The organism is Pseudomonas sp. AK-TSAG1-1, from assembly GCF_056821665.1.
The window spans coordinates 4,600,400-4,656,027 of the sequence record NZ_CM165965.1; the positions used below are offsets into that span (position 1 = coordinate 4,600,400).

Genomic DNA, 55,628 nt, shown 5'->3' on the forward strand with positions numbered 1-55,628 from the left:
CGAACCTGAAGAACACTTCTTCGAAGGCCGGCCACTTGGCGTCCACCAGACTGTGCTTGAGCCCGGCGCGGAATACGCGCAGGGCCATGGTCGAGAGGTAGCGGTCGTCGCTGATCTTGCGCAATTGCGCCGGGGTCTTGGGAACGGGCAGATGGGCTTCCAGTTCAGCCGCCGAACCGAAGCGGTTCAGACAGTATTCGTGCAGCCACTTGTAATCGCGCATGCCCTCTCCTGTTGAATGAAACAAAGAACCCTATGTGGGAGCGAGCCTGCTCGCGAAGTGGGAGTATCAGTCAACACATCAGTTGAATGACGCACCGCTTTCGCGAGCAGACTCGCTCCCACATTTGAAGGTGTTTACAAGTTAACGACGTTAACGAAGCGCGAAGCCGCCGTCTCGTCGATCTTCAGGCTGGTGAAGTCGAACAGATTGCGGTCGGCCAGTTGCGACGGCACCACGTTCTGCAGGCTGCGGAAGATGCTTTCGGTGCGGCCCGGGGTCTTGCGATCCCAGTCCTGGAGCATTTCCTTGACCACCTGACGCTGCAGGTTTTCCTGCGAACCGCACAGGTTGCACGGGATGATCGGGAACTCCTTGAGGTCCGAGTAGGCCTGGATGTCTTTCTCGTTGCAGTAGGCCAGCGGACGGATCACCACGTTGCGCCCGTCATCGGCGCGCAGTTTCGGCGGCATCGCCTTGAGGGTGCCGTTGAAGAACATGTTGAGGAAGAACGTCTCGACAATGTCATCGCGATGGTGACCCAGGGCCATTTTGGTCGCGCCGATTTCGTCGGCGAAGGTGTACAGCGTGCCGCGACGCAGGCGCGAGCACAGCGAGCAGGTGGTCTTGCCTTCCGGGATCAATTCCTTGACCACCGAATAGGTGTCCTTCTCGACGATGTGGTACTCGACGCCCAGCTCTTTCAGGTAGGCCGGCAGCACGTGCTCGGGGAAGCCCGGCTGCTTCTGGTCCATGTTCACGGCGACGATCTCGAATTTGATCGGCGCAACCTTCTGCAGGTGCAGCAGCACGTCGAGCATGGTGTAGCTGTCCTTGCCCCCGGACAGGCAGACCATGACCTTGTCGCCGTCTTCAATCATGTTGAAATCGGCGACCGCTTCGCCGGCCAGGCGGCGCAGGCGCTTTTGCAGTTTGTTCTGGTTGACCGTAAGAGTGCCCATGACGCGAAATCCGTGAGGTGTGACGAAAGGCCGGCATTTTACGCAAAAACGCCGTGGGGGCGAAGGGCCGCGGTCGCATTGGCTGTCTGCCGATGTTGTGAGGGAGCCCTAGTAATCCTGCACCACATGATCGCAAGAGCCTGCGGCGATTAAGCCCTGTGTTTACAGCGCGATTTGCTCTAAGCCCCTAGTCCCTGTGCGGTTAAGTCCTTTCTATACTGCGACATAAGGTCGCACACATCTGAAGACCTGTATTTGCTCGGCCACCTTGGCCCGTAGGCGCTCCGCTGGGGGGCGATGGCAATAACAAGAGGAGTGACTGGCATGATCCATCACGTAGTGGGACTTTTTACCCACCCCGATCAGGAATGGAAGGAAATCCGTGGCGACCAAGAGGAAAGCATCAGCCACATGTACCTGACGCACACGCTGATCCTGGCGGCGATTCCCGCCGTTTCGGCGTTTATCGGCACCACTCAGGTCGGCTGGGTGATCGGCAACCGCGCCCCGGTGATGCTCACCGTGGAGAGCGCCATCTGGATGACCGTGATGTCGTACCTGGCGATGCTCGGCGGGGTCGCGGTCATGGGCGCTTTCGTACACTGGATGGCCCGCACCTATGACGCCAACCCGAGCCTGGCGCGTTGCGTGGCGTTCGCCACTTACACCGCGACGCCGCTGTTCGTCGGCGGGCTGGCGGCGTTGTATCCGCACATGTGGCTGGGGATGATCGTCGGCACGGCGGCCATCTGCTACACGGTGTATCTGTTGTACGTCGGGCTGCCGACGTTCATGAACATTCCGTCGGACGAAGGTTTTCTGTTCTCCAGCTCAGTGCTGGCGGTGGGTCTGGTGGTGCTGGTGGCCATCATGGCGTTCACCGTGATTGTCTGGGGCCTCGGCGTGGGGCCGGTGTATACCAACTGACATGATTCACCCCCGAGAAAAACAAGATCTGCCAATACAGGCCGCCGCAAGGCGGCCTTCTCGTTTGGCGGATGACCATTCGGCAGGTCAGCGATTCGCAAGTCCTGGAGGTTGCGGCATACTCGACGCCTCTGGAGATCCATCAAGCATGCCCGAGCAACTCAATACCCGCGTCGAAGACTGTTACCAACTCGCTGAATCCTTTTTCAAACGTCATTTCCAACGCCCCGTCGTCAGCCTCAAGCTGCGCGGGCAAAAAGCCGGTGTCGCGCATCTGCACGAGAACCTGCTGCGCTTCAACCCGCAGCTGTACCGGGAAAACACCGAACATTTCCTCAAACAGACCGTGGCCCATGAGGTCGCGCACCTGATCGCCCATCAACTGTTCGGCGACCGCATCCAGCCCCACGGCGAGGAGTGGCAACTGATCATGCGCGGGGTCTACGAGCTGCCGCCGGATCGCTGCCACACCTACGCAATCAAGCGCCGCAGCGTGACGCGCTACATCTATAAATGCCCGTGCGCCGACAGTGATTTTCCGTTTTCGGCGCAGCGTCATAGCCTGGTCAGGCAGGGGCGACGGTATTTGTGCCGGCGCTGCCGCAACACCTTGGTGTTCAGTGGTGAGATGCGCGTCGAATAGTCAGTTTTGTGTTGTCGCTGCCGACGCCTTCGCGAGCAAGCCCGCTCCCACATTTGGAACGTTCCCCTGTGGGAGCGGGCTTGCTCGCGAAAGGGCCGGCACAGACGCTAAAGAATGACCTTGGCACGCCGTAACTCGGCAATCCGCTCTGATCCAAAGCCCAACTCCCCCAACACCTGCTCCGTATGCTGTCCCAGCACCGCGCCAACATGTCGCGGCGCCGGCAGCGCCTCGGCAAACTTCAACGGACAGGCGATCTGCGCCTGGCTGGAACCATCGCCACGCGGCACCTGTGTCACCAGCTCGCGCGCCTGCAACTGCGGATGCTGCACTGCCTCGCTCAGATTCAAAACCGGTTCGACACAGGCATCGACCCCGGCGAACAATTCACACAGTTGGGCAAAGTCATGTTTTTCGAATTCGACTTTCAGCGCGTCCTTCAATAACGTCTGCTGCTCGGGTTTCGGTGACAATCCCTGCGCCGCCAACTCCGGCCGGCCCAACGCCGTGCACAGTTGCTGCATGAACCCCGGTTCCAGGCTGCCCACCGACAGCCAGCGGCCATCGCGAGTGCGGTAGTAGTCATAGAAGCTGCCACCATTGAGCATCTGATCCTCCCAATGCGGTTCTTCGCCACAAGCGAGGTAAGCGGCCCCGGCCATGGCGTGCAGGCTGAAAGCACAATCGGTCATGCTCACGTCCAGGTGAGTGCCCTGCCCGGTTTGCTGCCGGGCGATTACCGCTGCCAGCAGACCGATGACCCCGTGCAGTGAACCGCCCGCCACATCCGCCACCTGCATGCCCAGCGGCAGCGGGCCGCTGTCGGCACGCCCGGTGTAACTGGCAAGCCCGGCCAGGGCGAGGTAGTTGATATCGTGCCCGGCGCGATCCTTGTACGGCCCGGTCTGGCCGTAACCGGTGATCGACACGTAAATCAGCTTCGGGTTGATCGCCTTCAGCGCCTCATAGCCCAGGCCCAGCCGCTCCATCACACCGGGACGGAACTGTTCGAGCACGATGTCGTATTCGGTCAGCAACTGCCTGACCACCTCCAGCGCCTCGTGCTGCTTGAGATCCAGCGCCAGGCTGCGCTTGTTGCGGTTCAGGTAAGCATGGCTGGCCGACATCCCCCGATCGTGCGGCGGCAACACCCGCAACAGGTCCAGGCGAGTCGGGGACTCGATGCGCAGCACCTCGGCGCCCATATCGGCGAGCAACAGCGAGGCGAACGGCCCTGGCAGCAGGGTCGAGAAATCCAGAATCTTCAGCGAAGCCAACGGCGCGGACATGGGCGATCTCCTTGAGCGATGCTTCCAGCCTAGGCAGCGAAGCCACGTACAGCAATCACCGGATACGTCAGCGGCAGTGACCGTAATGCTCAAATCGCAGGCCATAAAAAACCTGCCGAAGCAGGTTTTTTATTCAAGCGATGCTTACTTCACATTGCTCGGGGTTGGGCCTTCAGCCACACCCAGATCATCTTCAGGACGAGTATCGGCGATACCGCGACCGCCCGAGGCCAGCTCGGATTGCAGCACATCGGTGTCCAGCTCCTTGACCCACTTGGCGACAACGATGGTCGCCACGGCGTTACCGACCAGGTTGGTCAGGGCACGGGCTTCGGACATGAAGCGGTCGATACCGAGGATCAGCGCCAGACCCGCCACCGGCAGGTGACCGACCGCCGACAGAGTGGCTGCCAGCACGATGAAACCCGAACCGGTCACACCGGCGGCGCCTTTGGAGGACAGCAGCAACACCACCAGCAGCGTGATCTGGTGCGTGATGTCCATGTGCGTGTCGGTGGCCTGAGCGATGAACACAGCGGCCATGGTCAGGTAGATCGCGGTGCCGTCGAGGTTGAACGAGTAACCGGTCGGGATCACCAGACCCACTACCGATTTCTTCGCGCCCAGACGCTCCATCTTGATCAGCATGCGTGGCAGTACCGATTCCGACGAGGAAGTACCCAGGACGATCAGCAGCTCTTCACGGATGTAGCGGATCATCTTCAGCACGCTGAAGCCGTGCATGCGGGCGATAGCGCCGAGCACGATCAGGATGAACAGCACGCAAGTGATGTAGAAGCAGGCCATCAGTTGACCCAGCTGCACCAGCGAGCCGACACCGTAGGCACCGATGGTGAACGCCATGGCACCGAAGGCACCGATTGGCGCGAGCTTCATGATCATGTTGATGATGTTGAACATCACGTGGGCGAAGCGATCGATGAAGTCGAGGATCGGACGGCCATAGTCACCCAGGCGATGCAGGGCGAAACCGAAGATCACCGAGAACATCAGCACTTGCAGGATGTCGCCTGTGGCGAACGCGCCGACGATGGTGGTCGGGATTACGTTGAGCAGGAAGCCGACAACGCTCTGATCAGCACCCTGGGCCACATAGGTGGCGACTTTCGAAGCGTCGAGGGTGCTGACATCGATGTGCATGCCGTTGCCCGGCTGCACGATGTTGACCACGATCAGACCGACCAGCAAAGCGATGGTCGAAACGATTTCGAAGTACAGCAGTGCGTAACCACCGGTCTTGCCGACCGACTTCATGCTTTGCATGCCAGCGATACCGCTGACCACGGTGCAGAAGATGATCGGGGCGATGATCATTTTGATCAGTTTGATGAACCCGTCACCCAGCGGCTTTACCGCGACACCGAACTGCGGGTAGTAGTGACCAAGGGCAATACCGATGATGATCGCGACGATCACCTGGAAATACAGGGATTTGTACAGTGGCTGACGAGTCGTCATTGCAAGCTTCCTCAAGCGTCCCGCGACCAACATCCGTCTGTTGACCGCAAAACCTGAATTGCGAACCCTCCTGCACTGGAGGGATTTGTTGTGTCGAGCGGCGCTTTACCCACGGGATAAACGCACACTTCTGTCGCTCTTATCGCAAACCTCGTGCCACTTTGGTGCAATTACCTGCAAGCCTTTTGATATCAGGGCATGCAGGCAGTTTTTTGTCACTTGCTGGTGACGTCAGTGTGGCGGATTTCCGCCAACTCGCCGGATCTCGTCCTACAATTTGGCGGAAATCCGCCTTGTTGACGATGCTGCCCCCGGCTACCATCCGGCGCCTGAGGAAGGATCTGCCGCTTATGCGCGAACGTACCATCGCCAGTCATTTCGCCCGTGCCGCCCTCGGTGGCGCACGCCGTTCGGGGTTCGATTATTTGCCGCTGCTGCAACAGCTGGGCATCAGCCCGCAGTTGCTGGATGAGCCGCGAGCACGCATCGCCCCCGAGCAATTCACCGAACTGTTGCAGAACCTGTGGCTGGCCCTTGATGACGAATACCTGGGCTTTGGCAACGCACCGAGCAAACCCGGCAGCTTCGCGATGATGTGCCACGCCCTGATCCACTGCCGCAATCTGGAGAAGGCGCTGCAACGCGGTTTATTGTTTTATAGCCTATTCCCCGAGGCCCCGCGCCTGAGCCTGCAGCGCGAAGACGAATGGGTGCGGCTAAGCCTCGATGATTCGCAGTTATGGGACCCGGATCACTTTCTCAGCGAGAGCCTGCTGGTGATCTGGCATCGCCTCGGCAGTTGGCTGATCGGCCAGCGTATTCGTCTGGAGCAGGCCACGTTCAGCTATCCGAAACCGGCGCACGGTGCCGAATACGACCTGCTGTTCCCCTGCCCGCTGGTGTTTTCTGCCGAGCACAGCAGCCTGCTGTTCCACAGCCGCTATCTGCACATGCCACTGTTGCAGGACGAACGCACCCTCAAACACTTTCTCGAACGCTCACCCGCCGACCTGTTGTCGCGACCGGATGACGGCGACAGCCTGAGCAGCCGCCTGCGCCGCTTGCTCAGCCGCGACAGCGCGCACTGGCCGGACCTGGAAGCGGTGGCCGCACACCTGCACATCAGCCCGCAGACCCTGCGCCGGCATTTGCGCGAGGAAGGCACCAGTTTTCAGGAGTTGAAGGATCAGTTGCGGCGAGATATCGCCATTTACCATTTGGGCCGGGCGGATCTGTCGTTGCAACAGATTGCCGAGCAACTGGGCTTTTCCGAGCCGTCGGCGTTTCATCGGGCGTTCAAGAAGTGGACGGGGCTGACACCGGGGGCTTATCGGGCGCAGGAGCAGTGAGTGGCGCGGTGAACCGACTGGCGCCTTCGCGAGCAGGCTCGCTCCCACAAGGGGGCTGTGAACACCGCCGATCCAGTGTGGGAGCGAGCCTGCTCGCGAAGAGGCCGGCAAGACCTGCGACTAGACCGCAGGAAAATGAATCCTGAACGCCGCCCCGCCCATCGGCGAATCGCCCAGCGCCAGCTTGGCGTTGTAGCTCTCGATGATGTCCTTGACCACCGCCAGCCCAATCCCCTGCCCCGGGTGCTGACGATCCAGGCGTTCGCCGCGTTCCAGAATCCGCGCTCGCTGGTTCGGTGGCACGCCGGGGCCGTCGTCCTCGATGCACAACTCGATGCCGGCCAGGGTCTCGCGCACGCTGATGCGCACTTCGCCCAGACACAGGCGATAGGCGTTTTCCAGCAGGTTGCCCATCATCTCCAGCAGCGCGCCCTGCTCAATCGGCACATAGCATTGATCCGGCAGATCGAAGGCCACCCGCACGCGCTTGTCGCGGTAGACCTTGTCCAGCGTGTCGCACAGGCTTTTGAGCACCGGTTGCAGGCGCACCTGATGGCGCACCAGACCGCTTTTGCGCAGGCTGGCCCGTTGCAGTTGATAGCTGATCTGCTGGCTCATGCGCTCGATCTGGGTTTGCAGCACCCAGGCCTGATCGCGATCTTCGGGACGCTGGGCCATGTCTTCACTGACCCCTTGCAACACCGCCAGCGGGGTTTTCAGACTGTGCGCCAGGTCATCGAGTGAGTCACGGTAGCGGCTGCGCTGCTGACGCTCGCTGTGCAGCAAACGGTTGAGCGAACCGGTCAGGCGCAGCAGTTCGCGCGGGTGCTCTTCGGTGAGACTTTCGCGGGTGCCGCTTTCGATTTCGTCGAGCTCCTGACTGAGCCGGCGCAACGCCTTGAGGCCCCAGGTCAGGCCGATCCACAACAGCGCCAGCAGCACCAGCAACGCAGCGCCGAAGCCCAGGTAGAGATTGTCGCGCAGGCCTTCGAGGGTGTTTTCGTATTCGCGCACCGGTTGCAGGGCAACGATACTGAACGCTGCACTTTTGCCGCCCAGCAGTTTGACCTCGACGTCGTAGACGAAGAATTCCTGACCGTTGCTTTCGCGGATCCGCGCGAACTCGTTACCCATGCCGTCGTAGCGCGGCTTGTAGTTGATCTGCTCTTCCTGCGTGCCTTTCGACCGCCAGACCAGTTTGCCTTCGCGGTCGTAGATGTAGCCAAGCAAACGGTTGTCAGTCAGATTGAAACGCTCATCCGGCAATTGCGCCGGCATCATCAGGCGGCCGTTCTCGATGCGCGCTGCGGAGATCAGCGTGGTGACATCCGAGGCCAGCCGCTGCTCGATCGAATCCTGCAGCGCCAGGCTGAACGCCCCCTGCATGGCCGGCAGCAAGCCGAGCATGAACAACACCGCCAACGTGGTGGCGGCGAGCATCAAGCGAACACGAAGCGAACGAATCAAGTGCAGCGCTCATTGAACAGGTAGCCGAGACCGCGCACGGTGTCGATCGGCTTGAACCCGGCCGGGCCTTCCAGCTTGCGACGCAGGCGACCGACCAGCACTTCGATCACGTTCGGATCGCGCTCGTCGTCGTCGGGGTAGAGCTGCTCCATCAGGCGATCCTTGGGCACCACTTGCTGATGGTGGCGCATCAGGTATTCGAGGATGCGGTATTCGTAGGCCGTCAGTGCCAACGGTTCTTCATCCAGCGACGCCTGTTTGCGATTGAGGTCCAGCAGCAACGGGCCGGCAACGATGGTCGACTGGGTGAAACCGCTGGAACGGCGCAGCAAGGCGTTGAGTCGCGCATCGAGTTCTTCGAACTGGAACGGCTTGACCACGTAGTCGTCGGCACCGGCGGCGAGGCCTTCGACCTTGTCCTGCCAGTTGCCGCGCGCGGTGAGGATCAGGATCGGAAACGTCTTGCCGCTCGAGCGCAACTGCCGGATCAGATCCAGACCGCCCATGCCCGGCAGGCCGAGATCGATCACCGCCAGATCGAAGTTGAACTGGCCGGTCTGGTACAACGCCTCTTCGGCATTGGCCACGGACTCGACCACGTGACCGCTCTCCGTCAGGCGGGTTTGCAGGTGATGGCGCAGCAGCGCTTCATCTTCGACGACCAACAGTTTCATAACGCTCTCCCGGGTAAATCGATAACGCCAACAACACACCTGTGGGAGCGAGCCTGCTCGCGAAAGCGGTGGTTCAGTCAACGTAGATGTCGACTGAACCATCACCTTCGCGAGCAAGCCCGCTCCCACCCTGATTTCGCCTGGCACTTGCCCTAGCGAATCGCTTTTCTAGAAAGCGTAGTTGGCCGACAGGTAAGTCTGGGCGCTGCTGGTCAAATCCAGCGAGCCTTGTTTGCTGCCGCCGCGTTCTTTCATTTCAGTGCTGGCGTTGCTCATCAGGTAACGGTAACCGAGTTCGACCGAAACGTTTTGCGCCACTTGCTGCAGCACACCGAGTTGACCGCCGACGGCGTAACCGATGTCGCTGTCACGGCTGTAGCCTGGCGACTCCTGAGTCAATTTGGTCAAACCGGCCGTTGCGCCCCCGAACAGTCTGGTGCTGCCGCCCACTGGGTAGAACAGATCGTAGCTGCCCAGCAGGTTTTCCTGGCGCAGTTTAATGCCATTGTGCGAACCGGACACGTTGTCGTAGGTGGCGTAGTAGCGACCTTGCGAATTTTGCTGCCCCAGGCGCACGCCGTAGGTGTTGTTGCCATCGATCGCGCCGCTGGCGTCCGGGTGGCCGAGGTTGTCGTTCAGCGCATGGGATTTTTTGACCTTGTCACTGGTCTGGCCGAACGTCAGGCCGGCGAAGTTGGTGGTGTCATCGGCATGTGCCGCAATGCTGGAGCCCAACAAGGTGAAAGCCAGCAGCAGTTTGTTCAGACGAGTCATCGAGTTTCCTCTTTCTCAGTGCTGTTTGGGTATGGCGCAAGGTTACTGACCTGCCCCTGTACCTCCCCTGAACACTCTCTGAACCTGCGCTGAATCAAATCGACTAGGCTGTCCTGACCACTTTTCAAACAAGGAGACCGACCATGCGCCTGTTCCTCGCCCTCGCCCTGCTCGCTGCCAGCAGCCTGGCCAACGCCGCGATCAAGACTCAGGAGATTCCCTACCAGAGCGCCGACGGCACAAAACTGATCGGCTACTACGCCTACGACGACGCGATCAAGGGCCAGCGCCCGGGCGTGGTGGTGGTGCACGAGTGGTGGGGCCTGAACGATTACGCCAAGCGTCGCGCCCGCGACCTCGCCGAACTGGGCTACAGCGCGCTGGCGATCGACATGTACGGCGAAGGCAAGAACACCGAGCACCCGAAAGATGCGATGGCGTTCATGCAGGCTGCGACCAAGGATGCCGCCGCGTCGAGCAAGCGCTTCGAGGCCGGACTGAACCTGCTGAAAAAGCAGCCGCAGACCGACGTGAATAAAATCGCAGCCATCGGCTACTGCTTCGGCGGTGGCGTGGTGCTCAACGCGGCGCGTCAAGGCGAGCCGCTGGCGGGCGTGGTCAGTTTCCATGGCGCACTGGCGACCACCACCCCGGCCACGCCCGGCAGTGTGAAGGCGAAGATTCTGGTCGAGCACGGCGCACTGGACAGCATGGTCACCGCTGACAACGTCACCGCGTTCAAGAGTGAAATGGACAAGGCCGGCGCCGACTACAAATTCGTCAGCCTCGACGGCGCCAAGCACGGCTTCACCAATCCCGACGCCGATCGCTTGAGCCACGGCGATCACGGTGGCCCGGATATCGGTTACAACAAGGCCGCCGATGAAAAATCCTGGGCAGACATGAAGGCGTTCTTCCAGAAGATCTTTGGCTGATGGATTGCGGCGCGGCCTTCGCGAGCAGGCTCGCTCCCACAAGGGATTTGTGATCGGCGCAGATTCAATGTGGGAACGAGCCTGCTTGCGAAAGCCGCACCGCCGATCTCGACCTTGCCCCTGTGAACCGGCAAAATGCCCGCCATGAACTCCACCCTCCCCAGCTGCTGCACCCCCCTCGACGCCCACTGGCCGTTGCCAAACGTGCTGTCCGACACAGTTCTGCTAAGCACCCGTTTCGACCCGAAACAACTGCTGGGCGATGATTTCCAGCGCAGCGCCATCGAGCCGCCGCCGAGCATTCAGCGCTCGGTGGCCAAGCGTCAGGCCGAGTTTCTCGCCGGGCGGATCTGCGCCCGGGCCGCGCTGCAGCAGCTCGAAGGCTCAAGCGTGATCCCGGCGATTGGCGAAGACCGCGCGCCGGTCTGGCCGGCGCACATCTGCGGCTCGATCACCCACAGCACCGGGCGCGCGGCAGCGATTGTCGCCAACAAACAGCACTGGCGCGGCCTGGGCATGGACCTGGAAAACCTGCTCGACAGCGACCGCGCCGAACGGCTGGCCGGAGAGATCCTGACCCCCGCGGAACTGCAGCGCATGGCCGCCGGTTCGCGCGAGCTTCTGGGCTTGTGGGTGACGCTGACGTTTTCGGTGAAAGAGAGCCTGTTCAAGGCGCTGTATCCGATCGTGCAAAAGCGCTTCTACTTCGAGCACGCCGAGGTACTGGAGTGGACGCAGCAGGGTCAGGTGCGTTTGCGGCTGTTGACCGATCTGTCCGGTGAGTGGCGCCATGGCACCGAACTGGAGGCGCAATTTGGTGTGCAGGACGGGCAGTTGTTGAGTCTGGTGAGCATTCCTGCCTGAAGATTTGCGGTGCCTGAGAGGGCCCCTTCGCGAGCAAGCCCGCTCCCACACGTTGAAATGCACTCCCCTGTGGGAGCGAGCCTGCTCGCGAAGGCGCCAGACCTGCTCACACAAAGCTCAGCGGCGTTCCTGATTCCTCGGCCAGCTCAAGCTGAAGCAAGCCCCACCCAGACTCTTGCTCTTGTTGATCAGCGCCCGGCCGTCATGCCAGTGAATGATCCGCCGCACAATCGACAGCCCCAGACCATGCCCGCCTGACGCCCGCGTGCGGCTGTCATCCAGACGCAGAAACGGGGTGAAGATGCGCTCCCACGCCGACTCCGGCACACCCGGCCCGTCATCCTCGACGTCGACCCGGCAGCGCAACTGCCCGACCTGATAGCTCACCGTGACCTTCGAGCGCGCATGGCGCATCGCGTTGCTCACCAGGTTCTGCAACGCCCGGTGCAGGAAGCGCGGTTCGGCCTCGACCCAGGCGCCGTCGTTGTCCGCCGCAGACAGACACAACCCACGCTGCACCGTGACCTCGGCGCGCAACGGCGCCAGCTCTTCGATCACCTGATTGACCAGTGCATCAAGATCGATGCGTTGAAAGGTCAGCGCCGGGGAACCCTGCTCCAGTCGCGCGTAGGTCAACATCTCGTCGACCAGTTTATCGAGGTCTTCGATGTCGTGGTCCATGCCCTCACGGTACTTTTCCAGCGCCTGCGCAGTGGTCGCCGAGCCGATCATCTCCAGCCCGAAACGCAGGCGCGCCACTGGCGTACGCAGTTCATGGGACACCGCACGCACCAGTTCACGCTGGATGGCCAGCAACTGCTGCAAGTGCTCGGCCATGCCGTTGAATGCTGACGCCAGGCGCCCCACCGAGTCCGCGCCGCGGGCCGGCACGCGGGTTTCCAGGCTGCCCTTGGCAATGCGCGTGGCCGCTGCTTCAAGGCCGCGCAAACGCCGTTCGAGCTGACGCACCAGCAGATAAACGATCAGACCGATCAGGCTCAGACCGAGGGCGGCGATCAGTACCAACCATTGCGGCGGGTAGGGATTCATCTGATACAGCGGGCCGATCTCCAGCACCCACGGTGTACCGACCATGCCGGCAAACACCCGGATCGAGTCCCCCCCCTTGCCCAGCGCCATCACCGTATCGCCCTCGGACACCCGACGGCTCTGGTCTTCGTCCATGTCGGCCTCGTCCACCGTGACCAGGCGCAGGTCGAAACCGAAACCCTTCTCTTCCTTTAACTGCGCCAGCCGCCTGGGCTGTTCGCCGACCGGCACGCGCACCAGCTCATCGGCCAGCAGGTAAATAGTCGCCCGCGCCAATTGCTCGCTGATCTGCTGCACGTCACCGGTGAGCACCAATTGTTCTTTATCGCTGACCAGCCGATAGACCCGCGCCGCGTGCGGACCGGTCTGCTCCACCAGTGCCTGGCCGCGCTGCACACGGGTGCGCTGGGACAGATCGAGACCGGTCTCGGAAAACGTCTTCAGTGCCAGTGGAATCCCCAGCAGACGCTCCCACACCAGCAGCGCCCGATGACGTTCGGTTTCGTTCATCGGTTGCAGGTTGTCGGCCATCAGCGAGAACGTGCCGTGGGCCAGGCGCTCGCGGTACTGCTCGCTGCGCACCTGATTGAGCAGGTGCAGCGCCAGCACGCCGAGCACCGCCACCAGAATCAGCGCCGCGCACATGCCGCCGTAGATGCGCAGGAAGATCGAGTTCACAGGGCAAGATCCACGCAGGCTTCAGGAACGAACAGGTAGCCTTTGCTGCGGATGGTCTTGATCAGTCGTGGGTGGTCGGGGTCGTCGCCGATTTTCGGGCGAATCCGCGAGATGCGTACATCAATCGAACGGTCCTGGCCGTCGTAGCCGATGCCGCGCAACGCGGTGAAGATCTCTTCGCGAGACAGGATCCGCCCGGCATTCGATACCAGCAGCCAGAGCAGGTCGAACTCGGCGCTGGTCAGTTCGATACCGCTGTCGCTGAGCCAGGCTTCGCGCAAGGCGTTGTCCACCACCAGCGGGCCGAACTGCAGGCGACGGCTTTTTTCCGCAAGGGGTTCGGCTGTGTCACTGCGTCGCAGCAAGGCCTGAATCCGCGCCAACAGCAGCCGTGGACGCACCGGTTTGCACACGTAATCGTCGGCGCCGAGGTCCAGCCCCTGGATCTGGTCGGCATCGTCAGTGCGTGCGGTGAGCATCAGGATGGGCCCGTCGTAACGGTCGCGGACCTTGCGGCAAATACTCAGACCGTCTTCACCGGGCAGCATCAGGTCGAGGATCACCAGGTCCGGCTGTTCCTTGATGATCCGCGCCGCCGCCAGCGCGCCGTTGCCCTCGATCTCCACGCGCAATCCATTGGCTTGCAGGTATTCGCGGGTGAGTTCGGCCAGACGCTGGTCGTCCTCGACTATCAATACCTGCCACGCTTCTTGCTCCACCGGTGACCTCTGCTTGCTGTTTTTATTAATAAGGAAGAACGCTCGGCCTGACTCGATTCCCGTGTGGGAGCGGGCTTGCTCGCGAAGACGGCGGCATGTTCAACATCGATGCTGCCTGACACAACGCATTCGCGAGCAAGCCCGCTCCCACAATCCTCCCGTCTTTTTGTCATCTTTTGGGAGGATAAGAATGGCGAGACACCGCTCGATTGTATAAACGGCGTACAGCCAGAACACAAGTCGCCAAATGCGTTCGGACAAGGCGGTTTTTTGTGGTAGGGTTCGCGCCCTTAAAAATCCGCTGAAGCGTTTTTCCCGAGTGAAAAACAGTGACAAACGGTCTAGCTCAGCAGGTTCGCGGCCTACACGCCAATTCCCCGTTTCACACACAATTTACGCACAGGTTTATCCACAGGTAGTACGTTGCAATCCCCCACCAAAACGCATTATCTTGTAGCCCGGGCGTAAAAAAACCCTACATGTAGGGTTTGACCCTAAAAAACCAAACACAAACCGGACAGTGAATTCAAGGCTTTTTATTGCCATTGTCGGGTTGAACCAAACGTATTTTCAGAAGCCCAAACCGCGCCTGCGGATGGCTACCGTTTTTCAGTCGACCACGACGATAACGGTACGGGTGTTGCAGTGACGAACCTGCCCCCGAAAGGAATGCGGTTTCACGCGTATCGCGCGAACCGAAGACTTCGGCATGGAAGCGGCGCCCACAAGGCCCCCTTCCTGAACTGTCCCGAAGTCGTTATGCCCGGCGCGTGCCGGTTGTAGTGCTTCAGGACGGAACGGTGGGCACCTTGATGGTGCCCAAACAAACATAGAGAACGTGGAGACACCCATGCAAACCGACACAACTCGCGAGAACCCGCAGGGCACCTTGCCGCAGGCCGCCGATTCGAATTCGGATCTGGCCACCACCGCGCCTGGTCAACTGCGCGTGATCAAGCGTAATGGCACTGTCGTTCCTTACACCGATGACAAGATCACCGTCGCTATCACCAAAGCGTTTCTCGCAGTTGAGGGCGGCACTGCTGCCGCTTCGTCGCGAATCCACGACACCGTTGCCCGCCTGACCGAACAAGTCACCGCGACCTTCAAGCGTCGCATGCCTTCGGGCGGCACCATCCACATCGAAGAAATCCAGGACCAGGTCGAACTGGCCCTGATGCGTGCCGGCGAGCAGAAAGTTGCCCGCGACTACGTGATCTACCGCGACGGTCGCTCGAAAGAACGTGCTGCCCACGCCCCGGTCGAAGAAGCAGTCAACGCGCACCCGTCGATCCGCATCACCCGTGCCGACGGCAGCCTCGCGCCGCTGGACATGGGCCGCCTGAACACCATCGTCACCGAAGCCTGCGAAGGCCTGGCTGAAGTCGACGGCGACCTGATCCAGCGCGAAACCCTGAAAAACCTGTACGACGGCGTGGCCCTGACCGACGTCAACACCGCGCTGGTGATGACCGCTCGCACCCTGGTTGAACGTGAGCCGAACTACTCGTTCGTCACCGCCCGCCTGCTGATGGACACCCTGCGCGCCGAAGGCCTGGGCTTCCTCGAAGTGGCCGAAAGCGCCACTCACCACGAAATGGCCGACCTGTACGCCAAGGCACTGCCGGCCTACGTCGCCAAAGGTATCGAGTTCGAACTGCTGAACCCTGTGCTGGCCACCTTCGACCTGGAAAAACTGGGCAAGGCGATCAACCACGAGCGCGATCAGCAATTCACCTACCTGGGCCTGCAGACCCTGTACGACCGTTACTTCATCCACAAGGATGGCGTGCGTTTCGAACTGCCGCAGATCTTCTTCATGCGCGTGGCCATGGGCCTGGCGATCGAAGAGAAGAACAAGGAAGAGCGTGCGATCGAGTTCTACAACCTGTTGTCGTCCTTCGACTACATGGCGTCGACTCCGACCCTGTTCAACGCCGGCACCCTGCGTCCACAACTGTCGAGCTGCTACCTGACCACCGTTCCGGATGACCTGTCGGGCATCTACCACGCGATCCACGACAACGCCATGTTGTCCAAATTCGCTGGCGGCCTGGGCAACGACTGGACGCCTGTGCGCGCTCTGGGTTCGTACATCAAGGGCACCAACGGCAAATCCCAAGGCGTGGTTCCGTTCCTCAAAGTAGTGAACGACACCGCTGTAGCCGTTAACCAGGGTGGCAAGCGCAAGGGCGCTGTGTGTGCCTACCTGGAAACCTGGCACATGGACATCGAAGAGTTCATCGAGCTGCGCAAGAACACCGGTGATGATCGTCGTCGTACCCACGACATGAACACCGCCAACTGGATCCCTGACCTGTTCATGAAGCGCGTCTTCGATGACGGCAAGTGGACCCTGTTCTCGCCATCCGAAGTACCGGACCTGCACGACCTGACCGGTAAAGCCTTCGAAGAGCGCTACGAGTACTACGAAGCCCTGACCGAATACCCGGGCAAGGTCAAGCTGTTCAAGACCATCCAGGCCAAAGACCTGTGGCGCAAAATGCTCTCCATGCTGTTTGAAACCGGCCACCCATGGCTGACTTTCAAAGACCCGTGCAACCTGCGCAGCCCGCAGCAGCACGTCGGCGTGGTTCACAGCTCGAACCTGTGCACCGAGATCACCTTGAACACCAACAAGGACGAGATCGCCGTTTGCAACCTGGGTTCGATCAACCTGCCGAACCACATCGTCGACGGCAAGCTGGACACCGCCAAGCTGCAACGCACCGTGAACACCGCCGTGCGCATGCTCGATAACGTGATCGACATCAACTACTACTCGGTGCCGCAAGCGAAGAACTCCAACTTCAAGCACCGTCCGGTCGGTCTGGGCATCATGGGCTTCCAGGACGCCTTGTACCTGCAGCACATTCCTTACGGTTCCGACGCTGCCGTCGAGTTCGCCGACAAGTCGATGGAAGCGGTCAGCTACTATGCGATCCAGGCTTCCTGCGACCTGGCTGACGAGCGCGGCGCGTACGAGACGTTCAAAGGCTCGCTGTGGTCCAAAGGCATTCTGCCGCTGGATTCGCAACAGATCCTGATCGAGGCTCGTGGCCAGAAGTACATCGACGTTGACCTGAACGAAACCCTGGACTGGGCACCGGTTCGCGCCCGTGTACAGAAAGGCATTCGTAACTCCAACATCATGGCCATCGCTCCGACCGCCACCATCGCCAACATCACTGGCGTCTCGCAGTCGATCGAACCGACCTACCAAAACCTGTATGTGAAATCGAACCTGTCGGGCGAATTCACCGTGATCAACCCGTACCTGGTTCGCGACCTCAAGGCTCGCGGCCTGTGGGACTCGGTCATGATCAACGACCTGAAGTACTACGATGGTTCGGTTCAACAGATCGAGCGCATCCCGCAGGAACTCAAAGAGCTCTACGCGACCGCGTTCGAAGTGGACACCAAGTGGATCGTTGACGCCGCCAGCCGCCGTCAGAAGTGGATCGACCAGGCCCAGTCGCTGAACCTGTACATCGCCGGCGCATCGGGCAAGAAGCTCGACGTGACCTACCGCATGGCCTGGTACCGTGGCCTGAAAACCACTTACTACCTCCGTGCCCTGGCCGCGACCAGCACCGAGAAGTCGACCATCAACACCGGCAAGCTGAACGCTGTTTCCAGCGGCGGCAACCACGGCGACGATTCGGTTCTGGCTGCGCCTGCCGGTCCGGCGCCAGTGCCAAAGGCTTGCGCGATCGACGAGCCGGATTGCGAAGCTTGCCAATAAGCTGAGCTGAATCAGGCGTTGCGAGACGCCTGATACATTCCAGGCAAAAGAAAACCCCCGACAGACTTCTGGTTTGTCGGGGGTTTTTCTTTTGCTCCGTCAAAAAACAGCGAAACCCGGTGACAGGCTTCGCCGTTAATTATTAAGGCAAGCTAACTTCAGACCATAAACGACCCGGCCATTGCCTGCCCCACAACCGGAATGGTGAACGTCTCACCATTGGCTGTAGCAAAGGTTTCGATGGTGTTTGAACCCGCATACCAGTCAGCAAGAATCACTGCGTTGTTCTGCTTGCCCGCATTCCACTCCACGGCGTTGAAGATGTAGGCATTGGTACCGTCGGTCTTGATGATCACATCCGCATACGACTTGATATTCGTCAGCTCGACTTTATCGCCACCCTGAAGGCCATCATCCTTGATCATCACATTGGTCGAGGAATACACCTTGTAGGTATCGCTGCCTTCACCCCCGTAGGCGAAACCACCGCCGAGCATAATCAACGTGTCGGAACCGGCGCCGCCAAACAGCTGATACTCAGGCCCCGTACCTACCAGCGAATCACTGCCGTCATCACCGTATGCGGTACCGGCGTACACGGTGATGTCGTCGTTACCGGCATCGCCATGCAGAACACTGCCGACATCGTTGTTGGCGCTGAACATGCTGTCGTTGCCATTGCCGCCAAACAGCTGATCCGCCTCGGCCGGGCCGCTGCGATCCGGACCATTGATGGCATAGGGCTCGTAGTTGCCGCCGTAAATCGAGTCGTTGCCATCTCCGCCATAGACCAGGTCATTACCTTGGCCGCCATAGAGAACGTTCCAGCCGGCGTTACCGGTCAGCGTGTCATTGAATGACGAGCCGTGCAGCCCTTCGATATTGACCAGTACATCACCGCTCGCATCGCCTCCAGTGACCGTATTGGCCAGCAGGTTGATTTGCACCGCCGCCGAGCTGCCGATGTACCAGGCTTCGTCGGAAACACCCGCACCGCCATCGATAAAATCAGCGCCCTTGCCACCAATGAACGTCTCGGAGCCGGCGCCGCCGATCAACGTATCGTTGAACGCAGTACCTTCCCAGTTTTCGATGTTGGTGTAAGTGTCGCCCGCTGCGGCACCGGTCAGTGGCTGAGTGAGATCGAGGGTGATGGCCGAGCTTTCAAAGGCAAAGCTGACCGTGTCGCGCCCAAATGCTCCGTCGAAATTGTTGACCTGATCGTTACCGATGAACGTGTCGTCGCGTCCCGAGCCGACGAACTTCTCGATGCTCTGGAAGGTATCGCCCTTGGCAATCGCGGTGTGCTCACCCGTCTTGAGATTGATGACCACCCCCACCGGTCCAATGTCGTTATAGCTGACAGTATCGAAACCCTCGCCACCGATGAACGTGTCGCCGCCATCGCCGCCCATCAATATGTCATCCCCGGCACCGCCCGTGATGACGTTATCCAGCGCATTGCCTCGCGCCTGGAACATCCCGGTACCGGTAAAGGTCAAGCGCTCGATCCCGGCATTCATGAGGTAGTAGGACTGATTGGTGCGCACTTCATCATTGCCGCCGCCAGCCAGTTCGATGATCGCGCCATAGTTTGCATTGTTGAGGACGTAAACATCGTCGCCCATGCCGCCTTGCACGGTGAAACCGGTCGAGTTGGCATTGGCGATGAAGACGTCGTTGTAGGCCGAGCCGATGATGTTCTCGATACCATAAAAGCTGTCGCCCTCGGCATCGCCACCAGTGCCCGTGCCAGAGCCGACACCAGAAGCCCCCAACGTCAGTGTCACGGCCTGGGCGGATTGCGAGTAATCCGCCACATCAACGCCAGTACCACCATCGAACTTGTCCGCGCCAGCGCCGGCGATAAACGTATCGGCGTACTGCGTGCCGCGAATCAGTTCGATATCAGTGTAGGTATCACCTGCCGCGATGCCGCTGTATACGCCCGTCTTGAAATTGAGCGTAACCGCCACAGTGCTGTCGTCATAACTGACGGTGTCAGTTCCGGCACCACCGAAAAAGCTGTCCGCGCCTGCGCCGCCCATCAAAGTATCGTTGCCCACGCCACCGGTAATGATGTTGTCGCTGGCATTGCCGCGACCGGTGAAGTTGCCAGTACCGGTGTAAGTCAGACGCTCGACGTTGTTGTGCAGCCCCATGCTGAGCTGGTTGGTACGCACTTCGTCGTCGCCGCCACCCTGCGCTTCGACAATCACCGCCGATGCACCGGTGTTGACGATGTAGACGTCGTTGCCCGCGCCTCCCTGCAAGGTGAAGGAGCCGGACGTCGAGGAGTTGAACACATCGTCATACGCCGAACCGATCACCTTCTCGATACCCGAGAACGAATCGCCTTCGGCATCACCACCGGCTCCGGTGCCGCTTCCGGAGACCAGCGTGAGGTTGATGGCAGCGCCAGATTGCGAGTAGTCGACGACGTCCATGTTGTCCGCCCCCGTTGTACCGCCATCGAACTTGTCGACACCAACACCGGCCAGGAACGTGTCACTGTATTTGGAGCCGCGAATGACTTCGATGCCATCAAAGGTATCGCCCGCGGCAATGCCCGTGTGAACACCGGTTTTCTGGTTGATGGTCACGCCCACAGCGGAATCGTCGTAGGAGACAGTATCGATCCCCGCACCACCGATGAAGACATCGGCGCCCGCCCCTCCCATCAACAGGTCATTGCCAATGCCACCGGTGATGATGTTGTTGCCAGCATTGCCTGTACCGGTGAAGTTGCCGGTGCCGGTATAGGTCAGGCGTTCGACTTCGGCACTCAAGGTCATGGTAGTCAGCGAGGTGCGAATTTCGTCATCACCACCCCCCGCCAGTTCGATTATCGACTGATTGGGCGAGCCGTTGATGATGTACAGATCGTTCCCCGCCCCGCCCTCGAACAGGGAAGCTGCGGAGCCAGTGGTGAATACATCGTTCTGTGCCGAACCGACGATTTTCTCGATGTTGGTAAACGTATCGCCCTGCGCGTCACCACCCTGACCGCTGCCAGTGCCGAGCGTGGTAAGGGTGATGTTCACCGCCTGCGTCGACAACGAATAATCGACGGTATCGACACCACCTGTCGTGCCGCCATCAAAGATGTTGGCCTCCGTGCCACTGAAGAACGTGTCACCGTTCTTGCTGCCACGAATGATTTCGATACCGGAGAAGGTATCGCCTGCGGCGAAGCCGGTGTGCACACCGGTTTTCAGGTTGACCGTGACACCCGCTGCGAGGCTGTCCTCATAGCTGGCAGTGTCGATGCCGGCGCCACCAATCAATTGGTCGGCACCTGCACCGCCGCTCAGCACATCGTTGCCAGCGCCGCCAGTGATGATGTTGTTGCCCGCGTTGCCAGTACCGGTGAAGTTGCCGGTGCCGGTATACGTCAAGCGCTCGACTTCACCGCTCATCCCCATGCTGGTCTGATTGGTACGGATTTCATCGTCGCCGCCACCAACGGCTTCACCGATGCCACCTGCCCAAGGGCCATTGATGATATAGACGTCGTTGCCGGCGCCACCAATGACGCTGGTGCTGCCAGAGTTCAGGGTAAAGACATCATCGAATGCCGTACCGGTGACCAGGTCCATGTTGCTGAATGTGTCACCCTGCGCATCGCCGCCAAGACCGGTACCGTTGACACCTGTCAACGTCAGGTTGATTGCCTGCTCGGAGCTGGCGTAACTCAAGGTGTCGTAGCCAATCACACCATCAAACGAGTTGGCCGAGGCATCGGCGACAAAGCTGTCGGTGTAGCTGGTACCACGAAACGCCTCGATACCGACGAACGTATCGCCCGCCGCCAGACCGGTGTGAACCCCGGTTTTCAGGTTGATCGTCACGCCAATGCCCTGGTTGGCGTCTTCGTAGCTGGCCGTGTCAAAACCTGCGCCGCCAATCAACTGGTCAGCACCTGCACCACCGATCAGCACGTCATTACCGACGCCGCCAGTGATGATGTTGTTACCCGCGTTGCCAGTACCGCTGAAGTTACCGGTGCCGGTATACGTCAGGCGCTCGATTTCGCCAGGCATGGACACTTTGGGCTGGTTGGTACGGATTTCATCGTCACCGCCACCAACGGCTTCACCGATGCCACCTGCCCAGGGGCCATTGAGGATATAGACGTCGTTGCCGGCGCCACCACTGACGCTGGTGCTGCCAGAGTTCAGGGTAAAGACATCATCGAATGCCGTACCGGTGACCAGGTCCATGTTGCTGAATGTATCACCCTGCGCATCGCCGCCCAGACCGGTGCCGTTGGCGCCCGTCAATGTCAGGTTGATTGCCTGCTCGGAGGTGGCGTAACTCAAGGTGTCGTAGCCAATCACACCATCAAACGAGTTGGCCGAGGCATCGGCGACAAAGCTGTCGGTGTAGCTGGTACCACGAAACGCCTCGATACCGACGAACGTATCGCCCGCCGCCAGACCAGTGTGAACCCCGGTTTTCAGGTTGATCGTCACGCCGATGCCCTGGTTGGCGTCTTCGTAGCTGGCCGTGTCAAAACCTGCGCCGCCAATCAACTGGTCAGCACCTGCACCACCGATCAGCACGTCATTACCGACGCCGCCGGTGATGATGTTGTTACCCGCGTTGCCAGTACCGCTGAAGTTACCGGTGCCGGTATACGTCAGGCGCTCGATTTCGCCAAGCATGGACACTTTGGGCTGGTTGGTACGGATTTCATCGTCACCGCCGCCAACGGCTTCACCGATACCACCTGCCCAGGGACCATTGAGGATATAGACGTCGTTGCCGGCGCCACCACTGACGCTGGTGCTGCCAGAGTTCAGGGTATAGACATCATCGAATGCCGTACCGATAACCAGGTCCATGTTGCTGAATGTATCACCCTGCGCATCACCGCCCAGACCGGTGCCGTTGGCGCCCGTCAATGTCAGGTTGATTGCCTGCTCGGAGGTGGCGTAACTCAAGGTGTCGTAGCCAATCACACCATCAAACGAGTTGGCCGAGGCATCGGCGACAAAGCTGTCGGTGTAGCTGGTACCACGAAACGCCTCGATACCGACGAACGTATCACCCGCCGCCAGACCAGTGTGAACCCCGGTTTTCAGGTTGATCGTCACGCCGATGCCCTGGTTGGCGTCTTCGTAGCTGGCCGTGTCAAAACCTGCGCCGCCATTGAGCTGATCAGCCCCTTCGCCGCCGATGAGAAGGTCGTTGCCATCCCCACCATTCAACACATCATCACCTGCCAAACCACGTATCTGGTCATCGCCGGCGGTACCTGCCAGCGTATCTGCACCATTGGACCCGTAAATTACCGCCATTACATCTTCCTTGTGTGAGTGTGTTTGTGTTGGAAACTGCGTTGAATTGCCCGGTGCTACGGGGGGTCACCCTCTCTTGTGCACGCAAGGCCTGGTTGCGAAAAGGCTTGAGCATCGCGAAAAATCCGACGGATTTGCGCTGGGTCGGTCATGCGCGACACGGTCAGGGAAATCACCGCGCACGACGGCGACGCCATGGTTGCGGCGTGCAGCCGGCAACAGGAGAAATGGTTTCAATTGGCTTGAATGAGGCATCACCGACAGGAAAATCAGCGATGTCCGGACAGTGCGGGGGTATAGAGCCAGACCGGCGACGTAAGGTATTGGCACCGCGGCGGGCGCACTGACGGCTTTATGACTGTTCAACGTGTCGCATCCCTGATGACTAATGACGGCTTCCGAGCCACCGAACCCTGAGCCCGGCTTGAAAATATGCGCTGCGAATGAAAGTTTGACGCGCGCCACCACTGCTCCGCGAGAGTGCAAGTTCCGCACCACAGCGACCGACGAACGGTAGAAAACTGAACACACGTCCCAAATAACGCGCATAAAAAAACCGACGCCCTGGGGCGTCGGTTTTCAGCGCAGCGATCAGATCACATCAGGTCATCTGAATGATGGTCTGCATGATGGTGCTCTGAGTGGAGATTGTCTTGGCGTTTGCCTGATAGTTGCTCTGGCCCTTGATCAGGTCTACCAGCTCATTGGTCAGGTTAACGTTGGACTCTTCCAGCGAGTTGGACGAGATCGAACCCAAAGTACCGGTTTCCGGCGCATCGTAACCTGGAATACCCGACGCGAACGTCTCTTTCCAGCTGGTACCACCGATAGCCTGCAGGCCTTGTTCGTTGGTGAAGCTGGCCAGCGCAACCTGGCCGATGGCCTTGTTCTGATTGTTGCTGAAGTTGGCGAACAAGGTACCGGTACCGTCGATGCTCAGGTTGGTGATCTGGCCAGTGGCATAACCGTCCTGAGTCGGGATGGTGCGCGTGGTATCAGCATTGTATTGAGTGGTCAGGGCCATGGAAATGGTCACACCATTGGTGTTTGCCGATGCGCCGTTAGGCGTAAAGACACCGTTGGTCACTGTGCCTGGCTTCCAGTTTTTCAGGGTCAGGTCACTGCTGATCGTCGGAGTGCCCGGAGTCGCCGGATTAGGTGTGCTGATCTGAGTCAGTTTGCCTGCGGAGTCAAAGGTCATGGTGGACGCCACCGGCGGGGTGGTTTTCGGATCGCTACCGGTAGCATCCGGGTTGCGCCCGTCTACCAGGGTGTAAACCTTCCAGGTGTTTTGACCCGTCTTCACAAAGTACTGATCCATGACGTGCGAGTTGCCCTGAGTGTCATAGATCGGGGTGCTGAACGACTTGGTGTAAGTTGCCAGCGTGTTTGGATCGAATACCACGGCGTTGGCGCCGGTATCGTTGATCACCGGGGCCGACGAGTTGAGGTTGATGCTCGACGTCACCGTCGAACTCGACTTCGGTGCCAGGTTCGAGGTGTCGATCTTCAGGTCAGTCAGCACGCCGTTGATGATCTTGCCGTTGGCATCCACACCGTAACCCTGCAGACGCGAGGTGTAGTCGGTGTTGGTGATGAAACCTTTATCGTCGACCTTGAACGTACCGGCACGGGTGTAGGAGATCGAGCCATTGTTGCTCATGGTGAAGAAGCCGGAACCGTTGATGCCCATGTCCAGCACGTTACCGGTGTTGCTGATGTCACCCTGGGTGAATTGCTGCGAAACGTTGGCCAGGCGCACGCCATTGCCGATCACTTTGCTGCCAGTACCCAAGCGAGTTGCCGAATAAACGTCTTCGAATTCCGCACGGGACGATTTGAAACCGGCGGTCGCGACGTTGGCGATGTTGTTACCGGTCACGTCCAGTTGTTTGTTGGCTGCATAGAGACCGCTAAGGCCGATATTGAAAGACATATTCCACTCCTTTGTGCCGGTTAGTCGGCTCTATATACCAATGGTTTGTACTTTGGACAGGGCGACGGAGCCCTTGCCGGACAGGTTGAGCATCAGCTCGCCACCGGTCTGGCTGATGGTCACGCTGTTGACGGTGGCCGGCAGATAGGTGGCCAGATCCGTCGCGGTGCCGTTGATCGGCGCGTTGGCCTTGAAGGTGTAAGTACCCACGGGCACCAGATTGCCGGACGAGTCCTTGCCGTCCCAAGTGAAGCTGGCGCTGCCGGCTGCGCGGCTGCCCAGATCAATGGTGCGCACAGTTGCGCCGGTGCTGTCGGTGATCGTCACGGTGCCGCCGGCAATCGACGAAGGCACGGTCGCCGAACCGGTCAGGCCTTTGCTCGGGTCGTCGAGCTGCGCGGTATTGGTCTGCACGATCACGTTGCGACCCACCAGCGACGACGCCTGCAACGCCTGCGACGAGTTGTAGTTGCCGGCCAGCGAGCTGACCGTGCTGTTGAGGGTGGTAATGCCCTCAAGGCTGCTGAACTGCGCCAACTGCGCAACGAATGCGCTGTTGTCCTGCGGATCGAGCGGGTTCTGGTTTTTCAGCTGGGTCACCAGCAATTGCAAGAACGCATCCTTGCCCAGAGCCTGGCCGCCGGTGGAACTGTTAGTCGCTGAAGTAATGCCATCCACTGTTGATCCACTGGTCTTTTTCGACGAGTTGGACAGCAGATCCTTCATGCTTATGGTGTTGCTGGTATCGGAAACACTCATCGCAGTCGTCCCTTATTACTGACCGAGGGTCAGTACCTTCTGCATCATGGTCTTGGCGGTGTTCATCATTTCGGCGTTGGTCTGGAACGACCGGCTCGCGGAAATCATGTCAGCCATTTCTTCCACCACGTTGACGTTCGGGTAGTAGACGTAGCCTTTGGCGTCAGCGGCCGGATGGTTCGGCTCGTAGCGCGCTTCAAGGTTGCTCTGGTCTTCGACCACGCCGAGCACCTGTACGCCCTGGCCCGCGGCGTCCTGGCTCTGGAACAGCGAGTTGCTGCCGCTGTTCTGACCGCCCTGGAACATGGTGGCGAACACCGGGTGACGGGCGCGATAGGTCTGGTCGATGCTCGAGGAGACGGTTTCGGCGTTGGCGATGTTCGAAGCCACGGTGTTCAGACGCGTGGTTTGTGCGCTCATGCCGCTGCCGGCAATGTTGAAAACGCTGGACAGGGACATGGATTACTCTCCGCGCAGGGCTGACACCAGCCCTTTGAATTTGCTGTTGAGCAGGGTGAAGCTGGCCTGGAAGCCGACGGCGTTTTCCGCGTAGTTGGACTGTTCCAGCTGAGCGTCCACGGTGTTCTGGTCGATCGAAGGCTGCATCGGCGTGCGATACATCAGCGACTCGTCGCCATTGCCCAGGCCTTCAGCTTCGATGTGACGGCTGTTGGTCATGTTCAGGGCGATGGTGCCGTTGGCGTTCTTCTGGCTCTGTGCTTCGAGCACTTTGGAGAAGTCCAGATCCCGAGCCTTGTAGTTCGGGGTATCGGCGTTGGCGATGTTGTTGGCCAGGACTTCAGCACGCTGGGCGCGGAAGCCCAGTGCTTTTTCGTGAATGCCGAGCGCTTTATCGAAGCTGATGCTCATGTCGGGAACCTTCGGGTGACCGGTTTTTCGTATCTGAGCTTTAGCAAGCGCCGTGCCAAACAGAAAAACCCCCATAAACCGGGGCTTTGCGAGCAATCGGCAACGCGGCAATGCCAGAAAAGCGGCAACCGGTTTCCGCTGGCTGCCGCTTTTCTGCCGCTTGCCCTCCCCTCTCACCCACACCACAGACCCACTGTGGGAGCGGGCTTGCTCGCGAAAGCGTCGAGTCAGTCGATATCTGTTTTTCTGACACACCGCATTCGCGAGCAGGCTCGCTCCCACAGGGGCTTGTGGTGATTGGGGATTAAACGCCGGGCACAAAAAAACGGGAGGCCTTTGAGGGCCTCCCGTTTTTTTTGTATTGCCGCCGCCAATCACTTGGCCTGGTAAATGATCCCCGGGCTGCACTGGACCATCTGGTAATGATCCGGCAAACCGTTCAGCGCTTCGGAGGCGCCAAGGAACAGATACCCGCCAGGCTTGAGCGTGCCGTGAATGCGCAACAGGATGTCTTTCTTCACCTCGGCGGAGAAGTAGATCAGCACGTTGCGGCAGAACACGATGTCGAACTTGCCCAGCGCTGCATAGCTGTCGAGCAGGTTGAACGAACGGAATTCCACCCGGTTCTTGATCGGCGCCTTGATCACCCAGCGCCCCGGCCCTTTCGGGTCGAAGTAACGCTGCAGTCGATCGGCGGACAAACCGCGACCGATTGCCAGGCTGTCGTACTCGCCGGTCTTGCAGTTGGTCAGCATGCTGCCGGACAAGTCCGTGGCAACGATCTGCACGCCCATCTTCAACTGGCCGAGGTTGCTCCGCTCGAACTCATCGATCGACATCGACAGCGAATACGGTTCCTGCCCCGACGAGCATGCCGCCGACCAGATCCGCAGACGCTGGTTGGGACTGGCCTTGATCGCTTCAGGCAGCACCTTGTTCTTCAAGACTTCAAACGGATAGGTGTCACGAAACCACAGGGTTTCGTTGGTCGTCATGGCATCGACCACCTGCTCGCGCAAACCGCTGCGCGGCTGGGTCTGGATGCGCTGTACCAGCTCACCCAGGGACTTGATGCCTTGCTGCTCCATCAGTTTGTTGAGACGGCTCGAGACCAGGTACTGCTTGTTTTCACCGAGCAAAATGCCACAGGCTTTTTCCAGGAAGACCCGGAACTGTTCGAAATCCAAATTACCCGTAGACAATGATGCCGCCTCTTAAATCGTGTTGACCGCCAGGGGCAGAAGGCCCCTAGCTGATATCTGCTGCTTTGATCCGGTCGACTACCCGGGATGCCAGGTCATCAGGACGGAATTTGGCCAGGAAGTCATCGGCACCGACTTTCTTGACCATCGCCTGATTGAATACCCCCGACAACGAAGTATGCAGGATGATATGAAGCTTTTGCATGCGCGGGTCGTTGCGGATTTCCGCCGTCAGGGTGTACCCGTCCATCTCCGGCATCTCGATGTCGGAAATCATCATCAGGAACTCGTCTTCCGGTTTCTTGCCCTCATCGACCAGCTTGCGCAGGTAATCCAGCGCCTGCTTGCCGTCGTTCAGCGCCACCACTTCGACACCGACCGTCTGCAGGCAACGCGTGACCTGCTTGCGTGCCACCGACGAGTCATCGACCGTCAGCACCCGCAGCGACAGCGCCTTGCTCTGGGTCTCGACATCGACCACGCCGACCGAAATCGCTTCCGGCGTCGGCGCAACTTCCGCCAGCACCTTCTCGACGTCGATGATTTCGACTAACTGATTGTCGACCCGAGTCACAGCCGTCAGGTAGTGATCGCGACCCGTGCCCTTGGGCGGCGGATGGATCTCCTCCCAGTTCATGTTGACGATGCGTTCCACCGAGCGGACCAGGAAACCCTGGGTCTTGGTGTTGTACTCCGTGATGATCACGAACGGGTTGTTCTTGTCTTTCAACGCACCCGAGCCGGTCGCCATTGCCAGATCAAGGATCGGAATGGTCGCCCCCCGGATATTCGCCACCCCGCACACGACAGGACTGGACTTGGGCATCAACGTCAGCGACGGGCATTGCAGCACTTCCCGCACCTTGAACACGTTGATTCCGTAGAGCTGCTGACCGTCGAGACGGAACAACAACAGCTCCAGGCGATTCTGCCCCACCAGTTGCGTGCGCTGGTTCACCGAATCCATTACACCAGCCATGCCCAGACTCCTACACCAACGCCAAGTGTTGTTGCGACGCACATTCATTGCTAAACGGCACGGCGCTTGCTTTTTAACTCGTATGAACGCTCAAACGACATTTTTCCGACGCCTGACCTCCCGCACCCGCAAAGCGCTGTGCGCGGTGTCCGCCGTCTGCTTCTTTTTCGCTGGCAGCCCTGCCGGTGCTGATACGGTTACCTTGCCTGACATGCTTATCGGCGTCACTCAGGGCTTTCTTGAGTTCACCGTAGAAGACTATCTGGCCACCAGTCAAACGGAAGGCCGCTACGAAATCGAGGTCAACCAGCTCGACCCGCGTATGCGCATGCCTATGTGCGACAAGGAATTGACAGCGTCGCTGGAGAGTCCGGCACGTCCGCTGGGCCGGGTAACGGTCAAGGTTCGCTGCGAGGGAAGCTCGCCGTGGACGGTGTTCGTGCCCGCTCAAGTCCGCCTGTTTCGCGAGATTGTCACCACTACCCGACCCCTCAAACGTGCCGGGATTATCGAACCGCAGGACGTGACCTTGCGTGAACGCGACGTCAGTCAGATCAATCAAGGTTTTTTGACGTCGGTGGATGAAGCCATCGGACAGAAATTGACCCGACCAACGGTAGCCGATCAGGTCATTACGCTGGTGCACCTGGAACAGGCAGAAGTGGTGCGCAAGGGTGATCAAGTGGTCATCATCGCCCGCAGCGGTACGCTCGCCGTGCGCATGCCCGGCGAGGCCCTGGCCAATGGCGGCCTGAAAGAACAGATTCGAGTGAAAAACCTCAACTCCAACCGAGTGATCAAGGCGCAAGTCATCGCGCCGGGCCAGGTGGAAGTGGCCATGTAAAACGCTCACGCAGAAAACTGGCGCCAGCCCCGTTGCTTCCCTAAACTGTGCCGCAGCAGGGCACGCTTCGGCGCAGACAGCTCATTGCAAATGAGCCTAAAGTTTTCCAGGGAATGGCCGAAAACATGGCAAGCGTCCAAATTCCCAGAGGTTTTTAACATGGTCATCGATTTCAGCCGTTTGAACAGCTCCTCGTCACTTACAGGCAGTACGCGTACCAGCGCGCCAAAGGAAAACGCCGAAACCGGCACCTCTGCACCGCTGAATACCCAGGCCGAAACGGCCAGTACCGCAAAAAGCGGGGAATCGGTACACCTCAGCAATGAGGCTCAACAGTTGCAGAAGGTCACTGACAAGCTGCGTGATCAGCCTGCCGTCGACAAAGCCCGTGTGGCCGAGTTGAAAGCAGCGATTGCCGATGGCAGCTACAAAGTCGACAGCAACCGTGTAGCCAGCAAACTGCTCAACTTCGAAGCCCAGCGCTAGGCTTTTGCCGGCGCCAGGCTTTTGGACGCTTAGAACCCAAGGCCAGCCATGCACGACACTAATTTATTGCAACTGATCACCGACGACTTTGCTCCAGCTCAACAATTGCTGGAGTTACTGCAAACCGAGTCCCTCGCCTTGCACGGTCGCGACATGCCCTTGCTCGAAGATATTCTGGCGCGCAAACAGGCATTGATCATTCTGCTTGAACAGCATGGCCGCAAGCGCAGTGAAATCCTTGCCAGCCTCAACCTGCCGCTCGACCGCCAGGGTCTGGAGCAACTGGCCAGCCAATCGAGCATTGGCGATCAGTTGCTGTCCCAGAGCGATGTACTGACCGACCTGATTGCCCAGTGCCAGGCCGCCAACGTCAAGAACGGCCAGTCGATCCAGATTCAGCAGGCCACCACGGCCAATCAGCTGAAAATCCTCACCGGGGGCGAGCCACCGGCGCTGTATGACGCCACTGGCACTTTCGCCAAACCCACCAAGCCGCGTACGCTCAGCCAGGCGTGAGCCATTCGATGTGCCTGCACTATCAACCCGCGAAACATGCTGGCAAAATGCTGGCTAGTCGTAGTCAAATTTTGTCTGGAGATTGAGAAAACGTGCCAAACGCCCTAAGCGCGGATGATACTCCGCAGCCACCAAAGGTGCTGACCACGCCCCTGGAAATCTCCAGCAACCTGCGCCAGCTGCAAGAAAGCCACGACCCGCTGATCATCACCTTCCATGAGCGCAGTCAGCGTTTCCAGAGCTACCTGATCAAGGTCGACCGCGAAACCGCAACCATCGCCCTGGACGAAATGATCCCGCGCGATGGCGAGCGCTTTCTGCTGGCGGGTGAACCCTTCAGGGTCGAAGGCTTCCACGAAGGCGTGCGCATTGCCTGGGAATGCACCGGCACGTTGAACATCGAAGAATCCGAAGGTGATCGCTTCTACACCGGCGAGTTGCCGACCGAAGTGGTTTACCACCAGCGCCGCAACGCCTTTCGTGCAGCGCTGAAGCTGACCGATCTGGTCAGCGTCGAACTCGGCGGCGAAAAACTCAAGGCGCCGATCAACGGCAAACTGCTGGATATTTCCGCCACCGGTTGCAAGCTGCGCTTTGAAGGCGACATCACCGACCGCCTGCAACTGGGCCAGGTCTATGACCGCCTGATCGCCGCCCCGTTGTTCGGCAATCAGCCGACCTCGGTCGAACTGCGTTATCTGCACTTCGAAGAAAAGCTCAACATTACCTTCGCCGGTCTGCGCTTCCACAACATCAGTGGACAGGCAGCGCGCAACGTCGAGCGTTTTGTCTATCAGTTGCAGCGTGAAGCACGCCGATTCGATAAAGACGATCTCTGATTCGAACGCAAAAAAGAAAGGGCAGTCCTTGGCGGGACTGCCCTTTTTTATTTCCAACCCGAATAGCAGCTTCTGTCATGGACACCTGTGGCGAGTGGAACGCCATCGGCGCCCGTTAAGGTCTGGCGCCACTGATATCCGGCGTGGGTCTGTCACCCTCATCATCAGGGCTTGTTGCCGGCTCAGACTCAGGTCCTTTCTCAAGCCCGGAATCGGGTTGCGGCTCTGGCTCCGGCGTGACCGTGGTCTGCATCTGCTCCTGCACCACCTGTTCATCCACGCGCGGGTCGAGGGCCGCCACCAGCGGCGAGCTGGACATGCTGTCAGGCATCGCCACGTGATGCAGCGGCGCGTCATCGACCTGATGCAGATTGGTCACCGCTTTCGGGCGGATGCGCCACACCAGCACCAGCGCAAAGAAGCTGAAGAACGCGTAAAGGCTCTGGCTGCCGAACAGCTTCATCAGCACACCCGCCAGCAGCGGCCCGATACTCGCGCCAACCCCGTAGGTCACCAGCAGCATCGCCGTCAGCGACACTCGACGATCGCCTTCGACGTGATCGTTGGAGAACGCCACTGCCAGCGGATACAGACAGAACTGCACCAGTGAGCACATGAACCCGACAACAAACAAAACCTCCAGCGGCACCTGCGGCAAGATTGCCAATGGCAACGCCGCCACCGCCAGGAACCCGGCAAAGCAGCGGATCAGCAGCGCCCGGTCATAACGGTCGGACAACCAGCCCAACGGCCACTGCACCAGCAAGCCTGCAAAAATGCAGCTACCCATGAACAGACCGACCTGCTCGGTCGACAGCCCCTGCTGCGAGGCATACAGCGGCGCCAGACCGTAGAACGAGCCGATGATCAGACCGGCACCCAGCACCGTACTCAACGACTGCGGCACCCGCTTGATGAAAAAACGCGGCTCCATCGGTGCCGGATGCAGCGGCGCCGGGTGAATCCGCCGAGTCAGCGCCACCGGCACCAGACACAGCGCGAAACACAGGGCGACCAGCATCAGCAATTCGAGGCCGAGGCCCGGGTGCATGACCAGTATCAACTGACCGAGCACCAGCCCCAGATACGAAGCGATCATGTAACCACTGAACACCAGACCGCGCTGGTTGGCGTCGGCCTGCTCGTTGAGCCAGCTCTCGATCACCATGTACTGGCACATCATGCCCAGGCCAACGATGGTCCGCAGCACCAGCCATGCCGGCAGCCAGTCAACCAGGCCATGCCCGAGCACCGCCGCCCCGACGATTCCGGCGCAAGCCGAATACGCCCGGATATGTCCGACCCGGGCAATCAATCGGTGACCGATCTTGCCGCCCAGCACCAGGCCGAAATAGTTGGCCGCCATCAGCGCACCGACCCACAGTCCGTCGACATGGTCAGCGGCCAGGCGCAATGCCAGATAAGTAGATAGAAGGCCCGAGCCGATCAACATCATCAGCGAGGCGAAATACAGCGCTCGAAAGGATTTCCAGATTTGGCGCATCGGCGTTCCGAGCGGCTCCTTGCAGTAAGTATCGGGCTATCCAAACGATAGCCCGATGGCGACGGTTCGTCAGGCCTGGGCTGCTAGAACACGCCGTTCCCAGGGAGTGATTTCATCAAAGAAGCTGGTCAACTCCATGGTCTTCGAAGCGATGTAGCCTTCGATGAACTCCTGTCCGAACAGTTCCCTGGCCAATTGACTACGTTTCAGACGTTCGAGCGCGGCATGCAAGGTACACGGCAGCGAAAGATTGTCCGGCACTTCGAACTCACCCTGAATCGCCGCAGTCGGTTCCAGCTCATGTTCGATCCCATGCAAGCCGGCGGCCAGGCTCGCGGCAATCGCCAGGTACGGGTTGGCGTCGGCGCCGGGCAAACGGTTTTCCACGCGTCGGGCCACCGGCGAGCTGGCCGGAATTCGCAGCCCTGCCGCACGGTTATCGTGCGACCAGCAGGCATTGTTCGGCGACGCATACGGGTGGCACAGACGCTGATAGGAATTCACGTTCGGCGCAAACAGTGCGGTGAAATCCGCCATGCCCGCCTGCTGCCCACCAATGAAGTGACGGAACATCGCCGTCGGCTGGCCGCTCTCGTCGCTGAACACATTGTTGCCGGTCGCGATCTCGACGATGCTCTGGTGAATGTGCATCGAACTGCCCGGTGTGTGCGCCAGCGGCTTGGCCATGCACACCACGCTCAGGCCGTGCTTTAGCGCGACTTCCTTGAGCAGGTGTTTGAACAGGAAGGTCTGGTCGGCCAGCAACAGCGGATCACCGTGCAGCAGGTTGATCTCGAACTGGCTGACGCCCATTTCATGCATGAAGGTATCGCGCGGCAAGCCGAGGGCTGCCATGCATTTATAGACTTCGCTGAAAAACGGCCGCAGGCCATTGTTGGAACTGACGCTGAACGCCGATTGGCCATCCTCTCGACGCCCATCAAGGCCTACCGGCGGACGGAACGGCTGGGTCGGATCGGTGTTCGGGGCGAAGACAAAGAACTCCAGTTCGGTCGCCACCACCGGCGCCAGGCCACGCGCCGCGTAACGGGCAATGACCTTCTTGAGCTAACCACGGGTCGACAGATTGGAGCTTTCACCGGTGAGTTCATCGGCATCACAAATCGCCAGGGCGCGTGGCTCATCGCTCCATGGCAGTGGATGGATCATCGAGGGCTCGGCGACCAGCGCCAGATCGCCGTCATCGCTGCCGTAAAAGCGCGCCGCCGGATACCCCCCCATGATGCATTGCAGCAGCACACCCCGCGCCATCTGCAGACGCCGCCCTTCGAGGAAACCCTCGGCGGTCATCACCTTGCCTCGCGGTACGCCATTCAAATCCGGCGTGACACATTCAATCTCATCAATGCCGGTCAGTCGCTGCGCGAGTGAACGCTGGCCATCGGTTGTCATGACGCAATCCTTGTTATTGTGCGAGCCGCGAACGGCGACCCGTACAAAATAGGCTCCGGCTGTTCGGAATATCAAGCAGCGTCAAACAAAAACCCGGGTCACGGCAGATAAAGGCTGAACACCCCGCCGCCCAATGGCCCGCCGTTGCTAATTTCAGTGTGCCCGACCACGCCATTGCGCTGATGCAACGCGGCAATCCGGCTGGCGAAATACAGGCCCAAGCCGGTGCTGCCACTGCTGTGATTGATGCCCTGCACGTAGTCGGCCTGACGCTCGAGCATCTCGGCCGGGTAACCGTCACCGTCATCGTTGATGCTCAACACCAACTGCCCGGCCTCGTCACTGACCGTGATCAGCAGCGACTCGCGGGCATAACGAATCGCATTGTTGATGCAGTTGCCCAGCACCGACGCTATCAACTCGCGATCAAAGAAACCCAGCGGGCTCAGCGGATCGACCTCATAGGTGGCGATGATCCCGCGACTGGCGAACACCTCCTGATGCGCCGCCAATTGCGCCTCGATGAAATCATCGAGCTCGTGATACGCCGGTTGCAGCGGCATCTGGTTGACGCCGAGTTTGTACAGCCCGAGCAACTGCACCAGCATGCCGTTGAGGTGGGCGAACTCGAAGTCGATCACACCCTGCTCCGCCCCGCCGCACTGCTCTTGAGGCAAACGCGCCAGCCACTGGCTGTGAGCCTGCATCAGCATCGCCAATGAGTTCTTCATGTCGTGAACGGTGGAGGCAATCACCGTGGAGAAGTCCAGAGCCGGATCAAAGTGGTTCATTCGCCAAACGCCTTGCTTTTCAGCTTCTGATAACGCGCAAAACGCGCGTCGGTGTCGGGCATCAGGCCAACCAGTTTCAGGCAGGCCCGACATTCTTCCAGCTCCGCCGACGGCACGTTGGTGTCGGTGCCGTGCAGCAGTGACTGGGCCATGTTCAGCGCAATACTGATGTTCTTCGGTTGCATCTTCAGCGCCTTGCGGAATACCTCACGGGCCTCCACCAGGTTGCCGGTCTTGTACACGCGCACGCCTTGGCGATTGAGGTCGGCAGCGGCGTTGCTCGAACTGAGGATAGTCGGGTCGTCGGTAAGCTTGGCGATGTCTTTCATCACCGCCGGGTCATCACCGTAGATCTCCGCGCAGCTCTTGAGCATCGAGGTGCCCGCCTCGGCCTGACCGAGCATCTGCAATTGCTTGGCGACCAGCAACGCCGCCTCAGGACTCATGAACTGCTCCATGCCGTCGAGGCGCAGCAGCGCTTGCTCGGTGAGCTTGTCGGCGGTTTCGGCATCGTTGAGCAACAGACTGGTGGCCTTCATCAGGCGCGCGCGAATCTGCAGGCCGGGGTCGCTCGGGTTCTCTTTCGCCACAGCGCTGAGGGTGGTGTTGATCTCCAGCCGCGTGCGGGTGTCGAGACCGCGCTCACTGCCCTTGCTGATCAAGGCATGGGCCAGACCGAGGTTGCTTTCCGGGTCCTTGAAGCGCGACTGCGCGCCCTGCGCCACCGCCTGACGATAGGCCCGGGACGCGGTGTCGAAGTCCTCGTTGGCCATCGCCAGTTTGCCGAGCAACGCTTGCCGGCGCACCGCCAGCGGCGACAAGCGAATCGCCTCCTCGAGCACCCGCTGCGCACCTTTGGTATCGCCTTCGGCGACCAGCACATCGGCCATGCCGTCGTACAACGCCGGCATCATCGGGAACACCTTCAGGGCTTTTTCGTAGACACCCTTGGCCTGCGCCACTTGCCCACGCTTGAACAGCAACTTGCCCAGCCCGGCAAACGCCCACGGCAACGGCCGGTCAGCAATGATGCTGTCGTAAAGACGTTCGAGCGCCTCGTTCTGGTTCATGTCGCGCAGCGCATCGGCACGATAGCGCAGGCACAACGGCGAATAGCGGATGTCCTGCTTGCACAGCGCAATACAGGCATTGAGCACCTCGACCGGTTTGCCCCGATCAAGGGCTTGCAGAATCGGTTTGAGCAACGTCTTGCGCTGCTCCAGACGCTCCAGGCGCTGCGCCAGGCCGGAGCGGTTGAACGGCTTGGTCAGGTACGCATCCGGCTCGTGCTCCAGGGCACTGAGCACCATCGCCTGACTGGTCTCGGCCGTCACCATGACAAACACCGCTTCATGGCTGATGAGCTTTTCCGACATCAGGTCTTCAAGCACCTGCTGGCCGTTCTTCTTGCCGTCGCCGAGGTGGAAATCCTGCAGGATGAAATCGTAGGACTTCTGCGCACACATCTTCAGCGCCTGCTCGCCGGTGTCGGCGGTGTCCACATCCTTGACCCCGAGCTCGCGCAGCATCGAACGCACGGAACTGCGGAAATCCGAGAAATCATCGACGATCAGAAAACTCTTTTGGTGATACGACAGCATCGAGGATTTCCAGGCAATTGAAGTGAGGGCAATTTCAGGCGCGCAGATGATAGCTGCCGGCCAAATGCTATCAAGCGATTTCGCGCGACTTTTAAGTCACCGAGTGGGTTATCGGCCACAAGTGACGTTCCCTGAAGCGAGCACTTCAAGATTCCTTGCGCAGCAATTACCCTGCGCGACTTCCTACCTTTCCACTACAAGGTTTATCTCGTGTACATCAAAGGACGTTGCATCGTGTCCGCCTGTGCGCTGCTGTTTTTTCAGCAGGCAATGGCGGGAGGAATGGATTGTGCGAAAGCGGCGAGTGCGGTGGAGAACGCTGTTTGTGCCAGTAAGAGCGTGTATGAACTGGATGCGCAGATGAGCGCGGTTTATCGGGAACTGATGAAGATCACCGGTGAAAGGCAACCTGAACTCAAACGCACACAACGGTTGTGGCTCAAGACACGTAATCAGTGCGAAGCGGACGTTGCTTGCCTTGAGCAAAGTTATCGCGACCGACTGAAGTTATTACAGGCGCAACAGATGGATGCCGTGGCGCACAGACCTACCGGCATCGACAAACAGGTACTGGAAGATCTGCAACGCAGCATTCAGGCAGCCAGCGAGGGCGGCAATCGAGAGGTGGCGGTTGAACGAGTGCTGGCTTCACTGGTGATCAATTCTGGAGAGACATCGTTTTCAGGCGACTCTGACAAAGACAACCCCAGCGAGCAAACGCACTTTCCATCGACGATCCCCAAAGACGTTACACCGGATGAATGGAAGGCATTGACCGCCAGCGACATCGACGCGGCAGCAGAAACCGGGCAAACCTCCTACTCGTTGCTGGACATGGACGGCGACGGGCAGCGAGACCTGATCGTCCAGACCTACGCTGGTGGCACCGGCATGTTTACCTACGTGGAAACCTGGCGCCGAGACGGTGACCGGTTTATCAAAAGGTCCTCCGAGCCTGAAAGCGCGCTGTTCTACACCAATGATCGTGGTGCCAACCAATCGGCGTACTGGATCAAGGCTCGCGGCAATATCTACGTCGCCTACCGCAACGGTGCCTACGGTGCTGATCACATCTACTTGCTCAATCCGCTGAAGATCAATCGTGAAGTACCCACCGTGACGGTGCGATACAGCTACTCCCTGAATGTGCCCACCACTCAACACAAGGATGACGGCACCAGTACCTTCGAATTGGAGCCTGATCTGCGGCTTACGCTCAATCGGGCAATCACCAAAGCGAACGAAGCGCAGACCGGTAGCGTGGACACTCAGCGCACGCCTCTTTGCCCGATTCCTGCAAACGGCGCAGGCGAGAACGATTACTACAGCTACGGCCCGGTGCATTACTCAGTGGAAGACGTTTTCGACCTGCCGGTGATAATCGGTAACGACTGCTACATCGGAAAACTGGTTGACTGGTTTGGCAGCTACGACGAAAAACATGGTTTGTTTGCACAATTGGCACTGCGCAAACCGGACGCTGATGCAGACGGGCGCAGTTACGAGGTCAACGGGCGGCGACATGTGACTGAGGTCAGCACCTCGATTGGCAAGGCTGACGGTGGCGCAGCGAACTGAGCCATTGATACGAGCATGAAAAAGCCCCGGCAGGTCATCCTGCACGGGGCTTTTTTTTGCGAGCTGTTGCAAGGCTCTGAATGATGGTGTCCCAGGGCAGGTTCGAACTGCCAACCTTCCCCTTAGGAGGGGCATCGCAGCTCCCACAACAACTGGCCAAAGCCCGTATTTATTGGGCTGAACGTCTGGTTGTGTCCGTGAAAACGACTCCGTATAGTTCTTTTTGCACCCACCATGCACCCATGGGAACAAATTGAAAGATAAGCTCACCGCCAAACTGCTGGCATCTCTGCAGGTAACCGGTCACGAATACGAAGTCCACGATACCACCGTCGGTGGTCTATTCGTGCGCGTCACTGCCGCAGGCGCCAAGTCCTATGTTGTCTCCTGGGCCAGGGGACGCAAGAAGACACTTGGCCGGGTTGGCATCCTCACCTTGGAGCAAGCTAGGGCAGAAGCTACCCAGTATCTTGCAGAGGCAAGGACGCTGGGCGAACCGTTGGCAGTAACGCAGCGCCGGCGAGGCGCCACCCTGCCCACTTTGCGAGAGTTTATCGACGATACCTACATGCCCTGGTTCAAGGCGCACCACAAAGGGCACGAGAAAACCATACACACGCTCAACCACAACTTCGAAGCAATTATGCCTCAGCGTCTCGATGCGATCGCCGGCCGCGATCTGGACCAGATCCGCACAGAATGGATGCAGGCCGGAAACAAACCGTCGACGGTCAACCGGAAAATGGGTTCTATCAGCGGTGTATTCAGTAGAGCCGTTGAATGGGAGTACATTGAAGCCCACCCGATGGATAGGCTCAAAGCCTTAAAGATCGACTCATTGGGGCTGGTCCGATACTTGGATGCTGAAGAGACCAAACGGCTTCGGGAAGCACTCGACGCACGGCAAGACGAAGCACGGGCAGAGCGTGAGAGTGCAAACAAGTGGAGAACGGATCGCGGTAAGGAGCTAATGCCGAGCTTGCTGCAGGTCCCATTCACTGACCACCTAAAGCCTTTGGTCATGGTATCGCTGAATACAGGCATGAGACGTGGAGAGCTGTTCGATCTGAAATGGTCCGCGGTGAACTTCCAAACGAAGACGATCACCGCCGCCGGCGCCACCACCAAAACCAGCGACACGCGACACATCCCGATGAACAAGGAAACGGTGCGCGTGCTGGAAGACTGGAAAAAGCTGGCCGGCAAATCTCGATACGTGTTCCCGAGTCAGGAAGGCGGCCGTCTGGAGGACGTTAAAAGCGCATGGCTCAAGCTGCTAGAGCGAGCCAATATCGAAGGGTTCCGCTGGCACGATATGCGTCACGATTTCGCGTCGCGTCTAGTGATGGCCGGCGTACCGCTCAACACAGTACGGGAACTGCTGGGGCACGCCGATATAAAGATGACACTGAGGTATGCACACTTGGCACCTGGAACAAAGGCTGCAGCAGTCGAGTTGATATAGCACCCCTAACCTTTGGCCATTCTCAGAAAATCCTCGTAATCAATCTTCATAGGCTTATTCGCCTCAACAAACTTAGCGTAAGCGCAAAGGTCCTCCCACTCCTCCCGGATTTTTTCTATATTCAAAGCGGTAGTTTTGTACACGTCTTTGTAAGTAGCCCGTTTTCGTGGTTCCTCAAAGAGGTCAAAATCTCCCTTGAACCTAGCGGTCGTGGTCTCAGCGCATACCACATAGGTTTCTCGATCGACCAATTGGTCGCTGATGAACCCTAGGCGAAGCGTGTAGACAATCGGGTCATCGTTCCACAACCATTCCACAACACTCAAGACCGACGCCTTGCCTCTGACCCCATTTTTATCTGGAAAGGGAGAATCAATGCTGTTCGTCATAAGCGCGTGCTCAATGAGTTCCTCTATCGTCTCGACAATTTTCATGTTTCGAGCGCGGGCGCATAGCTCAAGCCCACTCTTTAGGTAGGGGGCAATCCTGGTCGACAGAACTACCTTTTTTGAGCGGTTTGCCATTGGGCGACTCCAAAGAGTTTACAAAATTCGTGCTTGCAGATCATGTTACTTACAAATACGATGTTTACGTCCGGACGAGTATCGTACAGTCCGACCCATCGATCAAGGATTAACACATGAGCCAAGCAGAACAGTTCGCACCGCTTTCCGTAAGCGTCGAGGACGCCGCAAGGATCGTCGGCCATTCGCGCTCCGGGATTTACGAACTTATAGCTAGCGGAGATCTGAAGGCCTTCAAACTAGGTCGTCGACGTTTGATTTTGATGACTGAGCTGAAGGCGTGGATCGAACGCGCAGCTAGGGACGGTGCGCGATGATTTTGGAATTTACGGACAAAGAGCACCTGATGCTTGAGTTGGCCTGCGACACATTCCGGGCCATGCAGGGGATGAACACCCTTACCACCGAATACGAACGCTTGAGCAAGCGCTGGGAGGAGGAGAAATCCGCCGTCCTCTGGCTCGTGCTGAGCCGTTTCGTCGATGAGCCTGACGTCAAATGATCAGGAATGAACCGCGCAGAGTTGCGCGAGAAATTACCAAGGCGGTGCGGGAACACCGCCCTGGCGAATACACACTGGAAAGCACCAATATGAAGGGCAAACTATGACACGCCATTCTTCAACCGAGCAAGACCGCAAGATGATTGAGGCGCTGAGAAACGGCCCGATCTCCTCTGTCGAGGCCGCCCAGACACTCGACATCGTTCAACCACCAAGCACCATCCGCCGCCTCAGGAAAAAGGGGCACGAAATCCAGACTTACTGGACACGTCAGTCCACCGAGCCGGGGCGGCCGCCTCACCGAGTGGCTAAATACATTCTCCTGCGCGAAGCGTCGTAATCCTGAGAAGCGGAGGTGTCCCCATCTTTGGGGATATTTCTGCGCCTGCCTGTGAGCGTTTGAATGGCCAGAAAAAAGTCCTACAAGGTCGACTTTGGCGGCGGTCGAGTGCTAGCCCTGCCTTATCGACTTCTGATCAGTGAGGCCTTCGACAACCTATCGCCCAAAGCAGTGGTGGTGCTAATCAAACTGGCCAGGAACTACAACGGCAAAAACAACGGCGACCTCGCCTGCACTGTCGCGATGCTGTCGAGTGGACGGAGCATGGATGACAAAACGCTGAGGTCTGCGCTCGAAGAGCTGATAGCCGCGGGCCTGATCGTGAAAACGAGGGAGCACGGTCCTTTCGCAAAGGATGGGAAACACCAGCCGGCATTGTATGCGATCACCTGGGCCGCGATAGACGATTGCCCCGGCAAAAACCTGGAACTTCTCCCGGGCCCGCCCCGCTTCAAGTTCGTTTGATTTCGAAATTGCCGGTGGGATTTTTTCCGGAAGGTACTGGGAATTTTTCCCAGTGGTTAGGGTGGCAATTGTCCGGTTCTGTCCGGTCAAGAATTCTTGCCGACCAACCACTGGGATTTTTTCCCAGTGCACCCTAGTGAAATCGGGGCCTGCGGCGATTCGGCCAACGGGAAAAAATCCCAGTCTTATATAATTACACCACCATGGGGGTTATTAAATGACCTTGCACACCATCAAACAGACCAGCTGCCAGCACGGTTATGCAGGCAAATGTAAGCGTGTCGGAGGCTTCACTTTTCTGGTTGTCGAGTACCTACCTTGGACACAGATCGGGATGTGCCGACCTTGCGCGGAAGAGGTACGGAAGGATTTGATCTATCAGGTCGAGAAAGGGAAAGGTCGGTAGTTGACGATCTGAACCGGAGTTCGCTCCCACAACAAAAAGGCACCACCCCGTCGCGGGGTAGTGCCTTCGATGCAGCGAAAGTTTAGTAGCTGTTCAGTCGATTCCTTCACGATCTCTGTCCAGCAGCCTCTCGTAATCTTCGATGAAACAGTCAACGACGTTGGCGTGATCCATTGCAACGAATGCACCGAGCGAGGCCAGACGTGCCTGGTTGGAGTGTTGCGGCGCGGAATCCTTGAGAGCGATCATCAGCGCCTCCAGTTGCTGCAGGATCTCCTGGCAGCCCCTCAGTTGCTCGAAAGCGTCAGACGCGACATTGCGCACAGACTTGTCGGCGGCAGTCATCCTGCACCCCCTACGCTCAGCCCGTTGAACACTGGACCGACCGGGAGAACACTCACGCTGATGTCGCCGAGGATCTTCAGCGGTGCCAACTGGGTCAGTTTGATGTTGGCCGGCAGCACCATGGTGGTGATGACTTTGCCGTGCGCGTCCAGAATTTGAATGGTATTCTGCTTAAATTGCATGACGTGTCCCTTGTAAGTTGCGTCGTGTGATCGCCTCCCCGGTGTTAGCGCACCGGGTGGGCACCTTTCTCTAATGGCTCAGATTTGAGCCATCTTCAAATGTGGGGAAATCCCACCGTTACTGCTTACCCTTCTCGCTGATCCATCCTGCTGCCCAGCTCAGAGGGTCTTTCGTGCCTATCGGCTTGAGCGGCTTACCATCCCGGGCTGCCTGCCTGCCTTCTTCCTCTGTCTCCGTGTGAATCCAGAGAGTGGTTTGCTTGAAACCCAGTTCGCGCTGACGCTCCCTGAACTCTCGTTGCCGCTCGGTGCTGCTTTTGATGATCTTCTCGTCTGTCATACCAACCTCGTTTCCCGTAACGTGAAAGAATAATGGCATTGCGTTACGGGAAACGCAACAGGAAGGGTGCAAAATAATTTCACCCCCAGAGATGCACGGACTTTTGCTCACATCTGCCGGGCTTGCCGACACTTTCGCGAGGAGGTCGTAAAAGGGGTGGGGAGGTTTACTCCAATGGTGGAAACCTCGGTGCCCCACCGATAGTGGAACACCTCGACGTCCACCAATGGTGGGAGTTTACAGGCGCATCTGCCTGATCACCTGGCGCGGATCGGCGCCGGCGGCCAGCGCTGAGGCTGCGTCCTTGGTGAGCTGATCCAGTGCCTGCTGCTCGAAGGCGTCGGCAAGCGATGCGGCCTTGCGCACTATGAGCAGGGCCAACTCTGGCGGGAATTTGGTCTTGGACGGGTCGGGCAGGTAATCGCAATCGATGATCGACATAGGGGCTCCTGGAGATATCCTTAAAACTGAGGATATCTCCAAAAGCAGTGACAACCACTGCAAATTAAAACTCCTACAGAGAAATATCTCGCAAAAGCCACTGAGCCGAGCTTTCGGCCCTGTTGCCATCCGGTGCTTTCCGGGCAACTATGGGTGAATTCTTGACAGACCCTAGACAGATTCAGCCCATGGCCGCGCTCAACAACGAAATCAAATCCTTCATCGTCCAGGCACTCGCCTGTTTCGACTCACCTACCCAGGTCGCCGGCGCCGTCAGAGAGCGTTTCGGGGTCGCCGTGTCGCGCCAGCACGTCGAAGCCCACGATCCGACCCGAAAGAGCAGCAAGGGCCTGGCCAAGCGCTGGGTGACGCTGTTCAACGATACCCGCGAGGGATTCCGCGACGAGGCGATCAGAGAGCCGATCGCAAACCGCGCCGTTCGACTGCGTGCGCTGGGAAGAATGCTCGAGGAGGCCGAGGCGAGCGGGAACCTGGTGCTGGCCATGAAGCTGCTGGATCAGGCCGCCCGGGAATGCGGCGACATGAACACCAATCGCCGGGCAAAGGCCGAGGGAGAGCCGATAGAGCCGGCCGCGCCAGTGGGTGTGGATCTCTCTTTCGCAGGTTCCGCCGCGAACAAGCCGTGACACAGATCGGCACCGGGTAACGCGCCCACCGTTACCTAGCCGTTATCTAACGTTAAAACATCCCTGACAGCAGGTTGGAGCAGGCATCGGCGATGCTCCCCCGGTGGGGGAAGACGCGTCCAAATCTGGACGCATCAAGTACGCGACACGTTTTCACATCTCGCAAAACGTGTCGCGACACCTGCCCTACCAAAATGGGAGGCCAGGTTCAGCCCCCGCTGGGGGTTGGATGGATTTGAAATCCGACCAACTTCCCCCATTGGGGATAGTTCCTCAAATTGAGGAAAAGTCCCGCCACTCCCTGGCAGCTTCCCAACCTGCATTGCAGGATGAATGACTGGGCTGAAAATTCAGCCGTGTATCACTTTGGCTTCCGCCAACTTACTGCAACAAAAATCCCCCCTTCTCGACCGGCAAAACCAACTATTTCAGTCCCATTCCGTCCCGTTACGTGTAGCACCTGAGGTGCACCCTAAAAACACTGGATACACACCCAGATCTTGCCTAATGTGAGCTTTGCAAGGCTTTCAACAGCTCACAGAGGAATGATCATGTCAGTCAGCGGCAGCCCTTCAAAACCCCGCGGCCCGCAAGCCAAACCCACCCGCGCCGAAATAAATGCCGCATGGGGTCGCCTACGTTCGGCAGCCGAACAAGGCAGCGTGCAGGCAAGCGCTTTGCTTATCGCACTTACTGAGAATCGCCCCCTTCACGTCGACGCCCACTTACCGGCCTAAATATCAAAGGTAAATCAATGAAAATCGGCAAACGTTCAGTTCTCAAGGTCGGCCTGGCCAACCTCCACTACTCCGAATACGAGCACTCTCTTATTGAGGCTCACACCTTCTCCATCCAACGTGCGGACGGAACAAAGGGTGTATGGCAAGCCGGCGGCTTGATGAAGTCCGCTCGCCAGCTTCAAACACTGGCGCTGGAGACCTTCAAAGACTTCGGCGAAGAGATCGTCTCGATCCGGGAAAACAAAGATTTCAACTCGTCCGCGATCGAGCGATTGAGCAAAGAAAAAATCGAGGCTGTTTCAGCCGCCCTCCTTCCAGCTATGCAGTCGGTTGCAAAGGATATGCGCACACTCGCCGAAACCGTCACCCAAGGCTTCTCCCCTCTCACACCGCGCGCGAGTAGTGACGTCACGGGCTTTCTCGCAGACCAAGAACTGAGAGCCCTTGTGCGAGGCCTCAGTCCGGAAGAACGCCGCAACCTCATGTCTGAAGCGCGCCAGGGTGGTCACCCCGATATCGTCGAAGCAGTGCTAAGAGCAAATCCGATGCTCTCTGGCCTCAACGCTGAAGCAGCAGCGAGCCTTTCGCGGGCGGGCATCGCCGCCTCTCGCGCAGATGACATAGACGCTCTCCGTCAAATGCTGGCCGTCTACGACGATGTGCTCGCCACCACCTCGCAGGTCGGTGTGTCGCTCAGCGGGATGATTGCAAACTCGACAGGCTACGCAGGTCGATTCGAAAAATGGCGATCCGGCTGCGAGGGCTCCGAAGCTCTGCGCGCCTGGCTGGACAAGATCCCGGCCCGAGGAAAACCAAAAGCAGAGGAAGAATCCGAAGCCGCGTAAGCGGTTCGACTTGCGGCCGTCACGGTGCGGCCGCCAACTGGGAGCAATACCTTGACCACTTACCAGGAACGCTTCGCCGAGGCGTGCAAGACGGCCCGCTTTGCACCCTACACGCTGAAACAAGGCCCTGACTCTGGCTACGTCGTGTGGGATGTCCAGCACGTCCGCGACGGCCAGAAGGTGACGATTGACGGGCCGTTCTTCACGGAGGACGAAGCCCGAGTATCTGCCGATCTGCTTCGCGGCACTTTCCGGGGAGCCCGGGCATACCAGGGCATTCATGATCGGATCTGGAACTACGAACCACGACGTGAACAGGTGACGATCGACCAGGCGCAAATGTCGCGCTCGCTGCTCGCCATCCGACTTGGTGTTTCGGTACCCAACAACAGCGCCAAGGAGTAAACCATGGCCATGACCACCAACCACGGCATCAAAACCAGAATCCTGCTGGGCGGCTCGGCTGGCAAGCTCTTCGGGCGTGAACACATTTACGAACTCTCCACCGGCGACACGCGGGAAGCTGTGAAAGCGATCGACGTCAATCACCCCGGGTTTGCGAAGTACCTCGCAGATGCCAAACGGAAAGGTCTCGAATTCGCAGTGTTCCGGAACCGCAAGAACATCGGCGAGCGCGAGCTGAAGATGGGGGGCGCTCAGGAGATCCGGATCGTCCCGGTAATCGCAGGGAGCAAGCGTGCAGGTCTGTTTCAAACTGTACTTGGCGTGGTCTTGATCGCCATGAGCTCCGTAACGAACGGCGCGACCCTGGCACCAGGTATTGCACTCGCAGCCGGCGGCGTCATCCAGATGCTGAGCCCTCAAGCTACCGGCCTGAAGCAAAGTACGTCCCCTGAGAACGCTCCGTCCTATGCCTTCGGCAGTGCCAAGAACACGATCGCTAGCGGCAACCCGGTACCGATCTGCATCGGGGAGCGCAGGTGGGGTGGAATCATTATCTCTGCCTCTATCCATGCGGAGGATAAGGTTTAACGTCCCGCCCAGTTCGGCTTAAAAAAGCCCACTCTGCTCTAAACGTCGCAACAACAGTGAGGCTAAAGCGAGGTGATCCAGGCACACGTCGGGATCATCAGTGGCCTCCACTTCATGCCCTCGAGGATTCCTGATAGCCATCATCGCCCCGGAGAAGAGGAACCTATAGCCTCTCTGCTCATCTTTTTCGCTGGTGTTTGATAAGTCAGTGAGACGCAAAACAGGAGCGTCTTCACTGAAAACCTGCATCATTAATTTGTAGCCTGCCTCATCAATCCCAGCTCTTTTTTGAACAGTTCTATCTACGAATTTAAACGCTTCAAAGGTAGCTTCGGCGCAATGTCCGTCATCAAAGAGTCGCTTTACTTTCGGTGGTAGCTTCGTATGAATATTCCGTAGATCAAAGGGATGTAATCCGTGATCTGGAGTATCGCCGGGACTGGGCGAGGAGGTGCGCCTAACTATTGCCTCAAAAGTATCAAGAGCCATTCCCATTCAGTAGATTCTCCCGAATGCTTTTGAATATACGATCGTATGTCTCCTGCTCGCCTCCGGCAGGCAGGTTGATTTCCACTCGAACTGTGAGTGCTACTCCACCGTTTCCTAATCCCACTCCGTTGCTTTTGATGGGTAGCTCAGTACTCAACATTTCGTGCGACTGATCCTTGTCAGTAGGTGCTAATTTTGGCTGTTTTGGCCGAGCAGGTTTTGCCGCTGGTGACTCAGTGCGTTTAGCTTTTACGGGGGTAGCAGGAGCAGCCTCTTGCGCTTGACCGCATAGCATCGCAAGCGCTTGGAATGTCGACGCTTGTCGCTTCCCTACGATTTCACTGGTGTGGTCGTGATTTCTGAAAAAACTGATGAGCTTACCGATAGGCAAGTTCCAAGAATGCTCGTCGTGAATTTCAAATAGCTCTTGATAGGCCGGCTTCACTAGCGTGCTTAGACCTTTCTGAAAGTCCTCATCATCGTGCTGATTGAAAACCCCGATCGCCTTAGTGTTTTTTTTGTTTTCCGAATCTAAGACATTGATAAAGCGAAGGATATTTAAGACGTACGTTTCATTATTAGGTGCAATCTGGAGCTTCTTTAACGTGTCGGCAGTCACCTGAGCTGGAAAAGTCCTTCTGAGCTGGGTGATTGCCTGGACCAGTCCTGCTGTACCTGACATATACGGATGCTTATCTGCCATGACGCCCTTCCTGGTTAGCCGCATAACATAAGGGGTGCCATTGTCTTTGTTGTAATGGCATTCCGACGCTACTTTTTTCGTCGACACCTGTCTAGTAGGACGCTACCGGATTTAAAGGGTATTTGAATTAACTGATGAAGAATTGCGTTATCGCAGGGTATGCCTGAGCTGATACGCACAAATTCGTGTTCATTTGCGCATTCCGCTTGATAAGTGACACTCATAGTGCAACAGTATTAGTAGTACACCTTAACTGATACGGACAGCACATCATGTTCATCCGCGCATACCTCCGAGCATCTACCGAAGAGCAGGACGCCGGCCGTGCCCGGGCATCGCTCGAGCAATTCGCCACTGACCACAACAAGGTGATCGCGAGCGTGTACCTGGAGAACGCCAGCGGCGCGTCCTCAGATCGGCCTGAGCTGCTGCGCCTGCTCAAAGATGCGCGCAAGGGTGACGTGTTGCTGGTGGAGTCGATAGATCGCCTCTCACGCCTTCCTGTGGAGGATTGGCAAAAGCTCAAGGCTGCAATCGACTCCAAGGGCTTGCGCATCGTCGCGCTTGATCTGCCGACCAGCCATCAAGGAATGCAGGACACCAAAGGCGATGAATTCACCGGCCGGATGCTGGGCGCGATCAACTCGATGCTGGTGGAAATGATGGCGGCGATCGCGCGCAAGGATTACGAGCAGCGCCGCGAGCGGCAGGCTCAAGGTATCGAGAAGGCAAAAGCCGCCGGCAAGTACCAAGGGCGCCCAGTCGACGCCGATCTGCACAAGAGAGTTACCGAATTGCTCACCGCCGGGCTTGGTATTCGCGCAACCGCTCGGCACGCGAACTGCTCGACCACAACCGTTCTACGGATTCGGGATTCAATGACCTGAAATTTTTGGCGTATCCGGCTTTTTCTTTTCGTCGATCATCTCGTTATACCTTCCCACTTGAAGCTGCATAAGCTGATTGGGCAGAGTTAAAGAGATGATAAATGCCAGAGTCGCAAGTGTCAGATAGAGCCTTTCAATCCAAAGAAGCACGTCGGCCGAATCTTTACTTTTATCTAGAAGGTTGGCGACAAAAACAAGCCCGAGAACCCCGAGATAGAGCATAAACAGCCATTTGTAGCGAATGATTCGATTCACGAAAGTTGTCTTCTTCGATGCTGCTTCCCGCCAAATCTTGGCGGTAGGTTTGGGCTCAATCAGCAGCGTCAGGACGGTCATCAGGAAACCGGCCAAGATAGAAAAGACGTCAGTAATCATCGACCTGGCGTCGTTATTCTCATGCACCAAAGGCTGCCCATGCCATCCGCACCAACCGCTGACGAAAACAGCCCCCAGGAAGAATAAAAGTCGACGCCAGTCAATTTTCATCATTGCTCCAGCAGCTTCTGATTCTTGAGTTGCCCGCAGTACCTAACCATTGCATCCCAGACTTCCACGTGATTCACCGATGTCCCGTTCTTCTCGACGTTGATAGACGAGTGAAGCTTCACGTCGTCACTAGTAATTGGCGTTCCATCGCGCGTGAGAATCGTGAAGCTATCTACGGGTGAGTCGTCGTCAGAAAGAATCTCATTTGCCAAGTCAGTGATCGTGCTCTGAGATTCGACCGTGGCGCGAGAATTTCCATCAAGCCCGATTTCAAGCGCCACGATCATGTCTTGGAGAGACTTCTCCTGAGAGCGATTAGGGTCTTTACCGATCAGCGCCATCACCTCTTCGCCCACGGAAGACAGTACACCACCAAACCATCCCCCATCTTGCTTAGGCAGACTCAACTTATAGGCATTCACATTGAGCCGGATAGATTTCGCTCCCTGTGCATTGAGCAGCGCTACCCTGTCAATGTTGCTTGAGGCGTGAAATTTTATAGGGTCGAGCTGATACCTCTGGGACTTCATGAGCTGAAAAAAATAACTCGCGCACTTCTGATGCGTCAGCCCGTGCCCACAGAACAAAACGTTGTGTGCGTTGACGAGCGCGTAACATTCCCCGGTTTTGATCTCCTTCCCTGCGGGTGCACCCAATACCCCCTCATCGTCGAGCTTGCCAACCGCCTTGGGGGTTAGGGTCGAGCTGTGGCTGCCAGGTGAGTACCTTGCGAGATGGTAAAGCCTTCCCACGGGGGAGTCGCGAAAGCGTTGTATCCGTACAACATCCTCAAACATCGAGATCTCAGTCTGGCCGATATTGAGCTTATCGGAGATGTCGATAAGTGCTGCACTGCAATCCACCAAGCCCCCTTTGGGGTTTATGACTCGAAAGCAGTAGATACGCTTTGGAACTCTACTCATAGGACATTCCTGCATACGAATGGGGAAAGATGCAGGAGGGGAGAAACCCTAGAGGGCGACCCAGAAGAAATTAGGGCCTGAAAAGCGAGGGGTTCACATCCTATTGCACCCACTACGCACCCACGGTTTAAATCGACGTGAGGCTTAAAACACTGAGAACCTTGAAAAATATGGTGTCCCAGGGCAGGTTCGAACTGCCAACCTTCCCCTTAGGAGGGGGATGCTCTATCCAATTGAGCTACTGAGACACTGAGACACTGAGTTGTCACGACCGGACACGGCGCGACGGACGGCGTGCATGTTAACGGCCAGCCCTTGATTTGTCATGTCGTCCTTGGGCTTTTTAAGTGTAGGCAGGCGCCTTGCATGGCTGCGGGAACATTTACCGTGCATTTTGCACTACCCCAAAAAGCCATCATTGCAGATTGCAACCTGCACCTGCTGAAAAACCCTTCCAAATGCTTGTTTTTAAAGGACTTCACAGCGGTTAGACTGTTGGCATGACGGCTGCTTTGTCTGTTCGTATAACAGAACAATCGGAGTCGGACTCATGAACAGCGCTCTCTTGCTTGCAAACGCAATCGCTCTGGCAGTGTTGGTGGGCTTTCATTTCGTCCCCGAGGGTACTGAACCGGTAGCCCAGCGCATGCCGCATTACTTGCAGGTGCAGAAAGCGCCGCAGTGGGCGGTGCTGAGCGATCACGGCGACTTCGCAGCACAGGCGGTCAGTACGCCCGAGCAGTCACTGCCGACGCGCGCTACCGAACGTCTGGTTTTTTGAAATATCTTCAGGAGTACAGCATGTCCAGATCAGCCGCGGGATTTCTGATCCTCGCCTTATTGAGTGGCGTTGTGCATTTTTCGCTGTTCGAGGAAACCGAAGTCACCCTGCCCCTGATTGGCTGCGGCGTGTTTGCGGTGATGTTTGTGCTGGCGCTGGTGGCCGGGCGCAAGATCAAGTTCGATCCGGTATTGCGCTGAGCCGGATCAACGCGAGCAGTTGGTCGACGGCGTCAGCCAACGCACCCGAATTGTCGATCAGGTGCACAGGCAAGTCGCTTGACCGTCTGTCCTTGAATAACGCATTGCGCGCCAGCCTGGCGTCGATCTGCTCAGGCGTCTCTCGACCACGCCTGAGCAGGCGCTCACGCAAGACCTCATCCCTGACCGTCAATAGCACCGGCAGCAGCGTCGGGTAGCGTTCAAACGCCTGACGCAGATTGGCGCGCGAACCGTTCACCAGCACATGGCGTCCGGCACTCAACCATTCGTCGATTTCTAACGGGATACCATAGGCCAGACCATTGGCGTGCCAAGCCAAGGCAAAATCGCCTGCGCGCTGACGTCGATCGAACTCTTCGGGCGTCTCGCCGACGGCGTCTTCACCGACCGATTCCGCTGATCGGGTAATCACCCGACGGATGATTTCGCAGTTCATCGCCCGCAATGGCTCACGTGCAGCCTCGATCAGGCTGTCCTTGCCTGAACCGGAAGGTCCCATCAGATAAATAAGCCTGCCATCCATCCTGAAAACGCCCTCCAACGGGTGTTTACCCCTAGTAAATCGGCAAATTGCCACTATCCTGTACAGGTAAGGAACAAGGATTGAAAGCCGCATAGCATGCACGTTCTGAGGTCTCACGACATCAACAGATGTGCACCAGGAAGCGGGCAGTGATACGGGCAGAGGCAAAGTTTTCAAACCAGTCCGCATTTCTGATAATTGGTGCTGGCATTACGCCTTTACCCAGCTCAATATTTGTCACAGAATTGACGCCAATGATCTGGCAATTTTGAGGCATGATGCGGGCCTCTTAACAATTCAGGTTGAACCATTTGGCGCGGATGCTTGTCCTACCACACATCCTGCGGCCAATCCCGAGAACCGCTCCCCTGAACTAACCGGTTAAATATATGCGCCCATTGAAACAGGCAATTTATTCCAGCCGTACGGCTGACAAGTTCGTCGTACGTCTGCCAGACGGAATGCGTGAACGCATTGCCGAGGTGGCTCGCAATCATCATCGCAGCATGAACTCCGAGATCATTGCGCGCCTTGAGCAGAGTCTTATTCAGGAAGGTGCACTGGGCGAAGAGTTGAGCATGCGCCTGGACAGTCCGGAGCTGTCATTGCACGAGCGCGAGTTGCTGCAACGCTTCCGTCAGCTGTCTCACCGCCAACAGAACGCTCTGGTGTCGCTGATCGCTCACGACGCCGAGATGGCCGCAGACGCGTCCTGAGCCACACCGAACATCTCAAGCCAGCATGATTGCTGGCTTTTTTTTGCCTGCGATTTGACCCGCTGGCCGCCTGGCAATGCATTCAGGGCGAGGGGACTTATCCCCTCACCACCGGTTACTGATCAGGCATGGAACAGGCACAAAAAAGCCCGCCATATTGGCGGGCTTTTTGTTTGCGGCCGGTTAGAGCAGGAAGATTGTCGCCAACCCCAGGAAGATGAAGAAGCCGCCGCTGTCGGTCATGGCCGTGATCATCACACTGGCGCCCATCGCCGGGTCGCGCCCCATCTTGGCCAGCGTCATCGGGATCAACACCCCCATCAGCGCTGCAAGCAACAGATTGAGGGTCATCGCCGCGGTCATCACCACACCCAGTGACCAACTGCCGTAAAGCAGATAGGCGACCACGCCGATCACTCCACCCCAAACCAGACCGTTGATCAACGCTACCGCCAGCTCTTTGCGCATCAGGCGCGAAGTGTTGCCAGTGCTGACCTGGTCGAGCGCCATGGCGCGCACGATCATGGTGATCGTCTGATTACCGGAGTTACCACCGATACCCGCCACAATCGGCATCAGCGCCGCGAGCGCCACCAGCTTCTCGATCGAACCTTCGAACAGGCCAATCACCCGCGACGCGACAAACGCGGTAATCAGGTTGATTGCCAGCCACGCCCAACGGTTGCGCAGGGATTTCCACACCGAGGCGAAGATGTCTTCCTCTTCGCGCAGACCGGCCATGTTGAGGACTTCGCTTTCGCTCTCCTCACGAATCAGGTCGACCATTTCGTCGATGGTCAGACGACCGATCAGTTTGCCGTTCTTGTCGACCACCGGGGCCGAGATCAAGTCGTAACGTTCGAACGCTTGAGCAGCGTCATAGGCGTCTTCGTCCGGGTGAAAACTCACTGGATCACTGGCCATGACTTCAGCCACCTGCTTCTCCGGGTCATTGACCAGCAGACGCTTGATCGGCAACACGCCCTTGAGCACGCCGTCATAATCGACCACGAACAGTTTGTCGGTATGGCCCGGCAGCTCTTTGAGACGACGCAGGTAACGCAGAACCACTTCGAGGCTGACATCCTCACGGATGGTCACCATCTCGAAGTCCATCAGCGCACCGACCTGCTCCTCGTCATAGGACAGGGCCGAACGCACGCGCTCGCGTTGCTGCTGGTCGAGCGTCTCCATCAGCTCATGGACGACGTCTCGCGGCAGCTCGGAAGCCAGGTCAGCAAGTTCGTCGGCGTCCATGTCCTTGGCGGCAGCCAGGAGCTCGTGATCGTCCATGTCGGCGATCAGCGTTTCACGAACGGAATCGGATACTTCGAGAAGAATGTCGCCGTCGCGATCAGCCTTGACCAGTTGCCAGAGCGTCAGACGATCGTCCAGCGGCAGGGCTTCAAGGATGTAGGCAACGTCGGCGGAGTGCAGATCATCGAGTTTGCGTTGCAGCTCGACGAGGTTCTGCCGGTGAACCAGGTTCTCGACCCGGTCTTGGTGCGCGCCTTCCTGGCGATGAGTCAGGTCTTCGACGACCTTCTGGCGCTGCAGCAGCTCAACGACCTGAGCCAGGCGATCCTGCAGGCTTTCCTGTGTTTTCTTTACTTCGATTTCGGACATAGGCGAACTCCACTCCCAGCAGCGGGGCACGCCGGAAGGATCAATCAGTCAATTCATGATTGGTAAAACGGGCTACTGAATAACTACTGGGTAAGTCCATGGAGGTTTTCCACAAGCCCCGGCGGGGCTGACGGGCGCAATGATACACCGCCTGACGGTTTTAAACGTTAAAAAATCGCGGCCGAAACAAGCGCTTGCGAAACAAACCTGAGCGCTGTCCTGATCCTTGCAAATGCGACGACTCATCCTGAAAAGAAAACACACCGCCACTGAAAAATGTAGCGACTACCCTTGAGCGTAGACCGTCAAGGAGGACGTCGAATGCACTCTGCAACAACCGGTTTTTTACTCATCACCCTGCTCTGCCTGCCGCCCGCCGGGGCCGCGACCACCCTGCATCGATGCGAGGCACCCGGTGGCCGCATCACCTTCACCAGTCTGAGTTGCGCGAGCGATGAACAGCTTTCGGTACAGCAAGTTCACCCCTACTTGCCCGGATCTGTCGTGGCGATCATGCCGGAGCACAACCACGAAGAAACATCCGGTATGAAAACCAGGGGCCGAGAGCCGGGCATCGTTGGTCGCATGCAGGACAAATGCGGCAACCTGATCGATGCCCGGCAACGCCGTGAAGCAATCATCAATCAACGCGTCATTGCCGGCATGAGCCAACAGGATGTCGAAAGCGCGCTCGGCAAACCGGACAAGGTGAACATTCGGACATCGACAACGAGCTATCGATACGACCTGAAACGAGGCCGCAGTGCTCAAGTCGATTTTGACGAGAAGGGATGCGTGAAAGGAAAAGCCAAATCGCAGACAGCAAAAAGCCCGCGTTAAACGCGGGCTTTTTGGTATATGGTGCACTCGACAGGATTCGAACCTGTGACCGCTCGGTTCGTAGCCGAGTACTCTATCCAGCTGAGCTACGAGTGCATTTTGTGTTTTTAGACCAGACCACAACTGGCTGAAGCCAAGTTCTTTATATCGCTATAAACAACTCTAAAATGGTGCACTCGACAGGATTCGAACCTGTGACCGCTCGGTTCGTAGCCGAGTACTCTATCCAGCTGAGCTACGAGTGCATTTGTGTTTTTAAACCAGACCACAACTGGCTGAAGCCGAGTTCTTTATATTGCTATAAACAACTCTTAAATGGTGCACTCGACAGGATTCGAACCTGTGACCGCTCGGTTCGTAGCCGAGTACTCTATCCAGCTGAGCTACGAGTGCATTTGTTGCGCCGCATTATAGCCCGTCTAATCTCTATTCCAACCACTTTTTCTAATAAATTCAATAACTTACAGAAAAAGCCAGATTACAACGTACTAAGCAAATAATGGCGGAGAACGGGGGATTCGAACCCCCGACACCCTTTTGAGGTGTACTCCCTTAGCAGGGGAGCGCCTTCGGCCACTCGGCCAGCTCTCCGCAACACGGGGCGTATCTTAACCAACCTTTTCCCCGTTTGCAAACATAAAAATCGATAAAAATTAATGGCTTGGTTCTTCGTCCTTCTCTTTCTTTATACGCAGGTAAATTTCCTCACGGTGCACGGCAACCTCTTTCGGGGCGTTGACGCCGATACGCACTTGATTTCCTTTAACGCCGAGCACGGTCACGGTGATTTCGCCATCACCGA

Annotated in this window: 56 protein-coding genes, 5 tRNA genes and 1 pseudogene (2 of these 62 running past the window's edge); 25 read left to right on the forward strand and 37 right to left on the reverse strand. The window is 58.2% G+C overall.

From position 1 onward, the window contains the following. A protein-coding gene (locus AC1UK9_RS20735; RefSeq protein WP_473013282.1) for a DNA-3-methyladenine glycosylase I crosses the window boundary here: on the reverse strand, positions 1-223 show its beginning. The gene continues 452 nt to the left of window position 1, outside the view; the window shows 223 of its 675 coding nt (coding positions 1-223); the start codon lies at positions 221-223; its stop codon lies off the left edge, out of view. 134 nt (positions 224-357) lie between these two features. Next, on the reverse strand, positions 358-1,182 hold the full coding sequence (ttcA, locus tag AC1UK9_RS20740; RefSeq protein ID WP_025112946.1) for a tRNA 2-thiocytidine(32) synthetase TtcA: 825 nt from the start codon (positions 1,180-1,182) through the stop codon (positions 358-360). A 324-nt stretch (positions 1,183-1,506) separates the two neighbouring features. On the opposite strand from ttcA, the gene AC1UK9_RS20745 reads away from it, so the two are divergent. Next, on the forward strand, positions 1,507-2,109 hold the full coding sequence (locus AC1UK9_RS20745; RefSeq protein WP_007917515.1) for a Yip1 family protein: 603 nt from the start codon (positions 1,507-1,509) through the stop codon (positions 2,107-2,109). 148 nt (positions 2,110-2,257) lie between these two features. Then, positions 2,258-2,752 carry a SprT family zinc-dependent metalloprotease gene (locus AC1UK9_RS20750; RefSeq protein WP_025112945.1) on the forward strand — a complete coding sequence of 165 codons (495 nt, stop codon included), beginning with the start codon at positions 2,258-2,260 and terminating at the stop codon, positions 2,750-2,752. A 107-nt stretch (positions 2,753-2,859) separates the two neighbouring features. Here the strand turns inward: AC1UK9_RS20750 and AC1UK9_RS20755 are convergent, their stop codons facing one another. Together AC1UK9_RS20755 and AC1UK9_RS20760 are read right to left on the reverse strand one after the other, a co-directional pair. Beyond that, positions 2,860-4,041: a CaiB/BaiF CoA transferase family protein gene (locus AC1UK9_RS20755; RefSeq protein ID WP_482578397.1), complete on the reverse strand. Its 1,182-nt coding sequence runs from the start codon at positions 4,039-4,041 to the stop codon at positions 2,860-2,862. A 144-nt stretch (positions 4,042-4,185) separates the two neighbouring features. Continuing rightward, positions 4,186-5,520: a dicarboxylate/amino acid:cation symporter gene (locus tag AC1UK9_RS20760; protein WP_025112943.1), complete on the reverse strand. Its 1,335-nt coding sequence runs from the start codon at positions 5,518-5,520 to the stop codon at positions 4,186-4,188. Between the two features lie 350 nt (positions 5,521-5,870). Between AC1UK9_RS20760 and AC1UK9_RS20765 the strand changes: the two genes are divergently transcribed. Beyond that, positions 5,871-6,869 (forward strand): AraC family transcriptional regulator, encoded by a 999-nt coding sequence (locus tag AC1UK9_RS20765; RefSeq protein ID WP_473013283.1) that lies wholly within the window; start codon positions 5,871-5,873, stop codon positions 6,867-6,869. 120 nt (positions 6,870-6,989) lie between these two features. Here the strand turns inward: AC1UK9_RS20765 and AC1UK9_RS20770 are convergent, their stop codons facing one another. The 3 genes from AC1UK9_RS20770 to AC1UK9_RS20780 all read right to left on the reverse strand — a co-directional run bounded on the left by AC1UK9_RS20770 (position 6,990) and on the right by AC1UK9_RS20780 (position 9,784). Further along, a complete protein-coding gene (locus AC1UK9_RS20770) occupies positions 6,990-8,336 on the reverse strand; it encodes an ATP-binding protein (protein ID WP_025112941.1) in 1,347 nt (448 codons plus the stop codon). After that, complete coding sequence (locus tag AC1UK9_RS20775) at positions 8,333-9,010, reverse strand: response regulator transcription factor (protein ID WP_025112940.1); 678 nt, start codon at positions 9,008-9,010, stop codon at positions 8,333-8,335. The genes AC1UK9_RS20770 and AC1UK9_RS20775 overlap by 4 nt, the downstream gene beginning before the upstream one ends. 168 nt (positions 9,011-9,178) lie before the next feature. Next, on the reverse strand, positions 9,179-9,784 hold the full coding sequence (locus AC1UK9_RS20780) for a membrane protein (RefSeq protein ID WP_025112939.1): 606 nt from the start codon (positions 9,782-9,784) through the stop codon (positions 9,179-9,181). A 143-nt stretch (positions 9,785-9,927) separates the two neighbouring features. Here AC1UK9_RS20780 and AC1UK9_RS20785 point away from each other — a divergent pair, with 143 nt between their 5' ends. Next, positions 9,928-10,719: a dienelactone hydrolase family protein gene (locus AC1UK9_RS20785; RefSeq protein ID WP_025112938.1), complete on the forward strand. Its 792-nt coding sequence runs from the start codon at positions 9,928-9,930 to the stop codon at positions 10,717-10,719. 144 nt (positions 10,720-10,863) lie between these two features. Next, positions 10,864-11,583 (forward strand): 4'-phosphopantetheinyl transferase family protein, encoded by a 720-nt coding sequence (locus AC1UK9_RS20790; RefSeq protein WP_482578398.1) that lies wholly within the window; start codon positions 10,864-10,866, stop codon positions 11,581-11,583. Positions 11,584-11,700: 117 nt separating this feature from the next. Here the strand turns inward: AC1UK9_RS20790 and AC1UK9_RS20795 are convergent, their stop codons facing one another. Next, the gene (locus tag AC1UK9_RS20795; protein WP_025112936.1) at positions 11,701-13,311 is read right to left on the reverse strand and encodes an ATP-binding protein; all 1,611 of its coding nucleotides are present in this window, start codon (positions 13,309-13,311) and stop codon (positions 11,701-11,703) included. After that, positions 13,308-14,030 (reverse strand): response regulator, encoded by a 723-nt coding sequence (locus AC1UK9_RS20800; protein ID WP_102354197.1) that lies wholly within the window; start codon positions 14,028-14,030, stop codon positions 13,308-13,310. The genes AC1UK9_RS20795 and AC1UK9_RS20800 overlap by 4 nt, the downstream gene beginning before the upstream one ends. An 850-nt stretch (positions 14,031-14,880) precedes the next feature. On the opposite strand from AC1UK9_RS20800, the gene AC1UK9_RS20805 reads away from it, so the two are divergent. Then, positions 14,881-17,775 (forward strand): ribonucleoside-diphosphate reductase subunit alpha, encoded by a 2,895-nt coding sequence (locus AC1UK9_RS20805; protein WP_482578399.1) that lies wholly within the window; start codon positions 14,881-14,883, stop codon positions 17,773-17,775. 158 nt (positions 17,776-17,933) lie between these two features. Here AC1UK9_RS20805 and AC1UK9_RS20810 read toward each other — a convergent pair whose 3' ends face one another. From AC1UK9_RS20810 to AC1UK9_RS20840, 7 genes are all read right to left on the reverse strand, one after another. After that, complete coding sequence (locus AC1UK9_RS20810; RefSeq protein WP_482578400.1) at positions 17,934-23,078, reverse strand: beta strand repeat-containing protein; 5,145 nt, start codon at positions 23,076-23,078, stop codon at positions 17,934-17,936. 601 nt (positions 23,079-23,679) lie between these two features. Next, positions 23,680-25,014, reverse strand: a complete 1,335-nt coding sequence (gene flgE / locus AC1UK9_RS20815; RefSeq protein WP_025112933.1) for a flagellar hook protein FlgE — start codon at positions 25,012-25,014, stop codon at positions 23,680-23,682. 30 nt (positions 25,015-25,044) lie between these two features. Next, entirely contained in the window at positions 25,045-25,773 is a 729-nt protein-coding gene (gene flgD, locus AC1UK9_RS20820) for a flagellar hook assembly protein FlgD (protein ID WP_482578401.1), read from the reverse strand. Between the two features lie 15 nt (positions 25,774-25,788). Beyond that, entirely contained in the window at positions 25,789-26,232 is a 444-nt protein-coding gene (gene flgC, locus AC1UK9_RS20825) for a flagellar basal body rod protein FlgC (protein ID WP_003227217.1), read from the reverse strand. A 3-nt stretch (positions 26,233-26,235) separates the two neighbouring features. Then, on the reverse strand, positions 26,236-26,643 hold the full coding sequence (flgB, locus tag AC1UK9_RS20830; protein ID WP_025112931.1) for a flagellar basal body rod protein FlgB: 408 nt from the start codon (positions 26,641-26,643) through the stop codon (positions 26,236-26,238). A gap of 374 nt (positions 26,644-27,017) precedes the next feature. Further along, the gene (cheR, locus tag AC1UK9_RS20835; protein WP_025112930.1) at positions 27,018-27,845 is read right to left on the reverse strand and encodes a protein-glutamate O-methyltransferase CheR; all 828 of its coding nucleotides are present in this window, start codon (positions 27,843-27,845) and stop codon (positions 27,018-27,020) included. Between the two features lie 46 nt (positions 27,846-27,891). Continuing rightward, entirely contained in the window at positions 27,892-28,824 is a 933-nt protein-coding gene (locus tag AC1UK9_RS20840; RefSeq protein ID WP_025112929.1) for a chemotaxis protein CheV, read from the reverse strand. A gap of 82 nt (positions 28,825-28,906) precedes the next feature. Between AC1UK9_RS20840 and flgA the strand changes: the two genes are divergently transcribed. The 4 genes from flgA (at position 28,907) to AC1UK9_RS20860 (ending at position 31,509) form a co-directional block, all read left to right on the forward strand. Further along, entirely contained in the window at positions 28,907-29,668 is a 762-nt protein-coding gene (flgA, locus tag AC1UK9_RS20845) for a flagellar basal body P-ring formation chaperone FlgA (protein ID WP_025112928.1), read from the forward strand. A gap of 159 nt (positions 29,669-29,827) precedes the next feature. Continuing rightward, the gene (gene flgM, locus AC1UK9_RS20850; RefSeq protein WP_473013287.1) at positions 29,828-30,154 is read left to right on the forward strand and encodes a flagellar biosynthesis anti-sigma factor FlgM; all 327 of its coding nucleotides are present in this window, start codon (positions 29,828-29,830) and stop codon (positions 30,152-30,154) included. Between the two features lie 48 nt (positions 30,155-30,202). Then, complete coding sequence (locus AC1UK9_RS20855) at positions 30,203-30,670, forward strand: flagella synthesis protein FlgN (protein ID WP_025112926.1); 468 nt, start codon at positions 30,203-30,205, stop codon at positions 30,668-30,670. Positions 30,671-30,762: 92 nt separating this feature from the next. Continuing rightward, positions 30,763-31,509 carry a flagellar brake protein gene (locus AC1UK9_RS20860; RefSeq protein ID WP_025112925.1) on the forward strand — a complete coding sequence of 249 codons (747 nt, stop codon included), beginning with the start codon at positions 30,763-30,765 and terminating at the stop codon, positions 31,507-31,509. Positions 31,510-31,624: 115 nt separating this feature from the next. On the opposite strand, the gene AC1UK9_RS20865 is transcribed toward AC1UK9_RS20860, so the two are convergent. The 4 genes and pseudogenes from AC1UK9_RS20865 to AC1UK9_RS20880 all read right to left on the reverse strand — a co-directional run bounded on the left by AC1UK9_RS20865 (position 31,625) and on the right by AC1UK9_RS20880 (position 36,818). Beyond that, positions 31,625-33,013, reverse strand: coding sequence for an MFS transporter (locus AC1UK9_RS20865; RefSeq protein WP_482578402.1), 1,389 nt, complete (start codon positions 33,011-33,013; stop codon positions 31,625-31,627). 69 nt (positions 33,014-33,082) lie between these two features. Beyond that, a pseudogene (locus AC1UK9_RS20870) lies at positions 33,083-34,324 on the reverse strand (glutamine synthetase family protein). 200 nt (positions 34,325-34,524) lie between these two features. Then, positions 34,525-35,217: a sensor histidine kinase gene (locus AC1UK9_RS20875; RefSeq protein WP_482578403.1), complete on the reverse strand. Its 693-nt coding sequence runs from the start codon at positions 35,215-35,217 to the stop codon at positions 34,525-34,527. Then, on the reverse strand, positions 35,214-36,818 hold the full coding sequence (locus tag AC1UK9_RS20880) for a response regulator (RefSeq protein WP_473013289.1): 1,605 nt from the start codon (positions 36,816-36,818) through the stop codon (positions 35,214-35,216). Before AC1UK9_RS20880 ends, AC1UK9_RS20875 begins: the two co-directional genes overlap by 4 nt. Positions 36,819-37,100: 282 nt before the next feature. Between AC1UK9_RS20880 and AC1UK9_RS20885 the strand changes: the two genes are divergently transcribed. Both AC1UK9_RS20885 and AC1UK9_RS20890 read left to right on the forward strand, forming a co-directional pair. Continuing rightward, a complete protein-coding gene (locus tag AC1UK9_RS20885; RefSeq protein ID WP_482578404.1) occupies positions 37,101-38,396 on the forward strand; it encodes a lysozyme inhibitor LprI family protein in 1,296 nt (431 codons plus the stop codon). Between the two features lie 253 nt (positions 38,397-38,649). Next, positions 38,650-39,861 (forward strand): phage integrase, encoded by a 1,212-nt coding sequence (locus AC1UK9_RS20890; protein ID WP_482578405.1) that lies wholly within the window; start codon positions 38,650-38,652, stop codon positions 39,859-39,861. 5 nt (positions 39,862-39,866) lie between these two features. On the opposite strand, the gene AC1UK9_RS20895 is transcribed toward AC1UK9_RS20890, so the two are convergent. Beyond that, positions 39,867-40,385 (reverse strand): hypothetical protein, encoded by a 519-nt coding sequence (locus tag AC1UK9_RS20895; protein WP_482578406.1) that lies wholly within the window; start codon positions 40,383-40,385, stop codon positions 39,867-39,869. Positions 40,386-40,501: 116 nt separating this feature from the next. On the opposite strand from AC1UK9_RS20895, the gene AC1UK9_RS20900 reads away from it, so the two are divergent. The 4 genes from AC1UK9_RS20900 to AC1UK9_RS20915 all read left to right on the forward strand — a co-directional run bounded on the left by AC1UK9_RS20900 (position 40,502) and on the right by AC1UK9_RS20915 (position 41,692). Further along, positions 40,502-40,702: a helix-turn-helix domain-containing protein gene (locus tag AC1UK9_RS20900; protein WP_235759778.1), complete on the forward strand. Its 201-nt coding sequence runs from the start codon at positions 40,502-40,504 to the stop codon at positions 40,700-40,702. Beyond that, entirely contained in the window at positions 40,699-40,887 is a 189-nt protein-coding gene (locus AC1UK9_RS20905) for a hypothetical protein (RefSeq protein WP_482578407.1), read from the forward strand. Before AC1UK9_RS20900 ends, AC1UK9_RS20905 begins: the two co-directional genes overlap by 4 nt. A gap of 103 nt (positions 40,888-40,990) precedes the next feature. Continuing rightward, the gene (locus AC1UK9_RS20910; protein WP_482578408.1) at positions 40,991-41,227 is read left to right on the forward strand and encodes a helix-turn-helix domain-containing protein; all 237 of its coding nucleotides are present in this window, start codon (positions 40,991-40,993) and stop codon (positions 41,225-41,227) included. A gap of 63 nt (positions 41,228-41,290) precedes the next feature. Continuing rightward, on the forward strand, positions 41,291-41,692 hold the full coding sequence (locus AC1UK9_RS20915) for a hypothetical protein (protein WP_482578409.1): 402 nt from the start codon (positions 41,291-41,293) through the stop codon (positions 41,690-41,692). Positions 41,693-42,191: 499 nt separating this feature from the next. Here AC1UK9_RS20915 and AC1UK9_RS20920 read toward each other — a convergent pair whose 3' ends face one another. The 4 genes from AC1UK9_RS20920 to AC1UK9_RS20935 form a co-directional block, all read right to left on the reverse strand. Continuing rightward, a complete protein-coding gene (locus tag AC1UK9_RS20920) occupies positions 42,192-42,443 on the reverse strand; it encodes a hypothetical protein (protein WP_482578410.1) in 252 nt (83 codons plus the stop codon). Continuing rightward, a complete protein-coding gene (locus AC1UK9_RS20925; protein WP_482578411.1) occupies positions 42,440-42,625 on the reverse strand; it encodes a hypothetical protein in 186 nt (61 codons plus the stop codon). The genes AC1UK9_RS20920 and AC1UK9_RS20925 overlap by 4 nt, the downstream gene beginning before the upstream one ends. A 118-nt stretch (positions 42,626-42,743) precedes the next feature. Continuing rightward, complete coding sequence (locus AC1UK9_RS20930) at positions 42,744-42,965, reverse strand: hypothetical protein (protein ID WP_085730379.1); 222 nt, start codon at positions 42,963-42,965, stop codon at positions 42,744-42,746. A gap of 237 nt (positions 42,966-43,202) precedes the next feature. After that, positions 43,203-43,406 (reverse strand): hypothetical protein, encoded by a 204-nt coding sequence (locus AC1UK9_RS20935; RefSeq protein WP_482578412.1) that lies wholly within the window; start codon positions 43,404-43,406, stop codon positions 43,203-43,205. 188 nt (positions 43,407-43,594) lie between these two features. On the opposite strand from AC1UK9_RS20935, the gene AC1UK9_RS20940 reads away from it, so the two are divergent. The 4 genes from AC1UK9_RS20940 (at position 43,595) to AC1UK9_RS20955 (ending at position 46,631) form a co-directional block, all read left to right on the forward strand. Then, positions 43,595-44,053 carry a DUF2280 domain-containing protein gene (locus tag AC1UK9_RS20940; protein ID WP_482578413.1) on the forward strand — a complete coding sequence of 153 codons (459 nt, stop codon included), beginning with the start codon at positions 43,595-43,597 and terminating at the stop codon, positions 44,051-44,053. A 754-nt stretch (positions 44,054-44,807) separates the two neighbouring features. Next, positions 44,808-45,638, forward strand: a complete 831-nt coding sequence (locus AC1UK9_RS20945; protein WP_482578414.1) for a hypothetical protein — start codon at positions 44,808-44,810, stop codon at positions 45,636-45,638. Between the two features lie 51 nt (positions 45,639-45,689). Next, positions 45,690-46,043 carry a hypothetical protein gene (locus tag AC1UK9_RS20950; RefSeq protein ID WP_482578415.1) on the forward strand — a complete coding sequence of 118 codons (354 nt, stop codon included), beginning with the start codon at positions 45,690-45,692 and terminating at the stop codon, positions 46,041-46,043. A 3-nt stretch (positions 46,044-46,046) separates the two neighbouring features. Continuing rightward, positions 46,047-46,631, forward strand: coding sequence for a tail assembly protein (locus AC1UK9_RS20955; protein WP_482578416.1), 585 nt, complete (start codon positions 46,047-46,049; stop codon positions 46,629-46,631). An 18-nt stretch (positions 46,632-46,649) separates the two neighbouring features. On the opposite strand, the gene AC1UK9_RS20960 is transcribed toward AC1UK9_RS20955, so the two are convergent. Further along, the gene (locus tag AC1UK9_RS20960; protein WP_482578417.1) at positions 46,650-47,120 is read right to left on the reverse strand and encodes a TIGR02391 family protein; all 471 of its coding nucleotides are present in this window, start codon (positions 47,118-47,120) and stop codon (positions 46,650-46,652) included. After that, positions 47,110-47,823 carry a DUF5343 domain-containing protein gene (locus AC1UK9_RS20965; protein WP_482578418.1) on the reverse strand — a complete coding sequence of 238 codons (714 nt, stop codon included), beginning with the start codon at positions 47,821-47,823 and terminating at the stop codon, positions 47,110-47,112. The genes AC1UK9_RS20960 and AC1UK9_RS20965 overlap by 11 nt, the downstream gene beginning before the upstream one ends. Before the next feature lie 272 nt (positions 47,824-48,095). On the opposite strand from AC1UK9_RS20965, the gene AC1UK9_RS20970 reads away from it, so the two are divergent. Then, a complete protein-coding gene (locus AC1UK9_RS20970) occupies positions 48,096-48,710 on the forward strand; it encodes a recombinase family protein (protein ID WP_115989093.1) in 615 nt (204 codons plus the stop codon). Here the strand turns inward: AC1UK9_RS20970 and AC1UK9_RS20975 are convergent. The 3 genes from AC1UK9_RS20975 to AC1UK9_RS20985 all read right to left on the reverse strand — a co-directional run bounded on the left by AC1UK9_RS20975 (position 48,699) and on the right by AC1UK9_RS20985 (position 50,367). Next, positions 48,699-49,196 (reverse strand): hypothetical protein, encoded by a 498-nt coding sequence (locus AC1UK9_RS20975; RefSeq protein ID WP_115989092.1) that lies wholly within the window; start codon positions 49,194-49,196, stop codon positions 48,699-48,701. The two genes, AC1UK9_RS20970 and AC1UK9_RS20975, sit on opposite strands and share 12 nt — an antisense overlap. Then, positions 49,196-50,119 (reverse strand): ubiquitin family protein, encoded by a 924-nt coding sequence (locus tag AC1UK9_RS20980; protein ID WP_482578419.1) that lies wholly within the window; start codon positions 50,117-50,119, stop codon positions 49,196-49,198. The genes AC1UK9_RS20975 and AC1UK9_RS20980 overlap by 1 nt, the downstream gene beginning before the upstream one ends. Positions 50,120-50,290: 171 nt before the next feature. After that, a tRNA-Arg gene (locus AC1UK9_RS20985) sits at positions 50,291-50,367 on the reverse strand. Between the two features lie 302 nt (positions 50,368-50,669). Between AC1UK9_RS20985 and AC1UK9_RS20990 the strand changes: the two genes are divergently transcribed. Further along, positions 50,670-50,900, forward strand: a complete 231-nt coding sequence (locus AC1UK9_RS20990; RefSeq protein WP_482578420.1) for a hypothetical protein — start codon at positions 50,670-50,672, stop codon at positions 50,898-50,900. Between the two features lie 20 nt (positions 50,901-50,920). Continuing rightward, positions 50,921-51,100: a PA3371 family protein gene (locus tag AC1UK9_RS20995; RefSeq protein WP_025112918.1), complete on the forward strand. Its 180-nt coding sequence runs from the start codon at positions 50,921-50,923 to the stop codon at positions 51,098-51,100. Here AC1UK9_RS20995 and phnN read toward each other — a convergent pair. After that, positions 51,075-51,644, reverse strand: coding sequence for a phosphonate metabolism protein/1,5-bisphosphokinase (PRPP-forming) PhnN (gene phnN, locus AC1UK9_RS21000; RefSeq protein WP_482578421.1), 570 nt, complete (start codon positions 51,642-51,644; stop codon positions 51,075-51,077). The two genes, AC1UK9_RS20995 and phnN, sit on opposite strands and share 26 nt — an antisense overlap. A 389-nt stretch (positions 51,645-52,033) precedes the next feature. Here phnN and AC1UK9_RS21005 point away from each other — a divergent pair, with 389 nt between their 5' ends. Continuing rightward, entirely contained in the window at positions 52,034-52,360 is a 327-nt protein-coding gene (locus AC1UK9_RS21005; RefSeq protein ID WP_003178899.1) for an Arc family DNA-binding protein, read from the forward strand. Between the two features lie 183 nt (positions 52,361-52,543). On the opposite strand, the gene mgtE is transcribed toward AC1UK9_RS21005, so the two are convergent. Continuing rightward, the gene (gene mgtE / locus AC1UK9_RS21010; protein WP_025112916.1) at positions 52,544-53,986 is read right to left on the reverse strand and encodes a magnesium transporter; all 1,443 of its coding nucleotides are present in this window, start codon (positions 53,984-53,986) and stop codon (positions 52,544-52,546) included. A 321-nt stretch (positions 53,987-54,307) separates the two neighbouring features. Here mgtE and AC1UK9_RS21015 point away from each other — a divergent pair, with 321 nt between their 5' ends. Next, complete coding sequence (locus AC1UK9_RS21015; protein ID WP_482578422.1) at positions 54,308-54,826, forward strand: cell envelope protein SmpA; 519 nt, start codon at positions 54,308-54,310, stop codon at positions 54,824-54,826. 19 nt (positions 54,827-54,845) lie between these two features. Here the strand turns inward: AC1UK9_RS21015 and AC1UK9_RS21020 are convergent. From AC1UK9_RS21020 to csrA, 5 genes are all read right to left on the reverse strand, one after another. Further along, positions 54,846-54,922, reverse strand: a tRNA-Arg gene (locus AC1UK9_RS21020). A gap of 72 nt (positions 54,923-54,994) precedes the next feature. After that, positions 54,995-55,071, reverse strand: a tRNA-Arg gene (locus tag AC1UK9_RS21025). Between the two features lie 71 nt (positions 55,072-55,142). Beyond that, positions 55,143-55,219 (reverse strand) — tRNA-Arg (locus AC1UK9_RS21030). 107 nt (positions 55,220-55,326) lie between these two features. Continuing rightward, positions 55,327-55,417 (reverse strand) — tRNA-Ser (locus tag AC1UK9_RS21035). Between the two features lie 62 nt (positions 55,418-55,479). Then, on the reverse strand, positions 55,480-55,628 hold the 3' portion of the coding sequence (csrA, locus tag AC1UK9_RS21040) for a carbon storage regulator CsrA (RefSeq protein WP_002554426.1). Its footprint extends 40 nt past the window's final position; only the last 149 of its 189 coding nucleotides appear in the window; the start codon falls outside the window, past its right edge; it ends in the stop codon at positions 55,480-55,482.

Excerpts from the sequence above, each read along its gene's own strand:
- flgD (WP_482578401.1), bottom strand. The coding sequence starts at position 25,773 with ATGAGTGTTTCCGATACCAGCAACACCATAAGCATGAAGGATCTGCTG.
- AC1UK9_RS21015 (WP_482578422.1), top strand. The coding sequence starts at position 54,308 with ATGCACTCTGCAACAACCGGTTTTTTACTCATCACCCTGCTCTGCCTG.
- AC1UK9_RS20910 (WP_482578408.1), top strand. The coding sequence starts at position 40,991 with ATGACACGCCATTCTTCAACCGAGCAAGACCGCAAGATGATTGAGGCG.
- AC1UK9_RS20745 (WP_007917515.1), top strand. The coding sequence starts at position 1,507 with ATGATCCATCACGTAGTGGGACTTTTTACCCACCCCGATCAGGAATGG.
- flgM (WP_473013287.1), top strand. The coding sequence starts at position 29,828 with ATGGTCATCGATTTCAGCCGTTTGAACAGCTCCTCGTCACTTACAGGC.
- AC1UK9_RS20940 (WP_482578413.1), top strand. The coding sequence starts at position 43,595 with ATGGCCGCGCTCAACAACGAAATCAAATCCTTCATCGTCCAGGCACTC.
- AC1UK9_RS20760 (WP_025112943.1), bottom strand. The coding sequence starts at position 5,520 with ATGACGACTCGTCAGCCACTGTACAAATCCCTGTATTTCCAGGTGATC.
- AC1UK9_RS20990 (WP_482578420.1), top strand. The coding sequence starts at position 50,670 with ATGAACAGCGCTCTCTTGCTTGCAAACGCAATCGCTCTGGCAGTGTTG.
- flgE (WP_025112933.1), bottom strand. The coding sequence starts at position 25,014 with ATGTCTTTCAATATCGGCCTTAGCGGTCTCTATGCAGCCAACAAACAA.
- AC1UK9_RS20955 (WP_482578416.1), top strand. The coding sequence starts at position 46,047 with ATGGCCATGACCACCAACCACGGCATCAAAACCAGAATCCTGCTGGGC.
- AC1UK9_RS20805 (WP_482578399.1), top strand. The coding sequence starts at position 14,881 with ATGCAAACCGACACAACTCGCGAGAACCCGCAGGGCACCTTGCCGCAG.
- AC1UK9_RS20930 (WP_085730379.1), bottom strand. The coding sequence starts at position 42,965 with ATGACAGACGAGAAGATCATCAAAAGCAGCACCGAGCGGCAACGAGAG.
- AC1UK9_RS20935 (WP_482578412.1), bottom strand. The coding sequence starts at position 43,406 with ATGTCGATCATCGATTGCGATTACCTGCCCGACCCGTCCAAGACCAAA.
- AC1UK9_RS20790 (WP_482578398.1), top strand. The coding sequence starts at position 10,864 with ATGAACTCCACCCTCCCCAGCTGCTGCACCCCCCTCGACGCCCACTGG.
- flgA (WP_025112928.1), top strand. The coding sequence starts at position 28,907 with ATGAACGCTCAAACGACATTTTTCCGACGCCTGACCTCCCGCACCCGC.
- AC1UK9_RS20865 (WP_482578402.1), bottom strand. The coding sequence starts at position 33,013 with ATGCGCCAAATCTGGAAATCCTTTCGAGCGCTGTATTTCGCCTCGCTG.
- AC1UK9_RS20905 (WP_482578407.1), top strand. The coding sequence starts at position 40,699 with ATGATTTTGGAATTTACGGACAAAGAGCACCTGATGCTTGAGTTGGCC.
- ttcA (WP_025112946.1), bottom strand. The coding sequence starts at position 1,182 with ATGGGCACTCTTACGGTCAACCAGAACAAACTGCAAAAGCGCCTGCGC.
- flgB (WP_025112931.1), bottom strand. The coding sequence starts at position 26,643 with ATGAGCATCAGCTTCGATAAAGCGCTCGGCATTCACGAAAAAGCACTG.
- AC1UK9_RS20975 (WP_115989092.1), bottom strand. The coding sequence starts at position 49,196 with ATGAAAATTGACTGGCGTCGACTTTTATTCTTCCTGGGGGCTGTTTTC.
- AC1UK9_RS20920 (WP_482578410.1), bottom strand. The coding sequence starts at position 42,443 with ATGACTGCCGCCGACAAGTCTGTGCGCAATGTCGCGTCTGACGCTTTC.
- AC1UK9_RS20750 (WP_025112945.1), top strand. The coding sequence starts at position 2,258 with ATGCCCGAGCAACTCAATACCCGCGTCGAAGACTGTTACCAACTCGCT.
- AC1UK9_RS20895 (WP_482578406.1), bottom strand. The coding sequence starts at position 40,385 with ATGGCAAACCGCTCAAAAAAGGTAGTTCTGTCGACCAGGATTGCCCCC.
- flgC (WP_003227217.1), bottom strand. The coding sequence starts at position 26,232 with ATGTCCCTGTCCAGCGTTTTCAACATTGCCGGCAGCGGCATGAGCGCA.
- AC1UK9_RS20810 (WP_482578400.1), bottom strand. The coding sequence starts at position 23,078 with ATGGCGGTAATTTACGGGTCCAATGGTGCAGATACGCTGGCAGGTACC.
- AC1UK9_RS20980 (WP_482578419.1), bottom strand. The coding sequence starts at position 50,119 with ATGAGTAGAGTTCCAAAGCGTATCTACTGCTTTCGAGTCATAAACCCC.
- AC1UK9_RS20765 (WP_473013283.1), top strand. The coding sequence starts at position 5,871 with ATGCGCGAACGTACCATCGCCAGTCATTTCGCCCGTGCCGCCCTCGGT.
- AC1UK9_RS20960 (WP_482578417.1), bottom strand. The coding sequence starts at position 47,120 with ATGGCTCTTGATACTTTTGAGGCAATAGTTAGGCGCACCTCCTCGCCC.
- AC1UK9_RS20965 (WP_482578418.1), bottom strand. The coding sequence starts at position 47,823 with ATGGCAGATAAGCATCCGTATATGTCAGGTACAGCAGGACTGGTCCAG.
- AC1UK9_RS20785 (WP_025112938.1), top strand. The coding sequence starts at position 9,928 with ATGCGCCTGTTCCTCGCCCTCGCCCTGCTCGCTGCCAGCAGCCTGGCC.
- phnN (WP_482578421.1), bottom strand. The coding sequence starts at position 51,644 with ATGGATGGCAGGCTTATTTATCTGATGGGACCTTCCGGTTCAGGCAAG.
- AC1UK9_RS20885 (WP_482578404.1), top strand. The coding sequence starts at position 37,101 with ATGGATTGTGCGAAAGCGGCGAGTGCGGTGGAGAACGCTGTTTGTGCC.
- AC1UK9_RS21005 (WP_003178899.1), top strand. The coding sequence starts at position 52,034 with ATGCGCCCATTGAAACAGGCAATTTATTCCAGCCGTACGGCTGACAAG.
- AC1UK9_RS20900 (WP_235759778.1), top strand. The coding sequence starts at position 40,502 with ATGAGCCAAGCAGAACAGTTCGCACCGCTTTCCGTAAGCGTCGAGGAC.
- AC1UK9_RS20970 (WP_115989093.1), top strand. The coding sequence starts at position 48,096 with ATGTTCATCCGCGCATACCTCCGAGCATCTACCGAAGAGCAGGACGCC.
- AC1UK9_RS20880 (WP_473013289.1), bottom strand. The coding sequence starts at position 36,818 with ATGCTGTCGTATCACCAAAAGAGTTTTCTGATCGTCGATGATTTCTCG.
- AC1UK9_RS20945 (WP_482578414.1), top strand. The coding sequence starts at position 44,808 with ATGAAAATCGGCAAACGTTCAGTTCTCAAGGTCGGCCTGGCCAACCTC.
- AC1UK9_RS20925 (WP_482578411.1), bottom strand. The coding sequence starts at position 42,625 with ATGCAATTTAAGCAGAATACCATTCAAATTCTGGACGCGCACGGCAAA.
- AC1UK9_RS20775 (WP_025112940.1), bottom strand. The coding sequence starts at position 9,010 with ATGAAACTGTTGGTCGTCGAAGATGAAGCGCTGCTGCGCCATCACCTG.
- AC1UK9_RS20780 (WP_025112939.1), bottom strand. The coding sequence starts at position 9,784 with ATGACTCGTCTGAACAAACTGCTGCTGGCTTTCACCTTGTTGGGCTCC.
- AC1UK9_RS20995 (WP_025112918.1), top strand. The coding sequence starts at position 50,921 with ATGTCCAGATCAGCCGCGGGATTTCTGATCCTCGCCTTATTGAGTGGC.
- AC1UK9_RS20915 (WP_482578409.1), top strand. The coding sequence starts at position 41,291 with ATGGCCAGAAAAAAGTCCTACAAGGTCGACTTTGGCGGCGGTCGAGTG.
- AC1UK9_RS20855 (WP_025112926.1), top strand. The coding sequence starts at position 30,203 with ATGCACGACACTAATTTATTGCAACTGATCACCGACGACTTTGCTCCA.
- AC1UK9_RS20840 (WP_025112929.1), bottom strand. The coding sequence starts at position 28,824 with ATGGCTGGTGTAATGGATTCGGTGAACCAGCGCACGCAACTGGTGGGG.
- AC1UK9_RS20755 (WP_482578397.1), bottom strand. The coding sequence starts at position 4,041 with ATGTCCGCGCCGTTGGCTTCGCTGAAGATTCTGGATTTCTCGACCCTG.
- AC1UK9_RS20875 (WP_482578403.1), bottom strand. The coding sequence starts at position 35,217 with ATGAACCACTTTGATCCGGCTCTGGACTTCTCCACGGTGATTGCCTCC.
- mgtE (WP_025112916.1), bottom strand. The coding sequence starts at position 53,986 with ATGTCCGAAATCGAAGTAAAGAAAACACAGGAAAGCCTGCAGGATCGC.